This window comes from Bacteroides sp. NSJ-48, assembly GCF_014287405.1.
Classification (GTDB): Bacteria; Bacteroidota; Bacteroidia; order Bacteroidales; family Bacteroidaceae; genus Bacteroides; species Bacteroides stercoris.
In genome coordinates this window covers 1-48,373 of sequence record NZ_JACOOD010000031.1, presented here as the reverse complement: position 1 = coordinate 48,373, position 48,373 = coordinate 1, and the positions used below count along the sequence as shown (strand labels likewise).

General features: G+C 44.4%; 30 protein-coding genes and 1 pseudogene. 15 read left to right on the top strand and 16 right to left on the bottom strand.

Annotated elements, in window-relative coordinates:
• Positions 1-237: 237 nt before the first annotated feature.
• A complete protein-coding gene (locus H8S52_RS13905) occupies positions 238-921 on the bottom strand; it encodes a lipopolysaccharide assembly protein LapB (RefSeq protein WP_186910034.1) in 684 nt (227 codons plus the stop codon).
• A 170-nt stretch (positions 922-1,091) separates the two neighbouring features.
• On the opposite strand from H8S52_RS13905, the gene H8S52_RS13900 reads away from it, so the two are divergent.
• The 10 genes from H8S52_RS13900 (at position 1,092) to pelA (ending at position 15,259) form a co-directional block, all read left to right on the top strand.
• Complete coding sequence (locus H8S52_RS13900; protein ID WP_186910033.1) at positions 1,092-2,399, top strand: MATE family efflux transporter; 1,308 nt, start codon at positions 1,092-1,094, stop codon at positions 2,397-2,399.
• A 105-nt stretch (positions 2,400-2,504) separates the two neighbouring features.
• Positions 2,505-3,092 (top strand): AraC family transcriptional regulator, encoded by a 588-nt coding sequence (locus tag H8S52_RS13895; RefSeq protein WP_186910037.1) that lies wholly within the window; start codon positions 2,505-2,507, stop codon positions 3,090-3,092.
• A 202-nt stretch (positions 3,093-3,294) separates the two neighbouring features.
• A complete protein-coding gene (locus tag H8S52_RS13890; protein ID WP_186910032.1) occupies positions 3,295-5,793 on the top strand; it encodes a heavy metal translocating P-type ATPase in 2,499 nt (832 codons plus the stop codon).
• Between the two features lie 70 nt (positions 5,794-5,863).
• Entirely contained in the window at positions 5,864-6,574 is a 711-nt protein-coding gene (pyrH, locus tag H8S52_RS13885; RefSeq protein ID WP_186910031.1) for a UMP kinase, read from the top strand.
• Between the two features lie 158 nt (positions 6,575-6,732).
• Positions 6,733-7,293, top strand: a complete 561-nt coding sequence (gene frr / locus H8S52_RS13880; protein WP_005657660.1) for a ribosome recycling factor — start codon at positions 6,733-6,735, stop codon at positions 7,291-7,293.
• Between the two features lie 95 nt (positions 7,294-7,388).
• A complete protein-coding gene (gene rsgA, locus H8S52_RS13875) occupies positions 7,389-8,321 on the top strand; it encodes a ribosome small subunit-dependent GTPase A (RefSeq protein ID WP_186910030.1) in 933 nt (310 codons plus the stop codon).
• Positions 8,322-8,460: 139 nt separating this feature from the next.
• The gene (locus tag H8S52_RS13870) at positions 8,461-9,543 is read left to right on the top strand and encodes an efflux RND transporter periplasmic adaptor subunit (protein ID WP_186910029.1); all 1,083 of its coding nucleotides are present in this window, start codon (positions 8,461-8,463) and stop codon (positions 9,541-9,543) included.
• A gap of 145 nt (positions 9,544-9,688) precedes the next feature.
• Positions 9,689-12,721: an efflux RND transporter permease subunit gene (locus tag H8S52_RS13865; RefSeq protein ID WP_186910028.1), complete on the top strand. Its 3,033-nt coding sequence runs from the start codon at positions 9,689-9,691 to the stop codon at positions 12,719-12,721.
• Positions 12,718-14,043 carry a TolC family protein gene (locus tag H8S52_RS13860; RefSeq protein WP_186910027.1) on the top strand — a complete coding sequence of 442 codons (1,326 nt, stop codon included), beginning with the start codon at positions 12,718-12,720 and terminating at the stop codon, positions 14,041-14,043. Before H8S52_RS13865 ends, H8S52_RS13860 begins: the two co-directional genes overlap by 4 nt.
• Before the next feature lie 109 nt (positions 14,044-14,152).
• Positions 14,153-15,259, top strand: a complete 1,107-nt coding sequence (gene pelA / locus H8S52_RS13855) for a pectate lyase (RefSeq protein WP_186910026.1) — start codon at positions 14,153-14,155, stop codon at positions 15,257-15,259.
• A 116-nt stretch (positions 15,260-15,375) separates the two neighbouring features.
• Here pelA and H8S52_RS13850 read toward each other — a convergent pair whose 3' ends face one another.
• From H8S52_RS13850 to H8S52_RS13830, 5 genes are all read right to left on the bottom strand, one after another.
• Positions 15,376-17,016 carry a fumarate hydratase gene (locus H8S52_RS13850; protein ID WP_186910025.1) on the bottom strand — a complete coding sequence of 547 codons (1,641 nt, stop codon included), beginning with the start codon at positions 17,014-17,016 and terminating at the stop codon, positions 15,376-15,378.
• A 174-nt stretch (positions 17,017-17,190) separates the two neighbouring features.
• Entirely contained in the window at positions 17,191-19,176 is a 1,986-nt protein-coding gene (locus tag H8S52_RS13845; protein ID WP_186910024.1) for a DUF4954 family protein, read from the bottom strand.
• 40 nt (positions 19,177-19,216) lie between these two features.
• The gene (hflX, locus tag H8S52_RS13840; RefSeq protein WP_005657681.1) at positions 19,217-20,476 is read right to left on the bottom strand and encodes a GTPase HflX; all 1,260 of its coding nucleotides are present in this window, start codon (positions 20,474-20,476) and stop codon (positions 19,217-19,219) included.
• Positions 20,477-20,711: 235 nt separating this feature from the next.
• Positions 20,712-22,379: a RagB/SusD family nutrient uptake outer membrane protein gene (locus tag H8S52_RS13835; protein ID WP_186910023.1), complete on the bottom strand. Its 1,668-nt coding sequence runs from the start codon at positions 22,377-22,379 to the stop codon at positions 20,712-20,714.
• A 13-nt stretch (positions 22,380-22,392) separates the two neighbouring features.
• Positions 22,393-25,452 (bottom strand): SusC/RagA family TonB-linked outer membrane protein, encoded by a 3,060-nt coding sequence (locus tag H8S52_RS13830; RefSeq protein WP_186910022.1) that lies wholly within the window; start codon positions 25,450-25,452, stop codon positions 22,393-22,395.
• A 349-nt stretch (positions 25,453-25,801) separates the two neighbouring features.
• Between H8S52_RS13830 and H8S52_RS13825 the strand changes: the two genes are divergently transcribed.
• On the top strand, positions 25,802-26,929 hold the full coding sequence (locus tag H8S52_RS13825; RefSeq protein ID WP_117985703.1) for an ATP-binding protein: 1,128 nt from the start codon (positions 25,802-25,804) through the stop codon (positions 26,927-26,929).
• Between the two features lie 109 nt (positions 26,930-27,038).
• On the opposite strand, the gene H8S52_RS13820 is transcribed toward H8S52_RS13825, so the two are convergent.
• The 5 genes from H8S52_RS13820 to H8S52_RS13800 all read right to left on the bottom strand — a co-directional run bounded on the left by H8S52_RS13820 (position 27,039) and on the right by H8S52_RS13800 (position 38,321).
• On the bottom strand, positions 27,039-28,649 hold the full coding sequence (locus H8S52_RS13820) for a RagB/SusD family nutrient uptake outer membrane protein (protein WP_186910021.1): 1,611 nt from the start codon (positions 28,647-28,649) through the stop codon (positions 27,039-27,041).
• A 17-nt stretch (positions 28,650-28,666) separates the two neighbouring features.
• Positions 28,667-31,609, bottom strand: coding sequence for a SusC/RagA family TonB-linked outer membrane protein (locus H8S52_RS13815; RefSeq protein WP_186910020.1), 2,943 nt, complete (start codon positions 31,607-31,609; stop codon positions 28,667-28,669).
• A 469-nt stretch (positions 31,610-32,078) separates the two neighbouring features.
• Positions 32,079-33,557 carry a SusD/RagB family nutrient-binding outer membrane lipoprotein gene (locus H8S52_RS13810; protein WP_186910019.1) on the bottom strand — a complete coding sequence of 493 codons (1,479 nt, stop codon included), beginning with the start codon at positions 33,555-33,557 and terminating at the stop codon, positions 32,079-32,081.
• Between the two features lie 25 nt (positions 33,558-33,582).
• On the bottom strand, positions 33,583-36,561 hold the full coding sequence (locus tag H8S52_RS13805) for a SusC/RagA family TonB-linked outer membrane protein (RefSeq protein ID WP_186910018.1): 2,979 nt from the start codon (positions 36,559-36,561) through the stop codon (positions 33,583-33,585).
• 554 nt (positions 36,562-37,115) lie between these two features.
• Entirely contained in the window at positions 37,116-38,321 is a 1,206-nt protein-coding gene (locus tag H8S52_RS13800; protein ID WP_186910017.1) for a site-specific integrase, read from the bottom strand.
• A gap of 452 nt (positions 38,322-38,773) precedes the next feature.
• On the opposite strand from H8S52_RS13800, the gene H8S52_RS13795 reads away from it, so the two are divergent.
• Positions 38,774-41,809, top strand: a complete 3,036-nt coding sequence (locus H8S52_RS13795; protein ID WP_255470073.1) for a TonB-dependent receptor — start codon at positions 38,774-38,776, stop codon at positions 41,807-41,809.
• Positions 41,810-41,836: 27 nt separating this feature from the next.
• Positions 41,837-43,363, top strand: a complete 1,527-nt coding sequence (locus tag H8S52_RS13790) for a RagB/SusD family nutrient uptake outer membrane protein (RefSeq protein ID WP_118154012.1) — start codon at positions 41,837-41,839, stop codon at positions 43,361-43,363.
• Between the two features lie 190 nt (positions 43,364-43,553).
• Here the strand turns inward: H8S52_RS13790 and H8S52_RS13785 are convergent, their stop codons facing one another.
• From H8S52_RS13785 to H8S52_RS13765, 5 genes are all read right to left on the bottom strand, one after another.
• Positions 43,554-44,201: a MarC family protein gene (locus H8S52_RS13785; protein ID WP_005652986.1), complete on the bottom strand. Its 648-nt coding sequence runs from the start codon at positions 44,199-44,201 to the stop codon at positions 43,554-43,556.
• Between the two features lie 56 nt (positions 44,202-44,257).
• A complete protein-coding gene (locus tag H8S52_RS13780) occupies positions 44,258-44,950 on the bottom strand; it encodes a YjjG family noncanonical pyrimidine nucleotidase (protein ID WP_186910035.1) in 693 nt (230 codons plus the stop codon).
• An 89-nt stretch (positions 44,951-45,039) separates the two neighbouring features.
• A complete protein-coding gene (locus H8S52_RS13775; RefSeq protein ID WP_060386687.1) occupies positions 45,040-45,918 on the bottom strand; it encodes a hypothetical protein in 879 nt (292 codons plus the stop codon).
• A 34-nt stretch (positions 45,919-45,952) separates the two neighbouring features.
• Positions 45,953-46,627, bottom strand: a complete 675-nt coding sequence (gene rsmI / locus H8S52_RS13770) for a 16S rRNA (cytidine(1402)-2'-O)-methyltransferase (protein ID WP_186910016.1) — start codon at positions 46,625-46,627, stop codon at positions 45,953-45,955.
• 13 nt (positions 46,628-46,640) lie between these two features.
• Positions 46,641-47,189: a hypothetical protein gene (locus H8S52_RS13765; protein ID WP_186910015.1), complete on the bottom strand. Its 549-nt coding sequence runs from the start codon at positions 47,187-47,189 to the stop codon at positions 46,641-46,643.
• Positions 47,190-47,298: 109 nt separating this feature from the next.
• Here H8S52_RS13765 and H8S52_RS13760 point away from each other — a divergent pair, with 109 nt between their 5' ends.
• Both H8S52_RS13760 and H8S52_RS13755 read left to right on the top strand, forming a co-directional pair.
• On the top strand, positions 47,299-47,904 hold the full coding sequence (locus H8S52_RS13760) for a thymidine kinase (protein WP_005652974.1): 606 nt from the start codon (positions 47,299-47,301) through the stop codon (positions 47,902-47,904).
• A 20-nt stretch (positions 47,905-47,924) separates the two neighbouring features.
• Positions 47,925-48,266: pseudogene (locus H8S52_RS13755) on the top strand (AI-2E family transporter); the annotation flags it as partial.
• Positions 48,267-48,373: the final 107 nt, after the last annotated feature.

The following is a 48,373-nucleotide window of genomic DNA, read 5'->3' as shown; positions in this document are numbered from 1 at the left end:
TTTTGGCCGTCAAACCTTGTTTTCGGGGGAATACCTAAAGATACAAAAAAGCCAACTAATTCGCAATAATTTGTGTATGAATTAGTTGGCTAATTTTGTAATATTTAATGAATGTCCCTCTGATACCGGGCCCCAAAGCCGTTCAGGAAGCAGACACCCGTTCTGCACCAGACGGACTTATGGAGTTGCCAATCCGTACCGCCAAATAAACATCAGGAAAAGAGAGGAGATGAACAATCACTTGTTCATCTCCTTTTCCAATATCTTTATCCTTTCCAAAGTTTTTCCCGCTTCAGTAGAAGGAAACTGTTGAAGGACTTTCTGCAAATAATTCTTAGCCTTATCATATCCGTTAGAGAACACATCCGACAGTCCGTTACGATAACCGGCATATTGCATACGTGTGGGAGAAACGATTTTCTTATAATTATCTTCCAGCGTCTTCTTCTTTTGCTCGGCTTGCAGGTAGTAATAATTACCCAAAAATATATTTGCCTGAAGATTATCTGCATCCAAAGCCAGCACCCTTTCGTAAAGTTTCAGAGCATCCTCCGTCTCTCCGCGCATCATCTGCATCTCTGCACAAGCCACAAGACCGGGAATATCTTCCGGATAATACTGCAACCACTCTTTATAGAAAAGGTATGCTTTGTCGTAATTCCGCTTATCTTTATAATAAGCAGCCAGTTCTTGTACAAAACGAGGAGCCACCGCACTGCTCTTCTCAACGCGGGTCCAATAAAACATCTCCGCCTGCTCCGCTCCCATGCTTGCAGCCTGACGGAATAAACTCACAGCATAATCATCCTTACCGACTGATAAGGCATCGGACACTTTCTGCAACAACACATCTGCCGATTGTGCCCAAAGTGATATTGGGCACAACAGGAACCCAAAGAAAAGTAAAGTTAAGGTCTTCATATTTTAAGTCTATATAGTTTAACAGCCCGAGATCGTCCATAAGAAGTCACCTACAAATTTACAAACTTCCCCGTCAACCATCAATAGACAAAAGTAGAAATATAGTTAATCTTTCCCACTATTTTTCCTTTTCTGTGTACCTTTGCTTCCCATTAAACAAAATATTGCAAATGAAGCCCATAGACAGACAGATATTACAGATAGCCTTACCTTCCATCATATCGAATATAACCGTGCCTTTGCTCGGACTAATCGATGTGGCTATCGTGGGACATCTGGGTTCTCCCGCCTATATCGGCGCCATTGCGGTAGGCGGCATGCTGTTCAATATTATTTATTGGATATTCGGATTTCTGCGCATGGGAACCAGCGGTATGACATCACAGGCTTATGGAAAACGGGATTTACCGGAAATTGTCCGGTTGCTGATACGTTCCGTAGGCATAGGGCTGGCTGTGGCTCTTTGCCTTATCCTGCTGCAAGTACCTATCAGACAAGCGGCTTTCCTTATTATCCACCCTACGGAAGAAGTCAGAGAAATGGCGACGCTCTATTTCCACATCTGCATATGGGGCGCTCCAGCCATGTTAGGATTATACGGGCTCTCCGGATGGTATATCGGTATGCAGAACTCCCGCATTCCCATGTACATAGCCATCGCACAAAATATCGTAAATATCATTGCCAGCCTCAGCCTTGTCTATTTTTTCAAGATGAAAGTAGAAGGCGTAGCTTTGGGAACACTGATTGCCCAATACGCGGGTTTCTTCATGGGACTTATGCTGTGGATGAAGCATTATGGCAAACTGGAAAAGCATATCGTCTGGAAAGAGGTATTGCAAAAAGAAGCAATGGTGCGCTTTTTCCAAGTGAACCGCGACATATTCCTACGCACGCTCTGCCTGGTGGCTGTCACATTATTCTTCACTTCTGCAGGTGCTTCACAAGGTGAAATCATCCTGGCAGTAAACACGTTGCTGATGCAACTCTTCACCCTTTTCTCTTACGTAATGGACGGCTTTGCCTATGCGGGAGAAGCCCTGAGCGGACGATACATAGGTGCCCGCAACCGGAAAGCATTTACCGATACCGTCCGGCATCTGTTTATATGGGGCGCCGGGCTGACCGTACTGTTCACACTGGTCTATGCCTCGGGAGGCAATGCTTTTCTGGCACTGCTGACCGATGACCGGAACGTAATAACCGCCGCCGACACTTACTTCTATTGGGCGCTTGCCATACCCGCTGCCGGAATTGCCGCCTTTATCTGGGACGGCATCTTTATCGGCGCAACGGCAACGCGCGGCATGCTTCTCTCCATGGCAGCCTCAGCCGTCAGTTTCTTTGCGGTGTACTACGGATTCCACACGGTTTTAGGCAACCATGCCCTGTGGCTTGCTTTTCTTGTTTACCTGTCCATGCGGGGCGCTATGCAGACATTGCTCAGCCGGAAGGTTATGGAAAAAAGCTTTCACTAAAGGCATTTCACGATGAGGTTGCCATAAGCCCCATTAATATTTATTCGCAGACAAATGAAAGCAAAAACAAACCATACCTATTATCTTTGCCCGAAAAAGAACGGAATGCCCGATATTACACCCAATCCCGAAAATACACTGCACATCAAGAACATGGTCTGCAACCGTTGCATCATGGTGGTGAAAAGCCAGCTTGAGCAACTGGGGCTGCACCCGCTTTCGGTAGAACTGGGCATCGCCGTCCTGCCCGACGCAGTCAGCGACGAAACGTATCAGCGTGTAAAAGACTCGCTTGAAACATTCGGGTTCGAACTGATTGACGACAAGAAATCACAGACAGCAGAGCTGATAAAAGATGCTATCATCGAATTGGTACATTACGATGACAACGGACTGAAAACCAATCTGTCCGATTACCTGGCATCCAAGTTGCACCGGGACTACAGCGCATTAAGCAAGCTTTTCTCGGAAACAACCAACACCACTATCGAAAAATACCTCATCGCACAGAAGATAGAGCGCGCCAAAGAACTGCTGATGTACGGGGAGCTATCCCTGAACGAAATAGCCGATATACTGAACTATTCGAGTGTCTCCTACCTCAGCGCCCAGTTCAAGCATGTAACCGGAATGACTCCCAGTCACTTCAAGAAGATAAAGGGGAACAAACGCAAGCCGCTTGACGAAATATAAGCAGAATCTTATAAATCATATCCCGAATTTTACAACTATCGGACAACTTCCTTGCCGTATCTTTGTTCCATAAAAAAGTTTATCCACATTAAACTAACAGTTTATTCCTATTAAACTTCAAGTTTATTCCTATTGAACTTCAAGTTTATTCCCATTAAACCGGAAGTTTATCCTGGAAAAAATAAATTGTACTACTATTGATATGACAAACAAAAGCATCGTTCAAGAAACCTTTCCCGTAATGGGAATGAGTTGCGCCTCATGCTCCGCAAGAGTGGAAAAGACGCTGAACCGCCAGCCCGGCGTCCGAAAAGCAACCGTAAATTATGCTTCGGCAATGGCAACTGTGGAATATGACTCCCAAAATTGCTCTCCCGAAGCCCTGCAGCAGGCCGTGCAGAATGCCGGATACGACTTGCTGATTAAACAGGATGAGAATACACCGGATAAAGTGGAGCAGGCGCACGACAAAAAATATCGCGCGCTGAAATTCCGCGCCACATGGGCCATCGTCTTGTCCGTGCCCGTTATGGTTATCGGCATGTTCTTTATGGATATGCCGTACGCCAATCTTATTATGTGGCTGTTCTCTACTCCCGTCGTATTCTGGTTGGGAAGAAGTTTCTTTACCAGCGCATGGAAACAACTGAAACACGGCACCGCCAATATGGATACGCTGGTAGCCAACAGCACCGGAATCGCCTACCTGTTCAGCCTGTTCAACATGCTGTTCCCTGAATTTTGGCTGGAAAGGGACATCCATCCGCACGTCTACTTCGAGGCTGCAAGCGTCATTATCGCCTTTATCCTGTTAGGGCGGTTGCTGGAGGAAAAGGCTAAGGGAAATACCTCTTCCGCCATCAGGAAACTCATGGGTCTGCAACCCAAAACGGTAACCGTTATCACCGGCCCCTCATCTGAGAAGGTTGTTCCGATTGAACAGATTCGTCCGGGAGACATTATTTTAGTGAAACCTGGAGAGCGGATTGCCGTGGACGGCATCGTTACGGAAGGTAGTTCGTACGTGGACGAAAGCATGCTGAGCGGTGAACCGGTAGCAGTAGCCAAACAAAAGAACGCCAAAGTCTTTGCCGGCACTATCAACCAAAAAGGGAGTTTCCGGTTCAGCGCGGAGAAAGTAGGGACGGATACGCTGCTCGCTAAAATCATCCACATGGTGCAGGATGCGCAAGGCAGCAAAGCCCCCGTCCAGCAATTGGCAGACAAGATTGCAGGCATCTTCGTGCCGGTTATTATCGGCATTGCCGTGCTGTCCTTCATCGCATGGATGTTGCTGGACGGGCAGAACGGCTTTACACACGGATTGCTGGCGCTGGTTACGGTACTTATCATCGCCTGCCCGTGTGCCCTGGGACTTGCCACACCCACCGCCATCATGGTAGGCATCGGCAAAGGTGCGGAACGGGGCATTCTGATAAAAGACGCCGAAAGCCTGGAAACCGCCAAAAAGATTGATACGGTGGTACTGGACAAGACCGGAACCGTGACCGAAGGAAAGCCGGTAGTCGGCGATTTAATTTGGGTAACGCAGACGGCAGCGCATGAAAACATCTTCTACAGTCTGGAAAAGTTATCGGAACATCCGCTTGCCGAAGCGGTAGTCCGCCATTTACAGAATGCCCGGGACGTAAGTATAGACAACTTTGAAAGTATTACCGGCAGAGGTGTGAAAGGCGAGTCGGACGGAAAGACCTATTATGCCGGCAACCGGAAACTGCTGGAAGAAAACCGGATTACCGTCAGCCGGTCGCTAAGCGATGAAGCCGTCCGCCTGGCAGCGGATGCGCAGACCGTCATCTGGTTTGCCGACAGTGAAAACGCACTTGCCATAGCCGGGATTACAGACCAAATAAAACAAAGCTCCATACAAGCCGTCAGCGAATTGCAAGCCGCCGGCATCGAAGTCTATATGCTGACGGGCGATAACGAAGCCACTGCCCGGGAGATTGCACGCAAAGCCGGCATCCTCCATTATCGGACGGGGGTGCTGCCGCAGGATAAGGCCGCCTTTATCGGCAGCCTGCAGAAAAACGGCAGGAAAGTGGCAATGGCAGGCGACGGCATCAACGACAGTGCAGCTCTGGCGCAAGCCGATTTAAGCATTGCCATGGGCGGCGGCAGCGACATCGCCATGGATGTGGCCAAGATGACCATCATCTCTTCCGACCTTACAAAGATACCGGAAGCGTTGAAACTCTCCCGACTGACTGTGCGCACCATCCGTCAGAATCTGTTTTGGGCGTTCATTTACAATATAATAGGCGTACCCGTTGCAGCCGGCGTACTCTACCCCGTCAACGGCTTCCTGCTGAATCCAATGATAGCCGGTGCAGCCATGGCATTCAGCAGTGTCAGCGTAGTAACCAACAGTCTGCGGCTGAAAAGGAAAAAGATAGAGAGCACGGAAAGCCCTGCCGCCAACCCGGCAGGACAACCGGAAAATAAAGTAGAACCATCAACTGAAAACGTCATGAAAAAAGAATTTAAAGTGGAAGGCATGATGTGCAACCATTGCCGCATGCATGTGGAAAAAGCATTGAACAGTATGGAAGGCGTACATGCCACCGTAACCCTCAACCCGCCGGTAGCGGCCGTGGAGTTTTCGGAAGGCGAAAAGACACTCGACGAGTTACAGGCAATGGTCACCGCCCAAGCCGGCGACTACACGTTGAAAGAATAACCGGAAATTGTTTATACCGATTGGCATTATTTTTCTATCTTTGCCGCTAAGCGAAATAAATTAATAAACTATGGCAACATACAAAAGAATCTTACTGAAACTCAGCGGCGAGAGCCTGATGGGAGAAAAGCAATACGGCATCGACGAGAAACGCCTTGCCGAATATGCGGCACAGATTAAGGAAATACACGGAATGGGCATACAAATCGGCATCGTTATCGGCGGCGGCAACATCTTCCGCGGACTGAGCGGCGCCAACAAAGGTTTCGACCGCGTCAAAGGCGACCAGATGGGTATGCTGGCAACCGTTATCAACAGCCTTGCACTGAGCTCGGCACTGGTAGCGGCAGGCGTAAAGGCACGTGTGTTGACTGCCGTCCGCATGGAGCCTATCGGCGAATTCTACAATAAATGGAAAGCCATCGAGTGTATGGAAGCAGGTGAAGTGGTTATCATGTCTGCCGGAACGGGCAACCCGTTCTTCACGACCGATACCGGTTCCAGTCTCCGCGGCATCGAAATAGAAGCGGACGTCATGCTGAAAGGCACACGCGTTGACGGCATCTACACCGCCGACCCGGAGAAAGACCCTACGGCAACGAAATTCCACGACATCACTTACGACGAAGTGCTGAAACGCGGCCTGAAAGTCATGGACCTGACGGCTACCTGCATGTGCAAGGAAAACAACCTGCCCATCATTGTCTTCGACATGGACACCGTAGGCAATCTGAAGAAAGTGATGCAGGGCGAAGAAATAGGGACGCTGGTACATAACTGACATTCCTCGGCGTACATCCGCCGGTTTACATTAATGGATACGGATTTAGATTTACACAGATTATCGGATAAAATAATCTGTGTAAATCTGTGTAATCTGTCGTGAAACAATTATATTTGCAAAGTTTCAAACTAAAAGCTACTTCAAACAATAGAAATATGAAAGACGTAAAAGACATCTTAGACGAAGCACAAGAGAAAATGGATATGGCCGTAATGTATCTGGAAGAATCATTGGCCCACATCCGTGCCGGAAAAGCCGATGTTCGTTTGCTGGACGGAATCCGTGTCGATTCTTACGGCAGCATGGTTCCCATCAACAACGTAGCAGCCGTAACCACTCCGGATGCCCGCAGTATCGCCATCAAGCCGTGGGACAAAAGCATGTTCCGTATCATTGAAAAGGCAATCATCGACTCCGACCTCGGTATCATGCCCGAAAACAACGGCGAAATTATCCGCATCGGCATTCCCCCGTTGACGGAAGAGCGCCGTAAACAACTTGCCAAACAGTGTAAGAACGAAAGCGAAACCGCCAAAGTGAGCGTACGTAACGCACGTCGCGATGCCATTGACGCCTTTAAGAAATCAGTGAAAGAAGGATTGGCGGAAGACGCCCAAAAAGGCGGTGAAGAGAAGCTGCAAAAGATCCATGACAAGTATATCAAGCAGATTGACGATATGCTGGCAGCAAAGGATAAAGAGATCATGACAGTATAAATATAGTTGAAAGTTGAAAGTCGAGAGTTATCGTGCGGCACGGCCGCTCCAATGACTCCTTACTTTCAACTTTCAACTCTCAACTTTCAACAATTTTGAGGGGACTGGTAATTAAAAATACAGGAAGTTGGTATCTGGTAAAGACCGACGAGGGGACATACGTTGAATGCAAAATTAAAGGCAACTTCCGCCTGAAAGGTATCCGTAGCACCAATCCGGTGGCAGTAGGCGACCATGTGCAAATCATATTGAATCAGGAAGGAACGGCGTTCATCAACGAAATTGAAGACCGGAAGAACTATATTATCCGGCGTTCGTCCAACCTGTCCAAACAGTCTCACATCCTTGCCGCCAACCTCGACCAGTGCATGCTGGTGGTAACAGTGAACTATCCGGAAACGTCCACTACGTTCATCGACCGCTTTCTGGCATCGGCCGAAGCATACCGCGTACCCGTCAACATCATCTTTAACAAGACAGATGCCTACAGCGAAGATGAGCTCCGCTATCTGGACGGACTCATCAATCTTTATACCACTATCGGTTACCCCTGCTTTAAGGTATCCGCCAAGACCGGTGAAGGTGTCGATATTATAAAAGAAGAACTTAAAGGGAAAATAACGCTTTTCTCCGGACATTCCGGAGTAGGCAAATCCACCCTTATCAATGCTATCCTGCCGGAACTGGATATCAAAACCGGCGCAATCTCCGCCTATCACAACAAAGGTATGCACACCACTACTTTCTCCGAAATGTTTCCTGTGCCTGGTGACGGCTATATCATAGACACCCCCGGAATCAAGGGATTCGGAACATTCGACATGGAGGAAGAAGAGATAGGACATTACTTTCCGGAAATATTCAAAGTCTCTGCCGACTGCCGCTATAATAACTGCACCCATCGTCACGAACCGGGATGCGCCGTGCGCGAAGCGGTAGAACAACATTACATCAGCGAATCCCGCTACGCCTCTTACCTGAATATGCTGGAAGATAAGGAAGAAGGTAAATACAGAGCAGCTTACTAAAAGAAAGGCAAAGTGACAGGCTTACCCTACCGCTCCATCGCTTTATTGCCTTATCACTTTTATTAACATTTCTTATTTTAAACTTTTTCGTACCTTTTCCGTCCAAATCTATGGCTAAATATACTACTAATACTACAACATGAATAAAAAAGTGAAATGGGGCATCATCATATTCATTGGTGCCGGACTGATAGGCGGAGGTATTTATTCCCAACTCCCCAAGACAAACGAAGAATTGGCGGCTGCCGACAAGGTAATGACCGGTAAACGTGGCGGCAAAAAGGTACTGAACGTAAACGCCCGAATTATAAAACCGCAACTGCTGAAAGATGAAATACAAATCAGCGGCAGCCTGCTGCCTGATGAGGAAGTAGACCTTTCATTCGAGACCTCCGGTAAGATTGTCGAAATAAACTTTGAAGAAGGCAGCTTTGTGAAGAAAGGGCAATTGCTCGCCAAAGTAAACGACCGTCCTCTCCAGGCGCAATTACAAAGGTTGGTATCGCAGCTGAAACTGGCGGAAGACCGCGTATTCCGTCAAAATGCGTTGCTGGAAAGAGATGCCGTCAGTAAGGAGGCATACGAACAGGTAAAGACCGAACTGGCAACCCTGAATGCCGACATCGACCTGATAGAGTCCAACATTGCGCAAACCGAACTTCGCGCTCCCTTTGACGGAGTCATCGGTCTGCGGCAGGTCAGTGTCGGAACATACGCGTCTCCCTCCACCATTGTAGCCAAGCTCACCAAACTTTCTCCGCTGAAAGTAGAGTTTGCAGTGCCCGAACGCTATGCCAATGACGTAAAGACAGGCGCAGGGCTGGACTTCACGCTCGAAGGCAAACTGAACACTTTCCATGCCACCGTCTATGCACGCGAGTCAAAGATAGACCCCACTACCCATACACTGACTATCCGTGCACTTTATCCCAATGCCAACAGCGCCGTACTGCCGGGCCGTTATGCCAGTATCAAACTGAATAAGGACGAAATACAAAACGCACTTGCCGTACCCTCCGAGGCCATCGTTCCGGAAATGGGCAAGGATAAGATTTTCCTTTATAAATCAGGAAAAGCACAACCGGTAGAGATTACTACCGGCATTCGTACGGAAGCCGAAGTGCAAGTATTGCAAGGCCTGAACATAGGCGATACAATCATAACTTCGGGAACCTTGCAACTCCGCACAGGATTACCCGTGACATTAGACAACATTAACTGAGTACGAAATTTTATAAAGTATGAAGTATAAGGTATAAAGTATGAGCTATGGCAAGTCTATACCGGAAGCAGTAACTCATAATCCGTACATTATACTTTATATTCCATACTTTACACTTCATACCTTATACTTTATACTTCATATCATGAATATATCCGAATTAAGCATACGGCGACCGGTACTCTCTACGGTATTGACACTGATTATCCTACTCTTCGGTTTCATCGGGTACAACTATCTCGGTGTCCGCGAGTATCCGTCGGTGGACAATCCCATCATTTCCGTATCCTGCTCCTATCCCGGAGCAAACGCCGACGTTATTGAGAACCAGATTACAGAACCGCTGGAGCAGAATATCAACGGTATCCCCGGCATTCGTTCACTCTCCAGTGTCAGCCAACAGGGCTCGTCACGTATTACGGTGGAATTTGAACTTTCCGTAGACCTGGAGACAGCCGCTAACGATGTACGTGACAAAGTGTCGCGTGCCCAGCGTTATCTGCCTCGCGACTGCGACCCGCCAACCGTATCCAAAGCCGATGCAGACGCCATGCCTATCCTCATGGTCGCTTTGCAAAGCGACAAACGCTCGCTACTGGAACTCAGCGAAATAGCCGACCTCACCGTAAAAGAGCAACTGCAAACAATCTCCGATGTGAGCAGTGTAAGCATTTGGGGAGAGAAACGTTATTCCATGCGCTTGTGGCTCGACCCTATCAAGATGTCCGGTTACGGCATTACCCCCATCGACGTAAAGAATGCGGTAGACAATGAGAATGTGGAACTCCCCTCGGGCAGCATCGAGGGAAACACCATCGAACTGACTATCCGCACACTCGGATTGATGCATACGGCAGAGGAATTCAATAATCTCATCCTGAAAGAGGACGGCAACCGTATTGTCCGGTTCAGCGACATAGGCCGCGCCGAACTCGGTCCGGCGGACATCAAAAGCTATATGAAGATGAACGGCGTGCCTATGGTAGGCGTCGTAGTAATTCCGCAACCGGGTGCCAACCACATCCAGATAGCCGATGCCGTGTACGAGCGAATGGAGAATATGAAGAAAGACCTGCCGGAAGACGTACATTACTCCTACGGCTTCGACAACACCAAATTCATCCGTGCCTCCATCGATGAAGTAAAGCAGACCGTATACGAGGCCTTCGTCCTCGTCATCATCATCATCTTCCTGTTCCTTCGCGACTGGCGCGTCACCCTGGTTCCGTGTATCGTAATTCCCGTATCATTAATCGGAGCATTCTTCGTTATGTACCTGGCAGGATTCTCCATCAACGTACTCTCCATGCTTGCCATTGTACTTGCCGTGGGACTCGTGGTTGATGACGCCATTGTAATGACGGAGAATATCTACGTCCGCATCGAAAAAGGAATGCCCCCGAAAGAGGCCGGTATCGAGGGAGCCAAAGAAATCTTCTTTGCCGTAATCTCTACCACCATTACGCTGGTAGCGGTATTCTTTCCCATCGTATTTATGGACGGTATGACGGGACGACTGTTCCGTGAGTTCAGTATCGTGGTGTCCGGTTCGGTTATCATCTCCTCTTTTGCCGCACTGACCTTTACGCCGATGCTGGCTACCAAGTTACTGATAAAGAGAGAGAAACAAAGCTGGTTCTACCGTAAGACCGAACCGTTCTTTGAAGGGATGAACAACCTTTACAGCCGCTCTTTGGCAGCCTTCCTGCGCAAACGCTGGATTGCGCTTCCTTTCACTGCGGCAACCATTCTCATTATCGGCTTTCTTTGGAACCATATCCCTGCGGAAATGGCGCCGTTGGAAGACCGCTCGCAAATCAGCATCAATACGCGTGGTGCCGAAGGTGTTACCTACGAATACATCCGCGACTACACGGAAGACATCAACCAGCTTGTCGACTCCATCGCCCCCGATGCCGAAGCGGTAACCGCCCGCGTATCCAGCGGTAGCGGTAATGTACGCATCACCCTGAAAGACATGAGGGACCGTGACTACACGCAAATGGAAGTGGCGGAAAAACTATCGAAAGCAGTACAGAAAAAGACTATGGCACGCTCTTTTGTGCAACAGTCTTCGTCCTTCGGCGGACGGCGCGGCGGTATGCCCGTGCAGTACGTGTTGCAAGCCACCAACATTGAGAAATTGCAGGAAGTACTGCCCAAGTTCATGGCAAAGGTATATGAGAATCCGGTATTCCAGATGGCGGACGTAGACCTGAAGTTCAGCAAGCCGGAAGCCCGCATCAACATCAACCGCGACAAGGCAAGCATCATGGGTGTCAGCACCCGCAACATCGCCCAAACACTGCAATACGGTCTGAGCGGCCAGCGTATGGGCTACTTCTATATGAATGGAAAGCAATACGAGATATTGGGAGAAATCAACCGTCAGCAACGCAACAAGCCTGCCGACCTGAAAGGTATCTACATCCGTAGCGACAAGGGAGACATGGTACAGCTTGACAACCTGATAGAGCTGACAAACGGCATTGCTCCGCCCAAGTTGTATCGCTATAACCGTTTCGTGTCCGCTACTATTTCCGCCGGACTTGCCGACGGCAAGACCATCGGGCAAGGTCTGGACGAAATGGACAAGATTGCCAAAGAAACATTGGACGATACTTTCCGCACAGCCCTCACCGGTGACTCAAAAGAATACCGCGAAAGTTCTTCCAGCTTGATGTTCGCTTTCATTCTGGCCATCCTGCTTATCTACCTGATTCTTGCCGCCCAGTTCGAAAGTTTCAAGGACCCGCTGATTATCATGCTGACCGTGCCCCTTGCCATTGCAGGCGCACTGGTATTCATGTATTTCGGCGGCATCACGATGAATATATTCAGCCAAATCGGTATCATCATGCTGATTGGTCTAGTGGCAAAGAACGGTATCCTGATTGTAGAGTTCGCCAACCAGAAGCAGGAAATCGGAGAGGACAAGATGCAAGCCATCAAGGATGCCGCCCTGCAACGTCTGCGCCCTATCCTGATGACGAGCGCTTCTACCGTACTGGGACTGATACCGCTGGCATTCGCCACGGGCGAAGGGTGTAACCAACGCATCGCCATGGGTACGGCCGTAGTAGGCGGTATGCTTGTGTCTACATTGCTTACGATGTACATCGTCCCCGCTATTTATAGTTATGTATCTACCAACCGAAGTAAACTGAAGAACGAATGAAACGTACGCTTTTATCTTTCCTGATCATTCTGTGCACCGCGCTTGCCGTTCAGGCACAGCCAGCACCTGTCTATACCCTGAAATCCTGTCTGGAACAGGGACTGCTGAACAACTATTCCTTGCGTATCACCCGTAACGAACAGCAAGTAAGCAAAAACAACGCCACCCTTGCCAATGCCGGCTACCTGCCCACGCTCGACTTGTCTGCCGGCTATAAAGGTACTTTGGACAATACCGAAACCAAACTGCGCGCCACCGGTGAAACCACCAAAGAAAACGGCGTGTTCGACCAGACCGTCGATGCCGGCATCAACCTGAGCTGGACAATCTTCGACGGCTTCAACATCACCGCCAACTACCAAAAGCTGAAAGAGCTGGAACGTCAGGGCGAAACCAACACCCGTATCGCCATCGAAGACCTCATAGCCAACATCGCCGCCGAGTACTACAACTACGTGCAGCACACCATCCGTCTGAAAAATTTCCGCTACGCCGTATCGCTCTCCAAAGAGCGCCTGCGCATCGTAGAGGAACGGTATCACATCGGTAACTTCTCCCGCCTGGACTACCAGCAGGCCAAAGTAGACTTCAATGCCGACAGCGCGCAATACATGAAACAACAGGAATTACTGCATACCTCGCGTATCCAACTGAACGAGCTGATGGCGAGTGAAGACGTAGACCGCCCTTTCATCGTTGAAGACAGCCTCATCAATGTCAGCGCTAAACTGAATTTCGATGAGCTCTGGAATGCCACCTTGCAAGCCAACGCCGCCTTACTGAAAGCCGAACAGAACAATACGCTGGCACGGCTGGACTATAAAAAAGCCAGTTCCCGCGACTACCCGTACGTAAAGATGAATGGCGGCTACGGTTATACCCTCAACAAATATGATATTTCCGCCAACAGCCGCCGCAGCAACCTCGGACTGAACTTCGGCATCACCGTAGGGTTCAATCTCTTTGACGGCAACCGCCGCCGCGAACTCCGTAATGCACGCATTGCCGTACAAAACGCCCGTTTGGAACGCGAGCAACTGGAACAAGCCTTACGCGCCGACTTGAGCAACCTGTGGCAAGCCTACCAGAACAATCTCCAGATGCTGAAGCTGGAACGACAGAACCTCGTTGCAGCCAAAGAGAACCATGAGATTGCCATGGAACGCTATATGCTCGGCAACCTCTCCGGTATCGAGATGCGCGAAGCGCAAAAGAGCCTGCTGGATGCCGAGGAACGTATCCTATCGGCAGAGTATGACACCAAATTGTGCGAAATATCCCTGTTGCAAATCAGCGGAAGAGTGGAACAGTATTTGGAATAGATGTACCTATAAATCACAATTTTTACTCCCTTAAAAACAAATATTGCCATCTTCTCTTCAAACTTTTCCCTACTTTTGTTCGTAAAGAGAAACCCAAAACAATACCAATATGAAACGAACAATCTTTTTCTGTGCATTGCTTGCCTTGTTCACAAGCGCCAATGCACAGAAAACAATCGACTACAAAAAGAAACATCCTTATAAGGATTGGGTAAAACTGGCCCCCAAATTGGACGATGCCTTCTTCACTACTCCCGAAGCTGTCCGTATTGCCGACAATGTACTGCTCTACCAGCAAACAACCGGCGGCTGGCCCAAAAACATCTACATGCCCGCCGAACTGACAGCCGATGAGTACCAGAAAGCCCTTGCCGACAAGGATAACGTCAACCAAAGCACCATCGACAACAATGCCACAAGCACAGAGATACGCTACCTTTCCCGCATCTACCTTGCCACCGGCATAGAGAAATACAAAGACGCTGCCTTAGAAGGCATACGCTACATACTGAAAGCGCAATACCCCAACGGCGGCTGGCCTCAGTTCTGGCCGCGCCCCAAAGGTTATTATACCCACATCACCTACAACGACAATGCAATGGTGAACGTCATGAACCTGTTACGTGATGTGTACAACAAGAAAGCCCCGTACACCTATGTACCGGATACCCTTTGCCAACGCGCCCGTACCGCATTCGACAAAGGTGTGGAGTGCATCCTCAACACTCAGGTAAAACAAAACGGCAAACTGACTGTGTGGTGCGCCCAGCACGATGAACGCACCCTTGCCCCTGCCAAGGCACGCGCCTACGAACTTCCCTCGCTCAGCGGCGCCGAATCGGACAATATCGTCCTGCTGCTGATGTCCATCCCCGACCCCTCACCCCGGATTATCGCTTCTGTAGAAGCAGCCGTCAGTTGGTTCAAGGCAAACAAGATTACGGGCATCATGCGTAAGGACTTTACCAACAGTGAAGGCAAGAAAGACTATCGGATGGTTCCTTGCCCGCAGGATGACTATCCTTGCCCCGTATTTTGGGCACGTTTCTATACCCTTGAAGACAACCGCCCTTTCTTCTGCGACCGCGACGGAGTGAAGAAGTACGATATTTCCGAGATAGGGTATGAGCGCCGCAACGGCTATAGCTGGTATAACAATGCCGGATTGAAAGTGCTGAAAAAGTACGAACAGTGGAAAAAACAGATAAAAGAGTAACGGCGACATCAAAAAGAAACTTCCATTAGCAGCCTTACATTCCACCGGTCATCATACAAAAAGCCGCTCAAGGAGAGTTTCCAGAGCGGCTTTTATTATCATATTCGGGATTATCGTTATTTACTGCAATTCCACGGTTTCAACTGTTTGAAGAAGTCATTACCCTTGTCATCCACCAGGATAAATGCCGGGAAATCTTCCACTTCAATCTTCCAGATAGCTTCCATGCCGAGTTCGGGATATTCCACACACTCGATGCTCTTGATATTGTTTTGCGCCAAGATGGCGGCAGGGCCGCCGATAGAACCGAGATAAAAACCGCCGTACTTCTTGCAAGCGTCCGTAACTTGCTGGCTGCGGTTACCTTTGGCAAGCATAATCATGCTTCCGCCGTGACTTTGGAAGAGGTCTACGTACGGGTCCATACGTCCGGCAGTTGTCGGGCCCATCGAACCGCAAGCCATTCCCTGCGGAGTTTTGGCAGGGCCGGCATAGTAGATAGGATGGTCTTTGATATACTGCGGCAAGTCCTCACCGCGGTCCAAACGTTCTTTCAGCTTGGCATGGGCTATGTCACGGCCCACGATGATAGTACCGTTCAGAGACAGGCGGGTGGAAACCGGATACTTAGTCAGCTCTTTCAGGATATTTTCCATCGGTTGGTTCAAATCAATCTTCACCACATCACCCTCACCGGCTTTACGGAGTTCGGCAGGAATCAGTTCACCCGGATTGCTGTCGAGCTTTTCAATCCAGATACCGTCCTTGTTGATTTTACACTTGATGTTACGGTCGGCAGAGCAGGAAACGCCCAAGCCTACCGGACAGGAAGCACCGTGACGCGGCAGACGGATAATACGTATATCATGAGCCAGATACTTACCTCCGAACTGTGCACCAAGACCAATTCTGTGAGCTTCTTTCAGCACTTCTTTCTCCAGCTCTACATCACGGAATGCACGGCCGAATTCGTTACCTGTAGTCGGCAGGTTGTCATAGAAATGAGTGGAAGCCAGTTTCACGGTCAGCAGGTTTTTCTCAGCAGATGTACCGCCGATAACGAACGCTATGTGATAAGGCGGACAAGCGGCCGTACCCAATGTCTTTATCTTTTCAATAAGGAACGGAACCAGTGTTTCAGGATTCAAGATAGCTTTTGTCTCTTGGTAGAGATAAGTCTTGTTGGCAGAACCGCCACCTTTGGTCACACAAAGGAACTCGTACTCCATACCTTCGGTAGCCTCAATATCAATCTGCGCCGGAAGATTGCACTTCGTGTTCACTTCGTCGTACATGTTGAGAGGCGCATTCTGGGAATAGCGCAGGTTTTCTTCCGTATATGTTTTGTAAACACCGAGCGAGAGGGCTTCTTCATCACAATAGCCCGTCCACACTTGTTGTCCTTTTTCACCGTGAATGATAGCCGTACCCGTATCCTGGCAGAAAGGCAGTACTCCCTTAGAGGCAACCTCGGCATTACGCAGGAAAGTCAAAGCTACATACTTATCATTATCACTTGCCTCAGGGTCACTCAGAATTTTAGCAACCTGCTCGTTGTGCGAACGACGCAACATGAACGAAACGTCACGGAAAGCGGCATTAGCCATTGCAGTCAAGCCTTCTTTTTCAATCTTCAGGATAGGTTTTCCTTCAAACTCGCTTACAGACACATAGTCTTTGGTAAGCAGATAATACTCAGTCGTATCCTTACCCTTTTCGAACATGGGCTGATACTTGAACGGAGGTGTTGTTGCCATAATTACTTGTTCATTTAGTTTAAAAGTGATTTCGTTACAGCAAAGGTAAGAAGTAATCTTGAAATATTTCTTTAATTAGAAAGAAAAAACGAGATTGAAACCTAATACTTCAACCCCGCTTTCTCTATTTTAATCATATAAAACGAATGGATTTGCCATCCCTCCGCCTCATCTTCATTGTACCTTTTGCATACGTCCTATCAGCTCATCGCCCAATGCGGTCTTCACTTCAATGTGTTTGAGAACGGCCGTTACGAACGGATTGTTTTCGAAGTCACCACGTACCTGCTCGAAATCAAGTTCTTTTTCAAGACGTGAACCATCCGCGCCAAAACCGGTCATGGAAGCCAGAGAAAATTCCTTTTTGGCATCCTCATAAACCATGCGGTCCAGACCAACAACAGCTTCTTTCCATTTCTCGACAATATGAATTATATCCTCTGCAGTCATATTTTCCGGAGCAATGCCATAGAATTCTTCCAACTTCTCATAAGCCCATGTCCACTCATAGGTATAATAATTCCGGTGCATCCGCTCAAACTCGGCATTGATATGCTTCAAACGGTTAATTGCACCCGACTCTATGCCGTCTATCAAGGCGTCAATCTCACTTTTGGGAGCTATCAGTCCGGAAATATCCACCCATTCGCCACTACCGATAGGTGTATCGGGCTTCAATCGGGCGCGAATCTCTTCATTGGTATGAAAACCGATACCTTCCAAACGTTTGATTACCGAATTGCCAAGAAACTTGTGAATGGCTATCTCATAAAAGCGGATACCTTTCACCAGAGCCGAGTTGCGTATCTTGGCACTGTGAAAAGAATAGATGTCGGAAAGTTCGCCAGAGGCATAACGCAGATTCTTCAAAGTCTCCCGTCCCTTGAACATCTTCTGTACGGTATAGGGACTCAACAGATTGTAGTTAATGAAGTCCAGTTTGTTGGTATCGGTACGCTGGTCGCGCCGGGGCCATTTTTGCGCATCACGGATAGTACCCACACTTCGCAGATTGACGCCGGGCACAAGATATGTCGTATTGTTCTGTTCTATCAGATAAGAAAACGGCAGATTGGAAGTATCGGAATGGTTGACGTGGCGTCCCATAACAAGAGAGAACGCCCCCACCCTTGCAGGCCACAGAATATAGGAATCGGAAGTGGTTTTGGCTCCACGCTCCAACGTACCCTGATGGATAGGACCGAGCTTGTACATGTGATTACTTTGATTGGAACCGGAACCGGCATTCATAAAGGAAAACATACCGGCTATAAGCAAGGTGGATTTATGATGTGTCACCGTATAAGGTCCGGCAAAGATGGCACACGCTTCACCGTTTTCTCCCTGGCAGTTACTGAAAAACAAGGAGTCCGAAGCGGAATAGTTGTGCCCCAGCTTGCAAGCCTGCCCTATAAAACAACGGGTAAGCATGGCTCCGTCGTCCACATGCGAACCGGACGATATGATAAAATTATCGCAAATAACGCCGTGTCCGATATGTACAGGCGCGTACTCGTTACTGTTGACACTTCCGTTGTACAGACGGCACGTACCACAAATGTGGCAATAGTCGCCAATGCGGACATTCTTGATAGAACCGGTATTGAGTATCATTACATGGCTGCCGATAGAACCGGTAGCGGAGGCATGCTTATTGGAATAGAAATCGGTAATTTCCTTCATCCGCGCAATCAGCTCCGGACGGTGACGGTACAGCGCCATGATATAAGCCTGATGGGCAGAAAGTTTGTCACTGATAAGTACTTCGCGCCCGCCGGTCTCGTTCAATACAGACACTTCCACACTGTTACCGAACCTGGACAATCCGTCTACAAGAATAATGTCTACATTCTCAATGAAAGTATCATGCCCTATTTCATAATTGGCAATGTAGTTTTGGATATTCTCGATGCAGCAATTATCACCCACCGTTACATTGTGAAGCGTTACATGCCGCAAACCGGAATGTTTCTTTATTCCACCCGGCAAAGTAAATTCGGAATGGAATACCCCCAAACGCACCTCACCCGAAAAACGAGTATGATGTACGAATTCCGTTGAAAACTCTTCTGCAACGGTTACTTTCCCCCAATCATCTGCCAGACACGACTGGCTCTTCAACCGAAGAACTTCGTCTTCGGTCAAGTTTCTGTAAGTCATAACATTCAAATTAAAAATGAAGAATCAATTCTTCATTGAATTAAACTTCCTCTTCATCGTAAGTCTGATAAAGAAAATCGTTATAGGGGTACTTCTGCACATGCAGTTCTTTTACACGCCGGTAAACCACACTCTTCAGTTCCTCTACATTGATACGTTCGCGGGCAGAGATGAAAAGGCAATTGTCTTCCAACTTCGCCATCCACGTCTTCATCAGTTCTTCGAGTGTTAAGTTTTCTTTGGTTCTGGGGGTAAGGTCGTCGTCCGCTTTCGCCACATAGGTGTAAGCGTCTATTTTATTGAATACAAGTATCATGGGCTTACCGGATGCACCGATGTCCGCCAATGTCTTGTTCACCACTTCTATCTGCTCTTCAAAATCGGGGTGGGAAATATCTACGATGTGCAACAACAGGTCGGCTTCGCGCACCTCGTCCAACGTAGATTTAAAAGAGTCTACCAAATCGGTGGGCAACTTACGAATAAAGCCTACCGTGTCCGACAGCAGAAACGGCAGGTTCTCGATGATAACCTTGCGCACCGTAGTGTCCAACGTGGCAAACAGCTTATTCTCCGCAAACACTTCGCTCTTGGAAAGCAACGTCATCAGAGTAGATTTACCGACATTGGTATATCCTACCAATGCCACACGAATAAGGCGGCCGCGGTTCTTACGCTGGGTAGCTTTCTGCTTGTCAATCTCCGCCAGACGGTCTTTCAGCAATGACATACGGTTCAGGATGATACGGCGGTCCATTTCCAACTGCGTCTCACCCGGTCCGCGCAGACCCACGGAACCTTTACCGCCACCGGCTCCCGAACCGCCTCCCTGACGTTCCAAGTGTGTCCACAAACGTTGCAGACGGGGAAGCATGTATTTGTACTGCGCCAATTCAACCTGAGTTTTCGCATTGGCAGTCTGTGCACGCATGGCAAAGATGTCGAGGATGAGTGAGGTACGGTCCAATATCTTTATTTTCAGTTCAGCCTCGATATTGCGTATCTGCTTTGCCGAGAGCTCATCATCGAAAATCACCATACCGATTTCGCGCTCGGCTTCTTCTTCGCTGCGGATATATTCTTTTATTTCTTCCAGTTTACCCTTGCCGACGTATGTCACAGAGTTTGCCTGGTCTAACTTCTGAGTAAATCTTTTCACTACTTCCGCCCCGGCTGTCTCAGCCAAGAATGCCAGCTCGTCGAGGTATTCGTTCGTCTTACGCTCATCCTGAGTTTTTGTGATAAGACCTACCAATACTGCGGTTTCGACCTGCGCTTCGGAAATTACAAATTCTTTCATTCTACTTTATACCTTATTATATATATGTATCTTTATTATATGTGCCGGCAAATATAAGAAAAAACAAAACCATTCTCATAGTGTTCATTCCCATTTTTAATAATAAGGATACGGATTCCTGTCGTAAACCATCGAGCACCGTCAGATGCCACAAAACGGAAAGCGGATGTGCCAGCCCATACCTTCCGGTCTTTCGGCCCTGCACACCCGCCTTAATTATTTACGGATATTCCGTTTATTTCATTTCGATAGCGCTGTTATAATCGCTTTCACGGTTCGGAAGAATCCATTTCCAGAACTCCGATACATAGTTGCTATCTTTAAATCCGAATGTTCCGCTAATATACGAACTGTAATTACCGCCTTCCTTAAAAGAGTTACGAACCACTGGATCGCCCCAACGTTTACAGTCATACCAACTGAAACCTTCGCCCCATAACTCCAGACGACGGTATTTCTTAATCTCTTTCAGTAAATCCTCACCGGTAGCCGTACACGTATACTGAGGGTCACGGCCGCTGTTTTTATTCAATTCAACCAAGCTGTTTTGTGCAGCAGTCGGGTCTGAACTCAGATAATAATTAGCTTCCGCCTCAATCAACAACATCTCCGAAGCACGGAAAATGGGCTGACAACCTACAGCCGGCTGTGCCGTAGCTTGGAATTTCAGGCTGGCATAAGCATATGCCTGCGGTGAAGCAGAGGCTACCGTCTCCTTTACATACTTATTGGCTTTCGCAGAAGCGGCCTTGCCCTCCGCTGTACTGTTAAATTTATTGGCATTACGGCTTTCAGTACTTACAACATCCAAGAATGTTTTACTTCCATCTTCCGGCAAGAATGTAGATTCCGTCAAGAACAATCCTTTACGAATATCGCTGTCGGCAAAAGACTCAACCAAATCACGATTGATACATACATTGATATTTTGCTGCGCATAGTAACCGTTACAAGCCATGAAGAGCTGCCATCCATAATACCAGATAGTTTCGGAAGCATCATTGTACACACCCCAAATCCACTCACTGCTGGGAGTGCAGAAACCGCTATAATATGTATTCGTGTCCATCAAGGGGAAATTTACACGCGCCAAAGCCGCATGTTCCTTGGCCACGGCATAATCCTGACGCGTTAAAGCAGCACGGGCATAAATGGCATGAGCCACCGGAGCATCCGGGAAACTGATATTAGAGGTAGCATCCCAGTAAATGTCATCGCGGGTAAGTCCGGAAACCTCATATAATCTAAGGGCTTCATCAAGATCATCATAAACCTGCTTATAGGTTTCGGCCAATGTAGACAACTTCAAGTCTGTCTCTTCACCAGCTTCGGCTACTTCCTTAATGCGCAGTACCACACCATCGGTAGCACCATCATTACTACGTGCCCAAGGCTCACAATATAATTCAGCCAAACGGAAGAAAGAATAAGCACGGAATGTAAGTGCCTCGGCTTTCAAGAAGTCTTTCTCTTCTTGCGAACCTTCTGCTTTATCAATACGATTGATTACCGCATTGGCATTTCCAATAATCAGATAATAGTAATACCAGGGGTAAGAATCATAGATAGAGCTGCTGCTCTGGGTTATGGTAGACTGGTTGTTCATCAGCGGAGACCATCCCGGTGCCATATAAGGGAAGTTGAAATCCTGACCGGGATATTCGCCATAAAGCAACTTCATAGTACCTTCACCGTTGAAGTTTTGTCCATAATAGGCATGTTGCTGAACCATTGTCCTGCAAATACCGTTGATAACAAGTTTTGCATTATCCGTTGTAGAGAAAATCACATCTCCCCCCGCAGTCTGCGTGGAGTCTGTATTGAGCCAACTGTCCGAGCAAGAGGTAAATCCCAACAGACAGCCGAGTCCTAATATCATTACGTTCTTGAATATATATTTCATAATCTGTTTCATTTTAGAAGTTTAAATTAAGTCCGAGCGTAAACACACGTGCTGCAACGAATGTATTATCTTGAGAACCGCTGAAGCTATATTGAGGATTCATACCCTTACGCGCCGTAAAAGTAGCCGCATTTTCAATGGAGCCATAAACGCTCAATCCACCCAATCCCCATTTTGTAACGACTTTCTTTGGGAAAGAATAGTTCAGATTGATATTTTTGATGACAAAATAAGAAGCATCCGTCAGCCAGCGTGAACTTGCACCATAAGAAGTAGAAGCCAAACTTGAAAGGTCGAACTGAGGCGTACCGTTCGGATTCAAACGATTGGGAGAATCTTCGGTCATACCTTCCGGAACAGCTTGCCAGCCATTCAGCACATCCTTATGCAAGGCTCCCGGACCATTAGTCGTAGTATACATTAATCCTTGATAATTATAATCATATACTTTTCCGCCCAATGAATATGTACAGAGTACGGAAAGTGTCAGGTCTTTCCATGTCAAAGATGTATTGATACTTCCATATACATCGGGCAATGCACTGCCTTGCCATTCTTTTTCGGCATACGATGTATTGTACACATAGTTTTTACCGTTGATAGTAACATACTCATCTTGAGCTTTCAGAGCATTGATTGTACTTTCACCCAGCTGTGAGTTTGCATTATAAAGCGCACGTCCGTTCATTTGGTCTACTCCGGCGTAAGTATAAGTATAGAATTCATAGATGCTGTGTCCTTCACTATAATTCTGTGTTCCATGCAGAATGTCTTTACCACCGGGCAATTTTGTAATTTCGTTATGGATAGTAGTCAGGTTCAAACCGATATTCCACTTCCAATCTTTAGTCCGGATGGCATCTACATCCATAGCTACCTCAAGACCGGTATTGCGAACACTACCTATGTTAGCAAAATATTGTGACATTCCGGACGGCGTCTCGTCAGAAGTAGCAAACCAGTCGGTTGCACCGCCAGAAAGCGGATTGTAAACCGTGAAAAGCAAATCTTTAGATGTTTTGTTGAAGAAATCCAAAGAGAAATTGAAACGGTTGAACAAACGACCTTCCAACGCGATATCCAATGAACCGGAAGTTTCCCATTTCAAGTTCTTATTAGGTATCTGAATTTTATAGAACGCACCGATACCGGCATTGACATCCGAATAGAACAGTTCCTTGTAAGCATAATAATCGGCACCGGCATCATTACCAACTTCACCGTAAGAAACACGGAACTTCAGATTATCAATCCATGTAAGGTCTTTCATGAACTTCTCCTGAGAGATAATCCAGCTTGCACCCAGCGACCAGAAATTACCCCACGGATCGGAGAAACGTGAAGAACCGTCGCGACGGAATGAAGCATCCAGGAAGTATCTTTCCGCAAAGTTATAGCGTGCACGGGAAAGATAGCTTTCCGTAGTGTATTCTTGGTTATAACCATCGATACTTGTCATTTTCGCAAAATTGCTCATCTCCGTATTTCCACTGACTTTCATCTGTTCCTTCATCATGAAATCATAATTATAGGAGTGCTTGAAAGATTCGTGAGCCAGCAATACATCAATATGGTGCTTATCAAAATCGTGAGCCCATGTCAGTTCCTGTGTAAAACGGTATTCGCGTGTACGGTCATGTACTTTTGAAAGACGGCCGTTGTTAGCGGCACCGTCACCGCAATAGGGGTTATTGAAGGATTTTTCCGTGTTATTTACATTATAGAGGTCCCCCCTTACAGTAGCCGCAAAATCTTTCAAGAAAGAAATCGTACCATATATCTGACCTGATACGGCATTACGTTCCTTACGGCTGATATCATTCTGAATTTCATAAATAATATTACGACCACTCAAATAATCATAGTTACTTATATCATAAGAGTTACCGTTGCCATCTGTAGCCACGCTTCCGTCTTCATTATGCATCAAATAAGGATAGACCGGTGCCATCTGACCGGCTGTATAGAACGGATTAGCAAAATATGCATCATGAGCATTAGCCTGATAATTAGAGCCGGACATTGTTCCGCTCAGACTTACACCTGTTTTAAACCAGGAAGTCGGCTGATAGTTAGCCTTCAAACGTGCAGTGAAACGGTCATAATCTGAGCCAATGATATATCCTTTCTCATTCAAATAGCCGAAAGAAGAGAAAATATCATACTTTTCTCCCATAGCATCCGCACTGGCTGTGTATTCCTGACGATAACCTGTGCGCTCCAATGCCTTCAGCCAATCCAAATCATTGTAACCGGGTTTTACCTTTGCTACGAACTTTCCATTTTCATCGAACATGGCAGCACCGTTCTTATCAAAGATAGGAGAAAAAACAATGTCATCATTGACTGTTTTAGATGCTTCGAATGCTTGTTGCGGAGTAACTCCACCGTCTTTTTCCCAATAGCTTTGCATACCGGAACGCATAGCTTCCATCCATTGGTTTACGCCCAATTTGTCATATTCCGGTATACCACGGGTATACATACCCTGCTTCACACCAATCCGGAAGTTCAACTTATGACTTTTACCTTTTTTAGTGGTAATCATGATAACTCCATTAGCAGCCTTATTACCATAAAGAGCGGCAGATGAAGCATCTTTCAGAACAGAAATAGATTCAATATCCTGCGGATTGATATCATTCAAGCTTCCGCCATAAGGAGAGCCGTCTACGACAATCAGCGGGGCATTAGTTCCGTTTACAGAACCAAATCCGCGAATACGGATTTCGGATTTATCGCTACCCGGCTCACCATATGAGTTATTCACCTGAATACCGGGAGCAGCACCTTCCAAAGTTCCCGTTACTTCAGTAACAGGGCGCATTTCCAGTTTCTTTGAGTCGATAGAGGCTACAGCACCTGTAATGGACTGGCGGCTGGCAGTACCGTAAGCAACAACGACAACTTCATCAAGCACCTCAGTATCAGGTTTCAATACCACTTTTAAGTTCGGCTTGATAGCCACTTCCTGAGTCTGCATACCGATGTATGAAATCTGCAAAGTTTTCGCAGAACTATATAATATGTAAACTTCTATAAATAAGCATTTTATAAATAAATATAAAGTCATTATATTTAACCCAAAAACTCAATAGAATATGCTCTACCATGTATTTACAAAACTATCAAGTTACTCACGTGTTACCATGTTTTGCAATAAAACAATGATTATCAATGCTATATACATATTGGTGTAACCTATATTGTAACTATTGAAATATACTTTAGTTTTTTATTGAACTATTTTTGTAAAATAAAAAGTAATGTGAGCAGTCGTGGTTGTCCATAAAGAAACACACTATGATGAAAGTCGCAAACAGAGATTTATGTCAAAATAAAACATAATCCTATTACAAAAACCATCATAAATAAGTTATTATAATAAGATTATAATTATCTTTGTGTAAAACATGTAACCTATGACAAAAATAAATCCTTTCATAACCAGTGGCTATATTTCAGCAAAGTACTTTTGCGACCGTATAACCGAAACAACTACATTGACACGTTATATAACCAACGGGAATAATGTAGCTTTGATATCCCCTCGTCGTTTAGGAAAAACCGGGCTGATAGAGCATTGTTTTCATCAGCAACAAATAAGGGAAGTATATCACACATTTTTAATCGATATATATGCAACAAAGAATTTTCAGGAGTTTGTATTTGAACTTGGTAAAGGTATTCTGAATGGTTTGAAGCCGCGTGGAAGAAAAGCATGGGAGCTGTTTCTCAAATGTTTATCCTCTCTTCGCACCAGTATCTCTTTTGATTTCAGTGGTAATCCCAGTTGGAATTTGGAAATGGGTGATATAAAGGCTCCCGCTATAACGCTTGATGAAATATTCCGTTATTTGGAAGAAGCGGATAAGCCTTGCCTGGTTTCCATTGACGAGTTTCAAGTCATAGCCAAATATCCGGAAGGGGATGTTGAAGCCATATTACGGACACATATCCAACATTGTTCCAATGCAAAATTTATCTATGCCGGTTCGCAACGTCATATGATGGGAGAGATATTTACTAGTCCGTCACGTCCGTTTTACCAAAGTACGGCCATTATGGAGCTGTCTCCTATTAATGTAGATATTTATACGGAATTCATAAAAAGACACTTTGCGGAGAATAAGAAAAAAATTGCAGTAGAAACAATTCAAGAAGTTTATAAACGTTTTGAAGGAATAACCTGGTACATTCAGTTTATGGCAAACTCGCTTTATGCAATGACTGCTGAAGGTGAGGAGTGTACTGTTGATAAAGTGAATTTTGCCATTGAAAATATTTTGTCACAACTAAATTTTACCTATTCTTCACTTCTGTTTCAACTCCCACCTAAGCAAAAAGAAGTCCTCATTGCTATTTGTAAGGAAGGAAAGGCTCAGGAAATCACTTCTTCTAAATTTTTAAAAACTTATAAGCTAACGGCGAGTTCTGTGCAAGGAGCCATAAGAGGACTTTTAGATAAAGATTTTGTAACTAATGAATTGGGAGTGTATAGCGTGTATGACAAGTTCTTCGATATTTGGTTAAGGAAACGGATCAGTTAAAAAGGAATACTATTGTTGACAGACCTTTTCTAGTGATGCAATAATAGAAAAATCGGTAAAAGCAGTTTGCCTTTACCGACTTTTACTTATAACATATTCTTTACCTCTATCAATTCTGGTCACTCGGAGAAATTTGAGAATTATTCTCTATTTCCGAGATGGGCAACTGATAAAGGAACGGACGTTCTTCCTGATTATAACGGAACTTGGCAGCAGAGAAGTGATTGTTGTTTTCTGCACCCCAGGTTTCATCCGTACGGTCTACAGGAATATTCAAACGACGATTGTCAATATATTCCAAGCCTTCTCCCCAGAACTCTACACGTTTTTGATAAATGATTTCCTCTATCAAGTCGGCTTTGTTCGTAAAGGTGTAATCATAATCGGGTTGACGGGTCTTCATGAAGTTTTCTAGTTCGGTTACAGCATCCGGAGAATTCTTGTGTGCCAAAGCTTCTATCTTTATCAGATAAGCTTCTTCCGAACGCATGTAGATATAGTCTCCCAATTCCCAACCGCTGAATGTACCTGCCTGGATATTTTCACGACCTGTACCGATGAATTTTACAGCCTGATATTCTACGGAAGCTGGCGTCTTAGTATCACGCAACAATGTCACACGGATAGGCTTACCGTCTTTATCTTCAGTATCCACACCTGTAGAACGGTCGCAGCAGAACCATTGCAGACGAACATCATTATCCGCGATGCGGTCTACAAACGGCTTAAAGGCGGCACGCCATACACCGATACCGGCATAGCCTTCACTGTAAGCATCCATCTGCGAGAAGTAAGATGCATAAACCGTACTATTATCTGCAGTAATGTCGCAGCCGAATACCACATCCGGCAGGCTGATGTTACTGAACCCTTGCAGTATCTGATTTTCATTCGTCAACATAGGGATGTTGTCTATCACTACTTGCGCATATTCTATCGCTTTATCCCATTCATGGATAACCATATTTGCACGGGCCAAGTGCATAGCTACTACGCAACCGTCCATATCCGTAGGTGAGGAGGTGTGTACCATATCCAATTGTTTGAAGAAGCCGAAGGCAGTAGTAAGGTCGCTCATGATTTGCTCATATATCTGGGCTACAGTAGCACGCGGCTGGTCGCCTTCCGTTTTTTCTGTGATAAGTGGCACGCACGGAGATTGCGAGAAATCATATTTCTCTCCACGTCCCCATTTCGTTCCGTCTGCACCGGTATAATAGGAATGCTGGTACAGATAGGTCAGTTGCAAGTAGGCATAGCCACGGAAGCCGAGGGCGATGGCACGATATTTCAAATTGGCAGGATCTTCACTACTGGGGTCAATCAGTTTGAGAATATTATTGGCATTGGCTATGACACGATAGTATTCTTTCCAGCGATTGTTGGTCGGAGTATAGTTCTGTTGCCAATAATCCAACAAATAATGATAGAGACTCATACCGAAACGTCCGGTCATAATCATGTCGTTACCCATCAGCGATGTCAGGTAATCAAAGCTCTTTTGACCGAAATAATTATGTTGCATATCGGTATCATAATACTGTTGCATATCAGAATACATACCTGCCACAGCGGCCGAAAAAGTTTTATCAGGGTCGTCCTGAGCCACATTGCCCAGTTGGTCTTCGGTCAAATAAGCGGTAACATCGGCATCTTCAACACAAGATGTAAGCAGGCTGCCGACAACGAGTACCTGCATCATATATTTTATTATCTTCATATACAAAACTTTTTTAGTTAGAATGTAAGGTTGATACCTCCGGAAATCACACGCATCGGAGAATAGCCTCCATATTCATCGTCAGCGCCTGCCATTGCCACACGGGGGTCAAATCCCTGACGTTTGGACCACAAGGCAAGATTGTCTGCTGTAGCATAAATGCGCAACTTTTCAATACCGAATTTCTGCATCAGGTTTTTTGGCAATGTGTAACCCAAAGTAATGTTGCGGATACTGAAGTAGCTGGCCTTTATCAGATTGAGATCTGACTGTTGAGTGAAAAAATTAGAAGCATTGTCTGCATTCCAGATAGGGAGTGAGCCTGTACCTGTCTCCGGATTGAACGTCTTCCACATATCCTTGTTATGACCTACATAGAATGAGGAACTCATACCGTCCAAATAGGAATAATCATAAGCATAGCCTCCAATCTGGAAAGCTGTTGCTATAGAAAGATCAATACCTTTGTAAGAGAAAGTAGTACTGAAACCGCCATTAAAATCAGGCAATGCAGATTTGCCGATGAAATAGCGGGTTGCTTCGGCGTAAGTAGTAGTGGTAGTGCGGCCTATTACTTCTCCTTTATCATTTGTTTCGTCCATGTACCACATAGCATTTCCTTTTTCATCCATACCAGCATACATATAAGTATAGTATTCAAAGCGGCTCTTGCCTTCACGCAGGTTGAATGGACCACTAGTAATACCATCTTTGCGATTTTCTTCGGGCAGTGTCAAGATGCGGTTTTTGTAGTGGGAACCCACAAGCGATACTGTCCACTTCAAGTCAGGCTGATTGAAAATATCTACATTTACATCGAACTCTATACCGGTGTTTTTCATCGCACCCAGGTTTTCCCAGTTATATGGACGTCCGGCTGTAGAGAAAGCTACGGGACGCTTGAAAAGCATATCGTCTGTACGGCGATAGAAGTATTCAAATGAACCATATACGCGGTCGAACAAGCGGAAATCTACACCCACGTCAAAAGTTTTCTGCTTTTCCCATGTCAAATCCGGATTACCGTAAAATTCCGGTGAATAGCCTAATTCAGCGCCATTCCAAGTAACCGTATATTGATCTTGGTAAGGTGTGTATACATAGGCGTAACCTTCATCCGAAAGAATATTTTCATTACCCTGGGTACCATATGAAGCACGTATTTTCAGGTCATTCAACCAAGCGTCCGTTCCGTCCATAAATGCTTCATTGGAAATACGCCAAGCGGCCCCTACCGACCAGAAATTACCCCAACGGTCCAGGAAGCGGGAAGTACCGTCGCGGCGGAAAGCTGCTGAGATATAATATTTGTTATTGTAATCATAGTCTGCCATACCGAAATAGCCCTCAATGTTGTGGTTCACCTTGTAGCTATTGATGTATTGCATCTGTCCACCATTGTTCAGTTCCGGATTGCTCGGATTAAAAAAGTTAGTTTTCTGTCCGTCAAAATAGTCGTATTCATACTTATAGTATTCATGACCTACCTTAGCCGATAAGTGGTGGTAATCGCCGAACACATTGCTGTAGGCCAAAATTTGGTTGAAGTTGGTAGTTGTTGTGTTGATACTTGCCTGTGTACCTCGACCACCGAACGACTGTCCGTCACCGATAGTCGGCGTGTAATAGAGTGTTTCGCTGTCATTCGTAAAATCATAACTGTAATTTGCCGTAAACTTGAAGTTCTTCAAGAATGAGATTTCTATATATGAACGTGAAGTCAGGTTATTATACACGCTTTCACGGATGTCCTCTCTCATGTTGGCTATCACATTTTGATTAGTTGCAGTAGGGCGTTTGGATGTACCGTCTGTTTCACCGTTTCCGGCATCATACATGGGACGTCCGTCTTCATAATATTTCATGTTACCTTCTGCGTCATAGGCATGAACTGGGAAGATAGGAGCCCAGGAGCGTGCCACAGCGAAAGGATTGGAAGCAGTTCCGGCATTTTCCTGTACACCGTTTTGAGTAGCTTTGGAATACCCTACATTGGTACCTACTTTCAACCAAGACTTCAGTTGGGAGTTAACATTGGCACGAGCCGTAAAACGTTCATAAGAAGAGCCTAATACATAAGAGTCATTATCCAGATATCCCATAGATACATAGAAGTCTGTACGGTCGTTACCGCCTGAAGCAGATACATTGTATTCCTGACGGAAAGCGTTGTCGAACAAGGCATCAGCAAAAGTGTCATCATAACGCAAACGCGCATTGGGGTTAAGTTTACCATCGGGTGTCACCAGATATTCTCCTTGCGGAATAATGTAAGCATTGTAATTACCCAGTTCGCCCAGCAAATCCTGACTGGCTGCCAAATTAGAATCTTCAATGGAGTTTCCGGCTGCCCAATAGGTATTACGAATACCATACCAAGTCAGGCGATAGAATTCTCCAGGATCAGTAGCCATGTCATAATCCTTATACGCACGCTGTGCCACACCCCAACTACCGTCAAAGTTAATGGATACTTTGTCTTTACGTCCGGTCTTGGTCGTAATCATAACCACACCTCCGGCTGCACGAGAACCATACAAGGAGTTAGAAACAGCGTCTTTCGATACGTTCACCGAAGCAATATCTGTAGGATTGATATCCGATAACTTACCGTTGAAAGGCACGCCATCTACCACAATCAACGCATTATTGCTAGCCGAAATAGAACCTATACCGCGCAGGACGATATCGGCATCCTGTCCCGGCTGTCCGGAAGAACTTACTACCTGTAAGCCGGCTACAGCTCCTTCGAGTGCGTTTGAAACGGATGCAGCCTGCGAATTACTGATAATTTCATTCTTCACACTACTGATGGAGCCTACCAAATCCTGCTTGCGTTTAGTGCCATAAGCTACTACGGTTACTTCATCAAGCAACTCTGTATCAGACTTTAATATTACTTTTAGGTTCGGTTTGATAGCTACTTCCTGAGTCTGCATACCGATGTACGAAATCTGCAAAGTTTTCGCAGAACTGCATTAAAATTAAATAGCTGATTATTAATATATTATATATTTGATAGAACTTATTATAATTAGTATAGTCTTCTTTAAAAGCCAATATAAGAGAGGTACGGGGTTTGGGAGTATACCCATTATCTACTTGAATTCAATATATACCATTGATATACAGCTATCTATGACAATAATACACTTTTATTATCATATTGAAAATTTACTTTCTGTTTTTTTCTTTATCTTTTTGTTGATATAATTTAATCAATTATATATTGAACTTAAACGAATACATTGCTATGGAGTACTATAGTGCATCTTGTATTAACTATTGTTCTTTTGTAAATATTTATAAATACTTTATTCCTAAAGAAAGAATAATGTTTTGAGATGAGTTTTAATACGGGAAAAATCCCTCTATTTTAGATTGAATTTGTGAAAACAACCTAAAACAAAGGGATTTATTTACTTGGATTTATTTACCTCCGTTTATCCACGTCTTCTCAGAATAGATATAAGAACCGTCGCCGTAGGCTTCTTTCACATCCGGATTGCCGATGACCGCGCTGTTGCCATAGGGCAAGCGTTCCGGATAGCGGTTAATACCGCTTTGGGTGTTTCTCGGGTTAGTCAGTATTACATACTCTTCTCCCATTGCTTTCAAGCGACGCAGATCGTTGTAAGTTTCCACTTGCTCGTCCAATGCTTGCGACACATATTTCTGTTCAAAAAGTTTTTGGAGTGTCGGTGTGCCCAAAGACATGGCATAGTTTTTTGCTATTGTTGCAGCAGTCTGTACAGTGGATTCATCTCCAAACCAAGTCAGAATTTCCGTAACAGAAGCTTCTACTGCTTTTTGATACGCCGAGGTGGCATCAATGTTTGATCGCAGTTGAACTTCTGCCTGAATGAAATAGAGTTCGGCCTCACTCATGATATGAATAGGCTGTGAACCGAACAAATACCATGCCGGCTGATATTTCATTACTCTGGCATCATCTACTGTCTTGGCAATAGTTTCATCTCCCGGAGTATAAGACTCTCCCAAAGCATTCAGATAATAATCCAAGCGAGGATCATCTGTGGCTTCCATCAAGTCTGCTACTATCTTTGAAGGTGCTGTGTACTGGCGGCTGAAAACATAGGCACTCCATGGATTGTCACATGTAGAACCGTTAAATCCTGTAACTGTAAATCCTTCGAATCCGTTGTCTATAGCTTTTTGTACGGCTGTTGCCACTTCTGAAAGTACGTTAGGTTCTACCGCCAGTTTATGCAACAGATAGCGTGCTTTCAGAGCGTGAGCAGCTGCGAGCCATTTAGATGCAACCCCTTTGTAGGCTATGTCCTGATTACCGGCACTTGTCAAACTTTTGCCTTTTTCCAAGTTACCGATAGCCTTGTCGAGTGTAGCCAAAATACCAGTATAAACATCTTTCTGTGCATCTAATTTAGGTTGCAAATTACCTTGTCCTTGCACAGCTTCGCTATAAGGAATATCACCGAACATATCGGTCAGGACACCGAAGTTTACAGCTTCCAATACTTGTGCCATACCCAGTATATCAAACTGTCCGACATTACCCGGTACTTCATTCTCTATTTTGCTCTGCATTTGGCGTATATTCTGTAAATTGCCATAGATAGAGTTCCATACATTGTTAAAGGTAGTAGAAGCAGCCCATTCGCTTGCGTTGCGCATTTCAGCAAACATTAATTGGTTGTTACCCATACCTATCTCTTGTTCATTGAGCGAGGAAAGGTAAAAAGCAAAGTCACCCGATACGGTACTGAAGCCTGTGGACATAATGGCATCTGTCAGTTGGAGTGCTGCCGGGACGGCTTCCGGTGAAGGGTGTTCATAGTCCTTGTTGATACGGTCAAATGCATCTTCTGTACATGCTGTCAGTCCGAGAAGAGCCACCGTCAAAGTCATGAATATGTATTTTTTCATAATCGAAATCTTTATGTTGGTATGTTTAGAAATTAATAGTAAGACCACCGCCGAAGCTAGATGTGTTGGGAACTGAGAACCGTTCGAAGTATCCGCTCATATTATTATTGCCTTGTGAAGACTCCGGATCGAAGTTGGGCAAATTAGCCCAAACAAGTACATTACGGGCAAAGCCGTAAATCGAAATGTCGAAGATACCGAGTTTGGGCAATTGATAAGTTAAAGTCAGGTCGCGTAACTTGATAAAGCTCGTGTCATACACGCCGGATTCGGTGATATTGTAATAAGCCTGATAGTAATCGGCTTTATTTACTTCAACTGTATTGGGCTGTCCCGTTGCTTCATCTATGCCTTCAGCAACCATACTTCCTTCGTGATAAGGAAGTGACTCTTTGGTAGCACCAAAATAATTCAGAGTCATGTTTGTTCCGTGATACATCTTTCCACCTTGTTGCCAGCTCCATGTGGTAGAGAGTGAAAGACGTTTATAACGGCCACCCAGCGTAAAACCAGTAGTGAAGTCCGGAGAGCAGTTGCCCAAGTCTTGGCTATTGCCCGATGATTGAGGCAGACCGTTCAGTAACAGTAAATTGCCTGCTTCATCGCGTTTGAAGCCCAAACCATATATGTTCGGATAAGTACATCCTGCCTGTGCACGAATTTGTGGTTCTACAAATCCACCCAGCATAATGGATTCCACACCCGGAGCCAGTTCTATAACCTTGTTGTTTACTTTGGTAAAGTTGATACCCAAATTCAGGTCGAGATCTTTGGCTTGCAGAATAGCGGCATTAATAGAAAGTTCGTGAGCATGCGTGCGCATTTTTCCGGCGTTGGTCAACATTTCCTGATAGCCGGTCGCTCCATCTACGGGCACATAAAATATCTGATCTTCTACATTCTGCAAACTGTATGTGTATTCCACTTTCAAACGGCTGCCAAAGAAATGCAAATCGGCACCTACTTCATAATTGGTCGTATTTTGCGGTTTCAATCCTTCATCATACACGCGGTAATAGGGTGTGAAAGTAGATACTCCGCTGGGTAGAGGATAAGTAACCGGATAGTAAGAGTACATACCGCTGCCGTAGGTAGGAGTGTAATAATAATTGGCATAATAGTCGCCGGCCTGACCTACTTGTGCGAACGAAGCACGGAGTTTACCGTAGTTTAGTATTTTATTGTTCTGCAAGAAAGATAATTTGGTGAACTCCCAACCCAGGGATACCGAAGGATAGAAGAAACTACGACTGCCGCGCGGCATGGTCGACACATAGTCATTACGTCCGGTTACGGTCAGGTACACCTGGTCTTGCCATGACATTGAGAGACTTCCGAAAAAGCCTACTGTACGTTCCTGCCGTTTATATTCATTGGCTGTCAGTGAAGTAGCGTTACTGATGTTGGTAAAACCGGGAAAATTGAAATTGCTGCCATAATAATCCCACTTACGAATGCTTTCATGGTTGAACTCATTGCCCAATATTACATTTAGCCGCCATTCATCACTTTTACCGAATTTTCCGTCAAAATTAACAGTGAATAGGTTATTAAAAACGTTATGCTGAGAACCGTAATTCTCTATGTCTCCACCCTTCAATGATGATGTACTGCCCATTTCGCGTACATCAGTGTAATCTGATGTCCAGATGTCAAGACCTGCCTGTTCTCTAATCTTGAATGAAAAGTTCTCTCCCAAGCCTAAATCCGGTTGATATTCCAGATAGGTATTACCAAAAGCACGGTTGGTATGTTGGAGGTATTCGTTATGTTCCGCCCACCAATAAGGGTTGGTAAATGAAGTGGAACGGAATAATATCTGGTTCGTTGGATTGCCAGGTTCGTGATTGGGAATTCCTTTCAAATCATATTCAGATGGAGCGGAGTAAACCACATTCATGATACCATCATTGGCTCCTGGTGCGGACGTTATTTTAGTAGATGAATAGTTGATGGAGAATCCTGTATTCCACTGCGGATTGATTTTCCAGTCTACCAATCCACGTGCTCCCCAACGATCCATACCTGTTGAAGGGATAATGCCATTCTGGTGTGAATTATTCACGCCGAATGAATAATTTACTCCGTTGATGCTTTGCGATAGATTCACATTGGTGTTTTCTGTGAATCCTATGCCTAAAAAGTCGCCTACATTATCATAAATCTGTGGCGTAGTCCAGCCGTCCAAACCAGCTTGTGCACGTTTGGGATTATAATATTGTCCTTCGCGTATACCATCTGTCGCAGTGTATTGATTGTTCACGTTGCCGCCATATTTGGGGTCGTTAGCCAATTCGCTGATTTTCGGTCCCCAGGTCATGGAAGAAGACGGGTCATATCCTGCGGTAATGCTGTTGCCTTGCGAATAAACATCTTGGCGTTCGAATTTGCGTGAAACCCGTTGTGCACTCAGATTTGTTGAAATCGTTACGCTTGGTTTATTCATATTGTTTTTGGAACCGCGTTTGGTCGTAATGACAATTACACCGTTGGATGCACGGATACCATACAATGCGGATGCTGCCTGTCCTTTCAGTACATTCACAGACTCTATATCCTCAGGATTGATGTCAATGCTGCGATCAGCATAATTGGCACCTGTCACAGATTTTTCAGTGTCAAAATCAGCTGTTGTATTCACAGGCATACCATCGATTACATATAGCGGCTGGTTGTTACCATCAAACGAGCGAGCACCACGAATTACAATCTGAGAAGAAGCACCCGGTGCACCCGATGACTGACGGATATCTACACCCGTCAGCTTACCTTGTATGGCGCTGGCAAGCGAGGTTGTTCCTGCTTTATTCAGTTGTTCTGAATTCAAATCCTGTGCCGCATAGCCTAATGCTTTGCGATCGCGTTTGATACCCATAGCAGTTACTACCACCTCATCCAATTGTTCGGCATCTGATTTGAGTATCACTCTTACATTTGGTTTGATTGCCACATCCTGCGTTTGCATACCAACGAACGAAATTCGCAAAGTTTTCGCAGAACTCATAAAAATATAAGTTGTTTAAAATTAGAGCTTTACGAGTAATAATAAATTTGCCATTTAGAACAAAAGTATTTACACGTGTTATTCTAACCGTATCTAATAATCGAATTATATTACCAAAATGCTACCTATAATCTATAATAACTGTTGATTATTAGTGCTTTGCATGGATGGCTGTTGGGGAATAATCATATCATAAATATACTTGCCGTGTTTTTTAATGGTATTTTGTAAGCAAAAAACATTAGTAGCTTAAGTCTCTCGTTTATAATTTGAATTCTGCCTCTCTATGAAGTTTAAAAATGAAAATCATCTGTTACGCTATCACGTTGTAGGGGATATTCCTCTGATACAAGTATATTGTACCATGTAAGATGGACGTGATAGATAAAATTATTTACAACTATCTATCACGCCACATATCTTCTTAAGAATGGTCTAGACCGTATGTGTATTTACCTCCGATTAAATAGAATAATTTATTGGTTACCAGTATAAAACTTTTGTTTTTTTCTCCAAGGAACTAAAAAATTCAGCACTATAAAATAACTTGCTTACTACTTATTAAAGCTGTTATCTGTCTTTTTTTTAATACCCAGTGCTGCTTGCTTCATTTTTTCCAAGTCGTGAACAATCGTCATATCCATAATATTGGTATACACTTGTGTCGTTTTTACACTTTTATGACCAAGCAGTTTTTGTACAGTAGTGATATTTACACCATTATATATAAGTAAAGTTGCATTGGTGTGACGGGCTGTGTGAAATGAAATCTTTTTTGATAATCCTGCCAACTTTGCAATGATTATCAGGTCTTTATTGATATTTGAGTTATCTCTTAAGCGGAAAAAATCCTCCAGATTATTGCGGTATTTATTAAGGATTACAATTCCTTTGCCTGCAAAAAGGAGATAAAGGGGTAACCGCACTTCTGTTCCGGTCTTTACAGATTTATATATAAGCCACGTTTCCTGATTTATGCCTACAATGTTTTTCTTTGATAAATTTGTAAAATCAGAGTATCGCATTCCTGCATAACAGCAGAACAGAAAAGCATCCAATGACTTTTGCAGTTTCATATGCTTGCCCGTCAGGCTCAAACGTTCTAATTGTTCCAGTTCTTCTGGAACTAAATGGGTGTGTTTGTTCTCCACGGTTTTTATTTTATACTTCCTGAAAGCATATTTCTGGATTTCAATATATTCTTTATTAATAGCGATATTTATGTGACGTTTTAAATGTTTCATATGTTTCGCAATGGTATTGGTATGATATCCTTTCTGTTGCAGGAAGTACTCAAAAGATGAAACGAACTCGAATGTCAAATCGGAAAATACTATATCCCTTTTGAATTCTTGCAGTAATAGAAGAGTAGAAAGATGATTGCGTTTGGTACTATCCTTTAAAGACGAATTCGAAACTTCTTGCTTAAAGAAGGATATAAATGAAGAATTGTTCTCTCTGGCAGCTAAGGCATCTTTTAATAATTCCAACGATATGCGTTTGCCCTGCTGCCATAACTCCAATTCTTTTTTCTCTATTGCTGCGACAAATTCGTAAATCAGGCGGTTGAGAGCATCTGCATTAGGGTGGTTTTTTACAACTAGTTTTTTTGCATCCCATTGTTCAGGCTTCAGATAGACTTTGGTTGAAAAGTATTTCTTCTTTCTGTCCAAATAGGCTTCTACCTGTACTAGTGCCATTCCTCTTTTGTTCAGACATTTCTTTCTGTTGTACACAAGACTGTAAATAATTTTATTCATCTCAAATTGTTTTGATTAATACTATAAACAAATAAGATGATATTCTGTGCAAAACAGGGTTTGAATAAGAATTAATATCTGCAAAAAAAAGACTCCTTCTTTGACGGTCTGTTCTTTGAAGTTATCCAAAATATTCAAGATGTCTTGCTTAATTGGATGAACTTGCGCAAATATGAGAGTATTTTTAACTATTTTGTTTTAAAATATATGTATTCGGATTAATAATGGAGCAAAATGATTAAAACAGAGTGGTAGCAAACATCATCATTTTAAGGTTCTATAATTGTATAAAACATGCTATTCAGCATAAAATAATCGAAAAGATTAACAATTTGATAGATTTACAAGGTTTTTTCAATAAAATAGTTGTATGTTTCATATTTATTAATATATTTGCATTTTGTTAGAATGAAGAGACAATTAATGTAAAGTTAAACTTTAAGAGAGAATTTATGAAAAGAAAATTAATGCTGTTATTGGCCTGCCTTTTTGTGGGCATAGGTCTGGTAACTGCCCAAACACAGAAAGTCACAGGTGTTGTGATTTCTGAAGAAGATGGGCAGCCAGTTATTGGAGCTTCTGTATTGGTAAAAGGTACGCAAATCGGTGCTATTACCAATGTAGATGGTGATTTTACATTACTGAACGTACCAAGTTCTGCGAAAACTTTGCAAATTTCGTACATCGGTATGCAGACTCAGGAAGTGGCTATCAAACCGAACTTAAAAGTGGTATTGAAACCTGATACTGAGGTGCTTGATGAAGTTGTAGTAACCGGATATGGTACTTTCAAAAAGTCCTCATTTACAGGTTCTGCATCAAATGTGACTACCGAAAAGTTACAGGATTTACCTTCCATCAGCGTGCAAGATCGTTTGGCAGGTTTTGTTGCCGGTGTTCAGATCACTTCTACTTCCGGTCAGCCCGGCTCCGTTGCCTCCGTGCGTATTCGCGGTATGGGGTCTATCAATGCCAGCAATGAACCATTATATGTCATTGACGGAGTGCCCATGCTGAACGGAAACGTCAGCGAATTCACTTACGCAGATTCCGGTAACAGTCTAATGGCTACACTGAATAGCAATGACATAGAGTCCATGACGGTGATCAAAGATGCTGCGGCTGCCTCATTGTATGGTTCGCGTGCCGCTAATGGCGTTATTGTCATAACAACCAAAAAAGGTTCTGCCGGCAAAACCAAGATAGGGGTAAGAGCAGACTGGGGTATGTCTAATATGGCAATCGATTATCGACCGATTCTCGACGGTAAGCAAAGACGTGAAATCCTACACTTGGGCTTTGAGAATTATGCCAAATATACCCTTGGTTATGATGCAGAACAAGCAGCAGCTTTGGCCAATAAAAACATCGATGAATATGCAGCAGAACCCTGGTCAGGATATACAGACTGGAAAGATGTCTTATTCCGTAACGGTAGCCACCAGAATTATGAAGTAAATGCACAAGGCGGTAATGAAAAAACGAGGTTTTATACTTCTTTTGCTTACACAAAGCAAGAAGGTATTACAAATGTATCAGGCTATGAGCGTTTCACCGGTCGCGCCAATGTTACACACCAAACCGACAAAGTGTTATTGGAAGCCAACGCCATGTATACCAATTCAACCCAAAACGTAAATAATGAAGGGACCAGCTTTGCAAGCCCTATCATGTGCTATGCAATGACTGCCTCTCCCTCTACATATCCATATAATGAAGACGGTTCATTCAGCAGTAACTTCCCTGCACTGAATGGTGCCAACCCTATACAAACTGAAACATATAATTACAACAGGGCTACCATAAACCGCTTCCTCGGTTCAATGGCCGCTACCTGGACTATTTGGGATAATCTGAAATTAAAAGAAGCCATCAGCTATGACTTCAACCAAAACAATGAACGTATATGGTGGGATCCCCGCAGCAACGACGGTCGTTCATCAAATGGTGTTTATCAGCGCGTTATGGGCAACAGAGGGCAGTTAAATACACAAACACAATTATCTTACAACAAATCCTTCGGATTACACAATCTAGATGCTTTGGTAGGATTTGAAACTGAAGATTATAAATATGATTATTTATATGCCAACGGAAACCAATACCCTTCTTACCTGCCGGAAATAGAAAATGCAGGCGATAGCCGTGCTTCAAGCCATGTAGAACGGTACAGAATGACTTCTTTCCTGGGACGTATCAATTATGACTACAATAACAAATATTATTTTAGTGCAAGTTATCGCCGGGATGGTAGTTCCCGCTTATCAAGAGAAAGCCGTTGGGGAGACTTCTGGTCTGTATCCGGTTCTTGGAGACTGAGTGAAGAAGCTTTCATGCAGGATATCAAGCATGTGCTGACCGATGCCAAATTACGCGTATCTTACGGTGTGAACGGTACACAACCCACAGATTTGTACGGCTATTTGGGCGTATATGAATTTGGTTATAACTATGCAGGAAATGGCGGTTCGGCTGAAGCTCGTTTTGACAATCCCAATATGAAATGGGAAAAGAACTACGCAACCAACGTAGGTTTGGACGTTACGCTGTGGAACAGACTGTCAATTACTGCAGAATGGTATAACCGAGACACTAAGGATTTGCTGATGAGCAAGAATATTTCAGCCGTACCGGGTGTAATCAACAGTAGCGGTGGAGCCACTATGCTGATGAATGTCGGTTCTATGAGAAACCGCGGTGTTGAATTTGAAATTAAATCCACCAATATCCAAAACAAAGACTGGTATTGGAGCACATCCTTGAACTTCGGACACAACAAAAACACCTTGTTAAAACTGGACGGCGAACAGAACGAAATGATTGACGGCATAGCCATTCATCGTATCGGAGAGGCTTATCAATCATTCTATGCTTACGAATACGCAGGTGTTGATCCGGAAACCGGATCGGAAATGTTCTACATTAACGGAGAAGATGGAAGTCGTGAAACCACCATACATTCGAATGAGGCCAATAAGGTGATTATCGGTTCGCCCGACCCGAAACTGACCGGTGGTCTGACTAACTTTGTAAGTTGGAAATTCATAGATTTAAACTTTACTCTGACTTACTCTTTGGGCGGTCATGCATACGATGCTGCAACTTGGTTACAGTCTAATGGCGGTACTTACAACTATGTAGGTAATGTTCCGGCATACTATAAGATTGAAGATACCTGGAAGCAACCGGGCGACAACGCTAAATTGCCCCTATTTGCCTATGGCAATAAAAATACGGTTTCTTCACGTTGGATGATGCCTACCGATCACTTACGTTTGAAAAACCTGACCATAGGTTTCACTCTTCCAAGCAACTTGTCCAAAAAGGCTGGAATAAGCAAATTAAGAGCTTACATTTCGGGTAATAATCTGCTTACCTGGAAATCCAAAGACTTGTATGTAGATCCAGAAAACCCTGTTGACGGACTGTGCTACTTCGAGACACCTGCATTAAGAACAATTACATTTGGTATCGAACTTGGTTTCTAATTAAAATCTTTACTTAGCATATACATTATGAAGAAAATATATAATATCCTAGCATTAGCAGCAGTCACGACAGGGCTTTCGTCCTGTGTGAATAACTGGCTGGACCAAACCCCTTCCAACGGAACGCCAACAAGTTCCGCCATTACCAATTATAATGATGCCCGCACAGCAATGTATGGTATGTATGATGGCCTGCAAGGCAATTCCACTTACACCCAGTACTATGCAGCTCGCATGTTCTACTATGGAGATGTCCGGGGGGACGACATGCAGGCACGCACTCAAGGTATGCGCACCTCTTCTTGCTATGAAATGCGCTATACCGCAGATGATGCCCCAAACATGTGGAATATACAGTACAATGTGATAAGACGCGCCAATCGCTTGATTGAGGCTGTAGATAACAAGACAATTACCGATGCGGAAAATTTTCAGGCTGAATTGGCAAATATCTACAATCAGGCCAAAGTAATACGCGCCTTAGTACATTTTGATTTGGTAAAAGTGTACGGCATGCCCTATACATACGATGAAGGTGCTTCGCTTGGAGTACCTTTCGTTGACAAACCACTGGATCGTGATGCACAACCCGGACGTGACAAGGTAGCCGATGTTTATGCTAAAGTTGTTGCAGACCTGAATAATGCCATCGACTCAGAAGCACTGACCGTATCCAAAAAAGCAGGTGAAAAACAAGGCTATATCGATTTATGGGCAGCTAAAGCTTTGCTGTGCCGAGTGTATCTATACATGAACAAAAATCAGGAAGCCTTCGATTTAGCAAAAGAAATCATCGACGACTCTCCTTATGAATTATGGACTCCCGAACAATACGCTGAGGCATGGGACAAGCAAGATCCGAACCATACAAAAGAAATGATTTTTGAATTGATAAACAATGGTTCTGATGACTGGGCCGACCGTGAAGGCATAGGCTACTTGCTGAATGAACAAGGATATGCCGATGCTATCTGTACAAAATCATTTGTTGATATGCTGCAAACCGATCCTGCAGATGTCCGTAACGAAGTTGTGATACCAGCAATGTACGACAAAGACTTGAAGAAAACCTATGGGGAAAATCCAATTTTCATCAATAAGTTCCCGCTGGGAGCACTGGGAGATATGCGCCTTGCCAACTTGCCGATTTTACGTCTGTCCGAAGTTTACCTGAACGCAGCCGAAGCTGCTGCCAAACTGGGCGGAGCAGCCAAAGCAGAAGGTATAAAATATCTGAACGATTTATTGGACAAACGCACCAAAACTCCAACAGCCAAAGTATCCGATGCTATTGCTGATGACGAATTCCTGAGCAAAGTTTTGATTGAACGCCGTAAGGAACTGGTTGGCGAAGGGCAACGCTTTTTCGATGCCATGCGCAATAACGAAACGATTGTACGCTATAGCAGTGAGGAAAACCAAGGCTGGCACTACTCATTACTTAAAGAATCACAAAGTTTCGACCGTACGTATACAAAAGCATTGTTGCCTATTCCTGTAAGTGAAACCAATGCCAACCCGACTTTGAAAGCACAGCAGAATCCGGGTTATTAAACAAAGCCTAACCAGTACCGGTTTGTCGTAATAGCAGAAAAGACAAACCGGTAGTTAAGCTTTCTGATGATAAAACATAAAGCATGATATGGTATTTCATGCTAACTATAAAAAAAGTTGCAAACGGAAGACTGTTTTCCTGTTTGCAACCTTTTTTTCATTACTGCCAAATTCCGGCTCTCTTATTTAATTACATCAAGCAACCTTCCTTTACAATATCCGTCAATATCGGCTTCACTCCGCTAACGAAACATTCTACGGCAATCACCATCAAGATGAGTCCCATAAGGCGCATCATCACATTATTACCGGTTTCCCCTAATAAATTGACCAAACGGGTGGAAGCCTTCAATATCAAGAATGTAAGAAAATAAATAAGGGCAATAGTGCCTATAAGCACCCCTTTCATCTCAAAGGAATGTGCATCTTGCATCAGTACGATTGCATTGGCAATAGCGCCCGGACCACATAACATCGGAATACCTAAAGGAGTAATCGAAATATCATCCGCATAGGTCTTGATTTCTTCATCTTTCAATTTCATCGGTGTATAGCGTGCCTGCAGCATATCAAAACCAATCTTGAAAATGATAACGCCACCCGCTATTCGGAAACCGTTTGTCGAAATACCGAAAAACTTGAAGAGGAATTGCCCGGCAAAGACAAAGACCATCAATGTGATAAACGAGACTAATGTTGCGCGCTTTACGATAGAACAACGTTCTTTATCGGTCATACCCTGCGTCATAGTCAGAAAAACCGGCATTGTGCCCAACGGATTAGTCAACGTAAAGAAAGATGTGAAACACAACAATGCAAAAGGAATGAGAGTTTCCATAATAGTATTTTTAGATGTTCATCATTGGAAACAAAAGTACAACTAATCTGTCAATGTCACAAAAAATTAAATAAATCTTTCAAATCAGTAATCTGATAGGTAGGAGCAAAAGGCAAGTCGGTACGACCGGACAAGTTGTAAAACACCTGGTGCATGCCTACTCCCGCCGCTCCGACTATATCATTTTCCCAACTATCTCCGATCATCAACGAATTATTCAACTCGGACTGGGTTGTCGAAAGAGCAAAATGAAAAATCTCAGGCCAAGGCTTCAGGATTCCGATATCATCGGAAAGAACCACTTTTTTGAAATATTCATCAATGCCAGACGAACGCATTTTATGACTTTGGAGTTCTTTAAATCCATTTGAAAGAATGTACAAATTATATTTTCTCGAAAGATATTCCAGCACTTCACGCGCATGTGGCATCAATTTGCTTTTGGTAGGAATCATTGTAAGAGCATCTCTTTCGTAAGCCTTTGCCAAAGTGGAGTCACCTGCTCCTACAGCCTCCAAAGGATAAAGATAACGTTGACGGTTTAACTCTTCTTTCGTGACTTTACCATCTGCATACTCTGCCCATAAATCCAGATTGCGACGCTGATAAAGTGAATAATAATGCTCGAACGAATCGAAATAGCGATCGTATCCATACTTCCAGTACATTTCTTCATAGGTATCACGAGCATTGAGAGAGAACGCCCAAAGCGTATCGTCCAAATCAAAAAAAAGATTTTTATAAAGCATAAAAAAGAATACTAAAAAGGCTGTTTCAAAAGCAGGCCTACAAATGAAACGCACTTTTGAAACAGCCCTATCAATTATCAATCAAGCAACTATTTCACTTGAATTACCAGATACTTGGAAACGCTCCAGAATTCTTTCGGATTGGTAATCTTCAATGTCAACTGATCTTTATCATCTTTTTCCAAGGCATAAGAACCGGTAGGATGGGTAGTCAGAATATCAGCATCTTTGGAATACAGTTTGATTTCTTTGGTAGTACGAATATCAACCTGGGTAAAATAATCCTTATTGACATCACCATCTTTCAAGACCGAACCTTTTTTAAATAATCCGGAACCGCTCAGAATTTTCTGGTCTTTCAGTTCTTTCTTCGTTCCGAATACAAACCATGCAGTATTAAGCGCTTTATCTTGTTCTGCCACTGTCTTGGCTTTTGCCTCATTCTCAGCAGTCAATTCACTCTTGACAGCATTCAAATCCGTAACGGCAGCATCCAACTCCTGGATACGGATATTCTTAGAAGCCAGTTCGGCCTGCAATTCTTCGATACGCTGAGTTTTCGCATTCAGTTCCTGTGTCAAAGACTCAACGGCTCTTTTTAACTGAGAAGAGTTGGTCTTGCTGTTTTTCAACATAGATTGCAGTTTGGCAATCTGCTCTTTGTTCTCTTCCATCTGCTTACGGATGAATTCAATATCAGAGGCTATCTGCTGTTTAGCATTCAGAGAGCCCTCTGCAACTGCACCACGCTGCAAGTCTACACGGCTTTCTGCCGCATTGATTTGACGAAATCCTTCCGAAATATCATTGAAAGTGCCCATCATTTCATCCAGTTCAGCATTACGCTGAGTCAGTTCCATTAAAAGAGAATCATTCTCAGCTTTCAACTGATCTTTGCTACCACCTGAAAAGCTGTCACATGAAGCCATAACGGCTGTACATACAATCAAAACTGCTAACTTTTTCATACGCTTTTGTTTTACGTTTTGTTAATGAAGTTATTTAATCGTCTATTCCTGCTACTACAATCGCTATCTCACCGCGCGGTTCGTTGGCTGTGAAATGTTCTATCAATTCGGTAAGAGTACCACGTACCGTCTCCTCATGTATCTTGGATATTTCACGGGAAACGGACGCCTGCCGTTCCGAACCGAAATATTCTGCAAACTGCGTCAGTGCTTTTACCAAACGATGGGGAGATTCATAGAAAACCATTGTCCGGCGTTCTTCCGCCAAACCTTTCAGACGTGTCATCCGACCTTTCTTCTGAGGAAGAAAACCCTCAAAGCAGAACTTCTCGTTGGGTAATCCGGAAGCCACCAATGCCGGAACAAAAGCAGTAGCCCCCGGCAGACACTGTACTTCGATACCGTTGCGGACACACTCGCGAACCACCAGAAAACCCGGATCGGAAATACCCGGAGTACCGGCATCTGAAATCAACGCCACGGTCTCACCACCCTTTATTCTATTTACAACACTTTCTACTGTTTTATGTTCATTAAATTTATGGTGAGACTGCATCGCATTCTTTATCTCAAAATGCTTCAGCAATATTCCGGAAGTACGCGTATCTTCTGCCAGCACCAAATCCGCTTCTTTCAATATGCGGATAGCGCGAAAAGTCATATCTTCCAAATTTCCTACTGGCGTAGGCACTACATAAAGTTTTCCCATATCCGCAACTTTTTTAACTGAAATACTTCTTGAGAAGTTCTATAAAATCAGCAGCCGCCTCATTTTCCTCATCCGGTTGTACAGTTGACATAAACACAGACATAGCCTCATCCAAAGAGGAAGCCCCACCGCAAAGGCGCACCACCTCATTCATACGTGTCGCATCTCCGGCAAACAATTCACGGGTAAAACGAAACGAATCATTCAGACTGATGGCATGTTGCAAGTCCGTAGCCGGCTTAATACGTTCAGCAAGAATCTGAGAAGCAGGTACTGCAATATCCGAAACGTGAGTTGCCTCAACCGGAACATCAGCAACTGATTCGGAAATCACTTCCGATTCAGTTGTTTTCTCCACAATGTCAGAAGCAACATGTTCCGCCGGAGTTATCACAAAAGTGTCGTCCAACAGTTTTGTCAGCGCATCCAACCGCTCCTGCATCTGATGAATATTTCTTTTGGCAACTATTCTCAACACAGGATTTGTATCAGTGAGCATCGACTGTATCAAACATTTCAATTCCTGAACATCCAGTTCTATATCATTCAATAATGCTTGCATATCCTTTTCCTGTCCGTATTAATGGCACAAATGTAGAAATAAATAATGAAAAAATATCCGGAAGCGAACAAAATCATTACTTTTGCGACTGAATATAACACTCAAAGATATGGTATTATTTTCGGAAGACCACATACAAGAAACCAAACGCAGAGGAAGAATTGAAGTTATATGCGGCTCCATGTTCTCCGGCAAGACAGAGGAACTGATACGCCGTTTGAAACGTGCCAAATTTGCCAAGCAACGTGTAGAAATATATAAGCCGGCAATAGACACGCGTTACTCAGAAGCAGATGTTGTATCGCATGACAGCAACATCATATCCTCTACGCCGATAGACTCATCGGCAAGCATACTGCTATTCACTTCTGAAATAGACGTAGTGGGCATCGACGAAGCGCAATTCTTTGACGAAGGTCTGATTGATGTATGCAACCAGCTTGCCAACAATGGCATACGTGTAATCGTAGCCGGATTGGATATGGATTTCCGCGGTAATCCTTTCGGACCCATGCCGGGGCTGTGCGCCATTGCAGATGAAGTTTCCAAGGTGCATGCCATCTGTGTAAAATGCGGACAGCTTGCTTCATTCTCTCACCGTACTGTAAAAAATGACAAACAAGTTCTGTTGGGTGAAACAGCCGAATACGAACCCTTGTGCCGGGAGTGTTATTTACGGGCGATAAAGGAAGACCAGCAAACTGCAAGCGATTAATAAATTTAATACAGGATTCTATGGAACGTAAAAAGATTACATTCGACAGTTTTATCCGCGGTGTCATTTTAGGAGTTATCATTATCGGCATATTGATGCTTCTGAAGCGTTTAAGCAGCGTTCTATTACCTTTCTTTATCGCTTGGCTTATTGCCTATCTGGTATACCCTTTGGTCACATTTTTCCAATACAAGCTAAAATTAAGAAATAGGATTGTTTCCATATTCTGCGCATTACTCACACTTCTGATTGTGGGTGCCGGAGCTTTTTATCTGTTAGTGCCCCCTATGATACAAGAGTGCGGCAGAGTACAGACTTTATTGGTCCAATACTTTTCGCACGGAACATATAATAAACACATAGCGAAAAAGTAAATTTGGGCAAAGCGTAGCGAATTAGCTGATAGAGCGTTCGTTACGCTTTGTTTTTCTATGGGGCAGAGCCAACGAAATACCACCTCGAAGCCAAA

Bases quoted from the DNA above. Each gene is read 5' to 3' on its own strand.
- H8S52_RS13905 (WP_186910034.1), bottom strand. From the start codon at position 921: ATGAAGACCTTAACTTTACTTTTCTTTGGGTTCCTGTTGTGCCCAATA.
- H8S52_RS13900 (WP_186910033.1), top strand. From the start codon at position 1,092: ATGAAGCCCATAGACAGACAGATATTACAGATAGCCTTACCTTCCATC.
- H8S52_RS13895 (WP_186910037.1), top strand. From the start codon at position 2,505: ATGCCCGATATTACACCCAATCCCGAAAATACACTGCACATCAAGAAC.
- H8S52_RS13890 (WP_186910032.1), top strand. From the start codon at position 3,295: ATGACAAACAAAAGCATCGTTCAAGAAACCTTTCCCGTAATGGGAATG.
- pyrH (WP_186910031.1), top strand. From the start codon at position 5,864: ATGGCAACATACAAAAGAATCTTACTGAAACTCAGCGGCGAGAGCCTG.
- frr (WP_005657660.1), top strand. From the start codon at position 6,733: ATGAAAGACGTAAAAGACATCTTAGACGAAGCACAAGAGAAAATGGAT.
- H8S52_RS13870 (WP_186910029.1), top strand. From the start codon at position 8,461: ATGAATAAAAAAGTGAAATGGGGCATCATCATATTCATTGGTGCCGGA.
- H8S52_RS13865 (WP_186910028.1), top strand. From the start codon at position 9,689: ATGAATATATCCGAATTAAGCATACGGCGACCGGTACTCTCTACGGTA.
- H8S52_RS13860 (WP_186910027.1), top strand. From the start codon at position 12,718: ATGAAACGTACGCTTTTATCTTTCCTGATCATTCTGTGCACCGCGCTT.
- pelA (WP_186910026.1), top strand. From the start codon at position 14,153: ATGAAACGAACAATCTTTTTCTGTGCATTGCTTGCCTTGTTCACAAGC.
- H8S52_RS13850 (WP_186910025.1), bottom strand. From the start codon at position 17,016: ATGGCAACAACACCTCCGTTCAAGTATCAGCCCATGTTCGAAAAGGGT.
- H8S52_RS13845 (WP_186910024.1), bottom strand. From the start codon at position 19,176: ATGACTTACAGAAACTTGACCGAAGACGAAGTTCTTCGGTTGAAGAGC.
- hflX (WP_005657681.1), bottom strand. From the start codon at position 20,476: ATGAAAGAATTTGTAATTTCCGAAGCGCAGGTCGAAACCGCAGTATTG.
- H8S52_RS13835 (WP_186910023.1), bottom strand. From the start codon at position 22,379: ATGAAATATATATTCAAGAACGTAATGATATTAGGACTCGGCTGTCTG.
- H8S52_RS13830 (WP_186910022.1), bottom strand. From the start codon at position 25,452: ATGACTTTATATTTATTTATAAAATGCTTATTTATAGAAGTTTACATA.
- H8S52_RS13825 (WP_117985703.1), top strand. From the start codon at position 25,802: ATGACAAAAATAAATCCTTTCATAACCAGTGGCTATATTTCAGCAAAG.
- H8S52_RS13820 (WP_186910021.1), bottom strand. From the start codon at position 28,649: ATGAAGATAATAAAATATATGATGCAGGTACTCGTTGTCGGCAGCCTG.
- H8S52_RS13810 (WP_186910019.1), bottom strand. From the start codon at position 33,557: ATGAAAAAATACATATTCATGACTTTGACGGTGGCTCTTCTCGGACTG.
- H8S52_RS13805 (WP_186910018.1), bottom strand. From the start codon at position 36,561: ATGAGTTCTGCGAAAACTTTGCGAATTTCGTTCGTTGGTATGCAAACG.
- H8S52_RS13800 (WP_186910017.1), bottom strand. From the start codon at position 38,321: ATGAATAAAATTATTTACAGTCTTGTGTACAACAGAAAGAAATGTCTG.
- H8S52_RS13795 (WP_255470073.1), top strand. From the start codon at position 38,774: ATGAAAAGAAAATTAATGCTGTTATTGGCCTGCCTTTTTGTGGGCATA.
- H8S52_RS13790 (WP_118154012.1), top strand. From the start codon at position 41,837: ATGAAGAAAATATATAATATCCTAGCATTAGCAGCAGTCACGACAGGG.
- H8S52_RS13785 (WP_005652986.1), bottom strand. From the start codon at position 44,201: ATGGAAACTCTCATTCCTTTTGCATTGTTGTGTTTCACATCTTTCTTT.
- H8S52_RS13780 (WP_186910035.1), bottom strand. From the start codon at position 44,950: ATGCTTTATAAAAATCTTTTTTTTGATTTGGACGATACGCTTTGGGCG.
- H8S52_RS13775 (WP_060386687.1), bottom strand. From the start codon at position 45,918: ATGAAAAAGTTAGCAGTTTTGATTGTATGTACAGCCGTTATGGCTTCA.
- rsmI (WP_186910016.1), bottom strand. From the start codon at position 46,627: ATGGGAAAACTTTATGTAGTGCCTACGCCAGTAGGAAATTTGGAAGAT.
- H8S52_RS13765 (WP_186910015.1), bottom strand. From the start codon at position 47,189: ATGCAAGCATTATTGAATGATATAGAACTGGATGTTCAGGAATTGAAA.
- H8S52_RS13760 (WP_005652974.1), top strand. From the start codon at position 47,299: ATGGTATTATTTTCGGAAGACCACATACAAGAAACCAAACGCAGAGGA.